This window comes from Roseovarius sp. D0-M9 (assembly GCF_037083805.1).
Taxonomy (GTDB): Bacteria; Pseudomonadota; Alphaproteobacteria; order Rhodobacterales; family Rhodobacteraceae; genus Roseovarius.
In genome coordinates this window covers 1-55241 of sequence record NZ_JBAPKZ010000002.1, presented here as the reverse complement: position 1 = coordinate 55241, position 55241 = coordinate 1, and the positions used below count along the sequence as shown (strand labels likewise).

The 55241-nt window shown below is 63.7% G+C and carries 58 protein-coding genes and 1 tRNA gene (1 of these 59 running past the window's edge); 34 read left to right on the top strand and 25 right to left on the bottom strand.

The window, feature by feature from the left end; translation table 11 throughout:
* On the top strand, positions 1–93 hold the 3' end of the coding sequence (locus V8352_RS01985) for a DMT family transporter (protein ID WP_336422578.1). The gene continues 831 nt to the left of window position 1, outside the view; only the last 93 of its 924 coding nucleotides appear in the window; its start codon lies off the left edge, out of view; it ends in the stop codon at positions 91–93.
* A gap of 157 nt (positions 94–250) precedes the next feature.
* Here V8352_RS01985 and V8352_RS01980 read toward each other — a convergent pair whose 3' ends face one another.
* Entirely contained in the window at positions 251–595 is a 345-nt protein-coding gene (locus V8352_RS01980) for an ArsR/SmtB family transcription factor (RefSeq protein ID WP_336422577.1), read from the bottom strand.
* A 93-nt stretch (positions 596–688) separates the two neighbouring features.
* On the opposite strand from V8352_RS01980, the gene V8352_RS01975 reads away from it, so the two are divergent.
* The 6 genes from V8352_RS01975 (at position 689) to V8352_RS01950 (ending at position 4006) form a co-directional block, all read left to right on the top strand.
* On the top strand, positions 689–1102 hold the full coding sequence (locus tag V8352_RS01975; RefSeq protein WP_336422576.1) for a universal stress protein: 414 nt from the start codon (positions 689–691) through the stop codon (positions 1100–1102).
* A gap of 242 nt (positions 1103–1344) precedes the next feature.
* Positions 1345–1710, top strand: a complete 366-nt coding sequence (locus V8352_RS01970) for an AtpZ/AtpI family protein (protein WP_336422575.1) — start codon at positions 1345–1347, stop codon at positions 1708–1710.
* A complete protein-coding gene (locus tag V8352_RS01965) occupies positions 1700–2482 on the top strand; it encodes a F0F1 ATP synthase subunit A (protein ID WP_336422574.1) in 783 nt (260 codons plus the stop codon). Before V8352_RS01970 ends, V8352_RS01965 begins: the two co-directional genes overlap by 11 nt.
* 83 nt (positions 2483–2565) lie before the next feature.
* Positions 2566–2802: a F0F1 ATP synthase subunit C gene (locus tag V8352_RS01960; RefSeq protein ID WP_336422573.1), complete on the top strand. Its 237-nt coding sequence runs from the start codon at positions 2566–2568 to the stop codon at positions 2800–2802.
* A 93-nt stretch (positions 2803–2895) separates the two neighbouring features.
* Positions 2896–3444, top strand: a complete 549-nt coding sequence (locus V8352_RS01955; protein ID WP_336422572.1) for a F0F1 ATP synthase subunit B' — start codon at positions 2896–2898, stop codon at positions 3442–3444.
* A gap of 4 nt (positions 3445–3448) precedes the next feature.
* A complete protein-coding gene (locus tag V8352_RS01950) occupies positions 3449–4006 on the top strand; it encodes a F0F1 ATP synthase subunit B (RefSeq protein ID WP_336422571.1) in 558 nt (185 codons plus the stop codon).
* A gap of 594 nt (positions 4007–4600) precedes the next feature.
* Here the strand turns inward: V8352_RS01950 and V8352_RS01945 are convergent.
* The 3 genes from V8352_RS01945 to V8352_RS01935 are packed head-to-tail and all read right to left on the bottom strand — an operon-like array spanning position 4601 to position 7876.
* Positions 4601–5875, bottom strand: a complete 1275-nt coding sequence (locus V8352_RS01945) for a bifunctional folylpolyglutamate synthase/dihydrofolate synthase (protein ID WP_336422570.1) — start codon at positions 5873–5875, stop codon at positions 4601–4603.
* Positions 5872–6930, bottom strand: coding sequence for an acetyl-CoA carboxylase, carboxyltransferase subunit beta (accD, locus tag V8352_RS01940; protein WP_336422569.1), 1059 nt, complete (start codon positions 6928–6930; stop codon positions 5872–5874). The genes V8352_RS01945 and accD overlap by 4 nt, the downstream gene beginning before the upstream one ends.
* A 58-nt stretch (positions 6931–6988) precedes the next feature.
* Entirely contained in the window at positions 6989–7876 is an 888-nt protein-coding gene (locus tag V8352_RS01935; RefSeq protein WP_336422568.1) for a CPBP family intramembrane glutamic endopeptidase, read from the bottom strand.
* A 130-nt stretch (positions 7877–8006) separates the two neighbouring features.
* Between V8352_RS01935 and ilvD the strand changes: the two genes are divergently transcribed.
* From ilvD to V8352_RS01915, 4 genes are all read left to right on the top strand, one after another.
* On the top strand, positions 8007–9764 hold the full coding sequence (gene ilvD / locus V8352_RS01930) for a dihydroxy-acid dehydratase (RefSeq protein ID WP_336422567.1): 1758 nt from the start codon (positions 8007–8009) through the stop codon (positions 9762–9764).
* 5 nt (positions 9765–9769) lie between these two features.
* Positions 9770–10531, top strand: coding sequence for a hypothetical protein (locus V8352_RS01925; protein ID WP_336422566.1), 762 nt, complete (start codon positions 9770–9772; stop codon positions 10529–10531).
* A gap of 69 nt (positions 10532–10600) precedes the next feature.
* Positions 10601–11365: a DUF6478 family protein gene (locus V8352_RS01920; RefSeq protein ID WP_442970929.1), complete on the top strand. Its 765-nt coding sequence runs from the start codon at positions 10601–10603 to the stop codon at positions 11363–11365.
* Positions 11366–11411: 46 nt separating this feature from the next.
* A complete protein-coding gene (locus V8352_RS01915) occupies positions 11412–11789 on the top strand; it encodes a hypothetical protein (RefSeq protein WP_336422564.1) in 378 nt (125 codons plus the stop codon).
* Here the strand turns inward: V8352_RS01915 and V8352_RS01910 are convergent.
* On the bottom strand, positions 11786–13216 hold the full coding sequence (locus V8352_RS01910) for a DNA recombination protein RmuC (RefSeq protein ID WP_336422563.1): 1431 nt from the start codon (positions 13214–13216) through the stop codon (positions 11786–11788). The genes V8352_RS01915 and V8352_RS01910 overlap by 4 nt on opposite strands.
* Positions 13217–13290: 74 nt before the next feature.
* A complete protein-coding gene (gene mutL / locus V8352_RS01905) occupies positions 13291–15174 on the bottom strand; it encodes a DNA mismatch repair endonuclease MutL (protein WP_336422562.1) in 1884 nt (627 codons plus the stop codon).
* Between the two features lie 170 nt (positions 15175–15344).
* On the opposite strand from mutL, the gene V8352_RS01900 reads away from it, so the two are divergent.
* A complete protein-coding gene (locus V8352_RS01900) occupies positions 15345–17558 on the top strand; it encodes a transglycosylase domain-containing protein (RefSeq protein ID WP_336422561.1) in 2214 nt (737 codons plus the stop codon).
* 86 nt (positions 17559–17644) lie between these two features.
* Here V8352_RS01900 and V8352_RS01895 read toward each other — a convergent pair whose 3' ends face one another.
* Both V8352_RS01895 and V8352_RS01890 read right to left on the bottom strand, forming a co-directional pair.
* On the bottom strand, positions 17645–18265 hold the full coding sequence (locus V8352_RS01895) for an MlaC/ttg2D family ABC transporter substrate-binding protein (RefSeq protein ID WP_336422560.1): 621 nt from the start codon (positions 18263–18265) through the stop codon (positions 17645–17647).
* Positions 18255–19034 (bottom strand): MlaA family lipoprotein, encoded by a 780-nt coding sequence (locus tag V8352_RS01890; RefSeq protein ID WP_336422559.1) that lies wholly within the window; start codon positions 19032–19034, stop codon positions 18255–18257. Before V8352_RS01890 ends, V8352_RS01895 begins: the two co-directional genes overlap by 11 nt.
* Positions 19035–19408: 374 nt before the next feature.
* Here V8352_RS01890 and V8352_RS01885 point away from each other — a divergent pair, with 374 nt between their 5' ends.
* The 4 genes from V8352_RS01885 (at position 19409) to V8352_RS01870 (ending at position 22231) form a co-directional block, all read left to right on the top strand.
* Positions 19409–19870: a RidA family protein gene (locus tag V8352_RS01885; RefSeq protein WP_336422558.1), complete on the top strand. Its 462-nt coding sequence runs from the start codon at positions 19409–19411 to the stop codon at positions 19868–19870.
* Positions 19867–20634, top strand: coding sequence for a glycerophosphodiester phosphodiesterase family protein (locus V8352_RS01880; protein ID WP_336422557.1), 768 nt, complete (start codon positions 19867–19869; stop codon positions 20632–20634). The genes V8352_RS01885 and V8352_RS01880 overlap by 4 nt, the downstream gene beginning before the upstream one ends.
* Before the next feature lie 98 nt (positions 20635–20732).
* Positions 20733–21938 carry a GNAT family N-acetyltransferase gene (locus tag V8352_RS01875; RefSeq protein WP_336422556.1) on the top strand — a complete coding sequence of 402 codons (1206 nt, stop codon included), beginning with the start codon at positions 20733–20735 and terminating at the stop codon, positions 21936–21938.
* Complete coding sequence (locus V8352_RS01870) at positions 21935–22231, top strand: 4a-hydroxytetrahydrobiopterin dehydratase (RefSeq protein WP_336422555.1); 297 nt, start codon at positions 21935–21937, stop codon at positions 22229–22231. Before V8352_RS01875 ends, V8352_RS01870 begins: the two co-directional genes overlap by 4 nt.
* A gap of 123 nt (positions 22232–22354) precedes the next feature.
* Here V8352_RS01870 and V8352_RS01865 read toward each other — a convergent pair whose 3' ends face one another.
* A complete protein-coding gene (locus tag V8352_RS01865) occupies positions 22355–22843 on the bottom strand; it encodes a peroxiredoxin (protein ID WP_336422554.1) in 489 nt (162 codons plus the stop codon).
* Positions 22844–22949: 106 nt separating this feature from the next.
* Here V8352_RS01865 and V8352_RS01860 point away from each other — a divergent pair, with 106 nt between their 5' ends.
* Positions 22950–24158, top strand: a complete 1209-nt coding sequence (locus V8352_RS01860; RefSeq protein ID WP_336422553.1) for an NAD(P)/FAD-dependent oxidoreductase — start codon at positions 22950–22952, stop codon at positions 24156–24158.
* Positions 24155–24709 carry a 16S rRNA (guanine(966)-N(2))-methyltransferase RsmD gene (gene rsmD, locus V8352_RS01855; RefSeq protein WP_336422552.1) on the top strand — a complete coding sequence of 185 codons (555 nt, stop codon included), beginning with the start codon at positions 24155–24157 and terminating at the stop codon, positions 24707–24709. The genes V8352_RS01860 and rsmD overlap by 4 nt, the downstream gene beginning before the upstream one ends.
* A 13-nt stretch (positions 24710–24722) precedes the next feature.
* On the opposite strand, the gene V8352_RS01850 is transcribed toward rsmD, so the two are convergent.
* Together V8352_RS01850 and V8352_RS01845 are read right to left on the bottom strand one after the other, a co-directional pair.
* The gene (locus V8352_RS01850) at positions 24723–25121 is read right to left on the bottom strand and encodes a hypothetical protein (RefSeq protein ID WP_336422551.1); all 399 of its coding nucleotides are present in this window, start codon (positions 25119–25121) and stop codon (positions 24723–24725) included.
* Between the two features lie 81 nt (positions 25122–25202).
* A complete protein-coding gene (locus V8352_RS01845) occupies positions 25203–26480 on the bottom strand; it encodes a glycerate kinase type-2 family protein (RefSeq protein ID WP_336422550.1) in 1278 nt (425 codons plus the stop codon).
* A gap of 139 nt (positions 26481–26619) precedes the next feature.
* On the opposite strand from V8352_RS01845, the gene V8352_RS01840 reads away from it, so the two are divergent.
* From V8352_RS01840 to V8352_RS01805, 8 genes are all read left to right on the top strand, one after another.
* Positions 26620–26997 carry a fluoride efflux transporter FluC gene (locus tag V8352_RS01840; RefSeq protein ID WP_336422549.1) on the top strand — a complete coding sequence of 126 codons (378 nt, stop codon included), beginning with the start codon at positions 26620–26622 and terminating at the stop codon, positions 26995–26997.
* The gene (locus V8352_RS01835; protein ID WP_336422548.1) at positions 26994–28037 is read left to right on the top strand and encodes an RluA family pseudouridine synthase; all 1044 of its coding nucleotides are present in this window, start codon (positions 26994–26996) and stop codon (positions 28035–28037) included. The genes V8352_RS01840 and V8352_RS01835 overlap by 4 nt, the downstream gene beginning before the upstream one ends.
* Positions 28034–28708, top strand: a complete 675-nt coding sequence (locus V8352_RS01830) for an HAD-IA family hydrolase (protein ID WP_336422547.1) — start codon at positions 28034–28036, stop codon at positions 28706–28708. Before V8352_RS01835 ends, V8352_RS01830 begins: the two co-directional genes overlap by 4 nt.
* The gene (locus V8352_RS01825) at positions 28705–29424 is read left to right on the top strand and encodes an ATP12 family chaperone protein (RefSeq protein WP_336422546.1); all 720 of its coding nucleotides are present in this window, start codon (positions 28705–28707) and stop codon (positions 29422–29424) included. The genes V8352_RS01830 and V8352_RS01825 overlap by 4 nt, the downstream gene beginning before the upstream one ends.
* 195 nt (positions 29425–29619) lie before the next feature.
* Complete coding sequence (locus V8352_RS01820) at positions 29620–30639, top strand: amino acid ABC transporter substrate-binding protein (RefSeq protein WP_336422545.1); 1020 nt, start codon at positions 29620–29622, stop codon at positions 30637–30639.
* A 133-nt stretch (positions 30640–30772) separates the two neighbouring features.
* Positions 30773–31987 (top strand): amino acid ABC transporter permease, encoded by a 1215-nt coding sequence (locus tag V8352_RS01815; protein ID WP_336422544.1) that lies wholly within the window; start codon positions 30773–30775, stop codon positions 31985–31987.
* A gap of 1 nt (position 31988) precedes the next feature.
* Positions 31989–33287: an amino acid ABC transporter permease gene (locus V8352_RS01810; RefSeq protein WP_336422543.1), complete on the top strand. Its 1299-nt coding sequence runs from the start codon at positions 31989–31991 to the stop codon at positions 33285–33287.
* 12 nt (positions 33288–33299) lie between these two features.
* On the top strand, positions 33300–34064 hold the full coding sequence (locus tag V8352_RS01805) for an amino acid ABC transporter ATP-binding protein (RefSeq protein WP_336422542.1): 765 nt from the start codon (positions 33300–33302) through the stop codon (positions 34062–34064).
* Positions 34065–34119: 55 nt separating this feature from the next.
* Here V8352_RS01805 and V8352_RS01800 read toward each other — a convergent pair whose 3' ends face one another.
* From V8352_RS01800 to ttcA, 7 genes are all read right to left on the bottom strand, one after another.
* Complete coding sequence (locus V8352_RS01800) at positions 34120–34749, bottom strand: ferredoxin (protein WP_336422541.1); 630 nt, start codon at positions 34747–34749, stop codon at positions 34120–34122.
* Entirely contained in the window at positions 34746–35606 is an 861-nt protein-coding gene (gene argB / locus V8352_RS01795; protein WP_336422540.1) for an acetylglutamate kinase, read from the bottom strand. The genes V8352_RS01800 and argB overlap by 4 nt, the downstream gene beginning before the upstream one ends.
* 68 nt (positions 35607–35674) lie before the next feature.
* Positions 35675–36328, bottom strand: a complete 654-nt coding sequence (gene yihA, locus V8352_RS01790) for a ribosome biogenesis GTP-binding protein YihA/YsxC (protein ID WP_336422539.1) — start codon at positions 36326–36328, stop codon at positions 35675–35677.
* Positions 36328–37077, bottom strand: coding sequence for an MOSC domain-containing protein (locus tag V8352_RS01785; protein ID WP_336422777.1), 750 nt, complete (start codon positions 37075–37077; stop codon positions 36328–36330). Before V8352_RS01785 ends, yihA begins: the two co-directional genes overlap by 1 nt.
* Positions 37071–38903 carry a membrane protein insertase YidC gene (yidC, locus tag V8352_RS01780; RefSeq protein ID WP_336422538.1) on the bottom strand — a complete coding sequence of 611 codons (1833 nt, stop codon included), beginning with the start codon at positions 38901–38903 and terminating at the stop codon, positions 37071–37073. Before yidC ends, V8352_RS01785 begins: the two co-directional genes overlap by 7 nt.
* 236 nt (positions 38904–39139) lie before the next feature.
* A complete protein-coding gene (locus V8352_RS01775; RefSeq protein WP_336422537.1) occupies positions 39140–40693 on the bottom strand; it encodes a putative bifunctional diguanylate cyclase/phosphodiesterase in 1554 nt (517 codons plus the stop codon).
* A 58-nt stretch (positions 40694–40751) separates the two neighbouring features.
* A complete protein-coding gene (ttcA, locus tag V8352_RS01770) occupies positions 40752–41630 on the bottom strand; it encodes a tRNA 2-thiocytidine(32) synthetase TtcA (RefSeq protein WP_336422536.1) in 879 nt (292 codons plus the stop codon).
* A gap of 104 nt (positions 41631–41734) precedes the next feature.
* Between ttcA and V8352_RS01765 the strand changes: the two genes are divergently transcribed.
* Positions 41735–42244 carry a superoxide dismutase family protein gene (locus V8352_RS01765; RefSeq protein WP_336422535.1) on the top strand — a complete coding sequence of 170 codons (510 nt, stop codon included), beginning with the start codon at positions 41735–41737 and terminating at the stop codon, positions 42242–42244.
* A 36-nt stretch (positions 42245–42280) separates the two neighbouring features.
* Here the strand turns inward: V8352_RS01765 and yidD are convergent, their stop codons facing one another.
* Genes yidD through rpmH form a run of 3 tightly spaced genes read right to left on the bottom strand, consistent with a single transcriptional unit; the run spans position 42281 to position 43098 of the window.
* Complete coding sequence (yidD, locus tag V8352_RS01760; RefSeq protein WP_336422534.1) at positions 42281–42502, bottom strand: membrane protein insertion efficiency factor YidD; 222 nt, start codon at positions 42500–42502, stop codon at positions 42281–42283.
* Positions 42499–42939: a ribonuclease P protein component gene (gene rnpA, locus V8352_RS01755; protein WP_336422533.1), complete on the bottom strand. Its 441-nt coding sequence runs from the start codon at positions 42937–42939 to the stop codon at positions 42499–42501. The genes yidD and rnpA overlap by 4 nt, the downstream gene beginning before the upstream one ends.
* Before the next feature lie 24 nt (positions 42940–42963).
* Complete coding sequence (rpmH, locus tag V8352_RS01750; RefSeq protein WP_012177012.1) at positions 42964–43098, bottom strand: 50S ribosomal protein L34; 135 nt, start codon at positions 43096–43098, stop codon at positions 42964–42966.
* 306 nt (positions 43099–43404) lie between these two features.
* Here rpmH and V8352_RS01745 point away from each other — a divergent pair, with 306 nt between their 5' ends.
* The 4 genes from V8352_RS01745 (at position 43405) to V8352_RS01730 (ending at position 47124) form a co-directional block, all read left to right on the top strand.
* The gene (locus tag V8352_RS01745; protein WP_336422776.1) at positions 43405–44142 is read left to right on the top strand and encodes a TVP38/TMEM64 family protein; all 738 of its coding nucleotides are present in this window, start codon (positions 43405–43407) and stop codon (positions 44140–44142) included.
* Between the two features lie 4 nt (positions 44143–44146).
* On the top strand, positions 44147–45565 hold the full coding sequence (locus tag V8352_RS01740) for a dihydrolipoyl dehydrogenase family protein (RefSeq protein WP_336422532.1): 1419 nt from the start codon (positions 44147–44149) through the stop codon (positions 45563–45565).
* A gap of 24 nt (positions 45566–45589) precedes the next feature.
* Positions 45590–46969 (top strand): sensor histidine kinase, encoded by a 1380-nt coding sequence (locus tag V8352_RS01735; protein WP_336422531.1) that lies wholly within the window; start codon positions 45590–45592, stop codon positions 46967–46969.
* Positions 46970–47047: 78 nt separating this feature from the next.
* Positions 47048–47124 (top strand) — tRNA-Arg (locus tag V8352_RS01730).
* 682 nt (positions 47125–47806) lie between these two features.
* Here the strand turns inward: V8352_RS01730 and V8352_RS01725 are convergent.
* The 3 genes from V8352_RS01725 to V8352_RS01715 form a co-directional block, all read right to left on the bottom strand.
* A complete protein-coding gene (locus V8352_RS01725; protein ID WP_336422530.1) occupies positions 47807–48484 on the bottom strand; it encodes a c-type cytochrome in 678 nt (225 codons plus the stop codon).
* Positions 48471–49847 carry a sulfite dehydrogenase gene (gene soxC, locus V8352_RS01720; RefSeq protein ID WP_336422529.1) on the bottom strand — a complete coding sequence of 459 codons (1377 nt, stop codon included), beginning with the start codon at positions 49845–49847 and terminating at the stop codon, positions 48471–48473. Before soxC ends, V8352_RS01725 begins: the two co-directional genes overlap by 14 nt.
* 441 nt (positions 49848–50288) lie before the next feature.
* Entirely contained in the window at positions 50289–50453 is a 165-nt protein-coding gene (locus tag V8352_RS01715; RefSeq protein WP_336422528.1) for a hypothetical protein, read from the bottom strand.
* 104 nt (positions 50454–50557) lie between these two features.
* Between V8352_RS01715 and V8352_RS01710 the strand changes: the two genes are divergently transcribed.
* The 3 genes from V8352_RS01710 to secD are packed head-to-tail and all read left to right on the top strand — an operon-like array spanning position 50558 to position 54340.
* Positions 50558–51475 (top strand): calcium/sodium antiporter, encoded by a 918-nt coding sequence (locus tag V8352_RS01710; protein WP_336422527.1) that lies wholly within the window; start codon positions 50558–50560, stop codon positions 51473–51475.
* Complete coding sequence (locus V8352_RS01705; protein ID WP_336422526.1) at positions 51472–51831, top strand: hypothetical protein; 360 nt, start codon at positions 51472–51474, stop codon at positions 51829–51831. The genes V8352_RS01710 and V8352_RS01705 overlap by 4 nt, the downstream gene beginning before the upstream one ends.
* 46 nt (positions 51832–51877) lie before the next feature.
* A complete protein-coding gene (gene secD / locus V8352_RS01700; protein ID WP_336422525.1) occupies positions 51878–54340 on the top strand; it encodes a protein translocase subunit SecD in 2463 nt (820 codons plus the stop codon).
* 299 nt (positions 54341–54639) lie between these two features.
* On the opposite strand, the gene V8352_RS01695 is transcribed toward secD, so the two are convergent.
* Positions 54640–55241, bottom strand: a 602-nt coding sequence (locus tag V8352_RS01695; protein WP_336422524.1) for a response regulator, incomplete at its 5' end; no start/stop codon positions are given.

Below are 55241 nucleotides of genomic sequence, written 5' to 3'. Positions count from 1 at the left end.
GTCATGCTGACCATCGCGGCGTTGGTTATGTTGCTCAAAAACGAAGAAGTGCCGGTCAGGGCGCGGCCTTCAACCCGGAACCATTCGGTCTGACACTGCGTTGGCGCCTCAATGACAATCAAAGCAAAGAGGGACATCCCATGCGTAGTATCATTTATCTCGTCGGTCTCGTGGTGATCGTTCTGGCCATCGTCCAGTTCGTTCTCTGAGGCCGCACCCCAAAGGCTGACCGGCGGCATCCGCGCGCCGGTCAGCCTTTCTCGCTGTCCGTCCGGGCGCTAAACTGCGCCGCCAGAAAGACCTCGAACGCATCCAGATCCACAGGCTCGAACTGGCCAAACCCCTGCATCCAGACCGAGGCCGCACGCAGGCCGCCCGGCTCCAGCTTGCACCATTTGACGCGCCCCCGCCGCTCTTGACTGATCAGCCCAGCGCGGCCCAATATCCCCAGATGTTTGGAAATCGCGGCCAGGCTCATCTCGAACGGCTCTGCCACATCCGTTACGGCCATGTCGTCTTCCAGCAGCATCGACAGTATCGCGCGCCGCGTCGGGTCGGCCAGTGCCGCAAAGGTCAGGTCCAGCGATCCGATCATCGAAACCTCAAGAGTTGCGCCAGATCAATTGCGGCGTCGGGGCGGTCAGGCATGGTTGGCCCATTCGAAGTTGAAAACACGAAAGGAACGTTCATGTTCACTCACATCATGGTTCCCGTCGACCTTGTCCACAAGGACAAGCAGCAAAAGGCCCTCGATCTCGCGGGCGAATTGGCTAAGTCGTACGGCGCCAAGGTGCACGTCGTCAGCGTGGGCGGCGACCTCCCCGGCAGCCTTGGCCACAATCCCAGCGAGTTCGGTCAGACGCTCGATGACTTTGCGGCTGGCCTGCGCGATCAATACGGCACCGATGTCGAGGCGCATCCCGTTGTTTCCAACGACCCGGCAGTCGATACCACACAAAAGCTGATGCAATCCATCGACGACATCGGCGCCGATCTGGTCATCATGGCCTCCCGCGAACCCGGTATGATGGAGCATATCTTTGCGTCGCACGGCGGCTACATCGCGCAGCATGCCAAATGCTCGGTCTTCGTGGTGCGCTAGGCGTGCCGCGGGCCCGGCCCCGGCCGCACTCATGCTAAGTAAACCAAAAGGTTGAATAAGGCTTGGCTCCCGGATTAACCTCCGGCGGGCCTCTGCGCGCGCGGCCACACCTTTCATTGTTCTGAAAATACTCAATTGAAACAGTGTCTTGAGCGCATCGCAGCCATGGCGCGCCCGCGCTTGACTCGGGCGCCCCCGCCGCATAGCAATGCGCCAACCGTCCGCATCCGAGGGCACGCATTGTGACTGACCCCGAACATCGCGCCAGGCTTCGCGATCTCGAGGCCAAGATCGACGCGCTCAAGACGCCCAAGGAGATCAAGCCGCACACGGACGAGCATTATTCGCAGGCACAACTTGCCTGGCGCATGGTGATAGAATTGGTGGCCGGTCTGCTGATCGGCTTCGGCATCGGATACGGGCTGGATCGCCTGTTGGGCACGTTGCCCATTTTTCTGGTGCTCTTCACATTGCTGGGCCTCGCGGCAGGGATCAAGGTGATGATCCGCAGCGCGCAGGAGATCCAGCAAACCCAAGAGGCCGAACAGGCCGCAGACCAGCAGGCCGCCGAGAGCGGTCGAGACGAGAGGGCAAAAGATGGCGACTGACGCAGCAGCCGGAGAAACCACGGGCCTCGTGTTCCACCCGATGGACCAGTTCATCATCAAGCCGCTTTTTGGCGATGGTGACGTCGGCATCTTTACCGTGACCAACCTGACGCTCTGGATGGCAATCGCCGTTCTGGCAACCTTCGCGCTCCTGGTTCTCGGCTCTTCCAGCCGCCAGTCGATCCCGACCCGGATGCAGTCGATCGCCGAGCTGTGCTACGGCTTTATCCGCAAGATGGTCGAGGATGTCGCGGGCCGCGATGCGCTGCCCTACTTCCCTTATATCATGACGATCTTTATGTTCGTCCTCATGGCGAACTTCGTTGGCCTGCTGCCCGGCGCATTCACCACGACCAGCCACATCGGCGTGACCGCCTTGCTGGCGATGCTGGTCTTTGTGTCCGTCACCGTCATCGGCTTCGTCAAGCATGGCGCGGGCTTCCTTGGTCTCTTCTGGATCAGTGCCGCGCCGCTGCCGCTGCGACCCGTTCTGGCGCTGATCGAAGTGATTTCCTACTTCGTGCGCCCCGTCAGCCACTCCATTCGTCTGGCGGGCAACATGATGGCGGGCCACGCCGTGATGAAGGTGTTCGCGGCCTTTGCGCCGATGATCATCATCTCGACGGGGATCGGTCTGGCTGTGACGCCGCTCTCGATCCTTGCGATCTCGGCGATCTACGCGCTCGAAATCCTCGTGGCCTTCATTCAGGCCTACGTCTTTACCATTCTGACCTGCGTCTATCTCAAGGATGCGCTGCACCCGGCGCACTGATCCGCAGGCAAGGAATACCGGCAGGGGGTCCTGCCGGACAGAACGACCGAAATAACGCAAATTCCACAGTAAGGAGACATCTCATGGAAGGCGATATCGCAACAATGGGCGCATTCATCGGCGCAGGTCTGGCATCCGTCGGCATGGGCGGCGCAGCCGTCGGTGTGGGCAATGTTGTCGGCAACTTCCTGGCCGGCGCCCTGCGCAATCCCTCGGCCGCCGCTGGCCAGACGGCCACCATGTTCATCGGCATCGCATTCGCCGAAGCGCTGGGGATCTTCTCGTTCCTCGTCGCGCTTCTGCTGATGTTCGCCGTCTAAGAACACGCACGACAGATCCTTACGGGATGGGTGAAGGGCGTGCTGCCCTTCACCCTCTCTTGACAGGTAGGTTTCCTGAGAAAGGACTAATCCATGGCTACCGAGACCGCCGCAGCGACAGCCAGTCAGTGCGTCAACTCCTATGGCGGAGCGATCGGCCTGCCGCAGCTTTGCCCCGACTGGATGGGCAATCAGATTTTCTGGCTGCTGGTCACACTCGTCGTGATCTTCTTTGTGCTGTCGCGCATCGCGCTGCCGCGCATCGCAGCCGTCCTGGCCGAGCGTCAGGGCACCATCACCAATGACATCGCCGCCGCCGAAGACCTCAAGGTCAAGGCAAGCGAGGCAGAGGCCGCCTACGAAAAGGCGCTGGCCGATGCGCGCAGCAACGCAAACGACATCATCGCCGAGACCAAGGCAGGCATCAAAGCCGACCTTGACGAGGCAATGGCCAAGGCCGACGCCGAGATTGCTGCCAAGACCGCCGAAGGCGAGAAGGCAATCGACGAGATCCGCGCCAATGCGCTGGAGTCGGTCAAGGACGTGGCCAAGGACACCGCCAAGGAAATCGTAGCCGCGATGGGTGGCACCGCCGACGCCAAGACCGTCAACGCCGCCGTCACTTCGCAGATGAAAGGGTAAGCCCATGCGCCTGATAGCAACCCTGATCGCGCTCACCGCCGCCAGCCCTGCGCTGGCTGCCACGGGCCCCTTCTTCTCGCTGGGCAACACCGACTTTGTCGTGTTGATCGCCTTCATCCTCTTCGTGGCGTTCCTTGTGTATCTCAAGGTGCCGGGCAAGGTCGGCGCAATGCTGGACAAGCGCGCCGACGGGATCAAATCCGAACTGGACGAGGCCCGTGCCCTGCGCGAAGAGGCCCAGGCTCTGCTGGCGTCGTTCGAGCGTCAGCAAAAGGACGTGCAGGCGCAGGCCGATCGCATCGTTGCCCAAGCCAAGACCGAAGCAAAAGCTGCCTCCGAGCAAGCCCGCGAAGATCTCAAGAAGTCGATCGCGCGCCGCATGCAAGCCGCAGAAGACCGCATCGCTTCGGCTGAGGCCGGCGCCGTGCGCGAGGTGCGTGACCGCGCCGTGGCCATCGCCGTTGCGGCGGCCCGCGACGTGATCGCCAAGCAGATGAGCGCTACCGACGCGAACAAGCTGATCGACGAAGGCATCAACACGGTGGAAGCCAAGCTGCACTGAGGTCAGCAAATCACTTTGACAACATTAAACCCGGCTCCGAATGGTGCCGGGTTTTTTTCATGTCTAGAGCGCGCTGCGAACTGGCGATTTCTCGGCTTCATGAGCATGTATTGCAGGCGGGCGCCCCTGAAAACTGCCACCCTGAAAAATGAAAGGGGGCCGTTGGTTCGGCCCCTCGATCATTTGCTCGGGTCGTTTCGTCTTCTGCCTGCGTCTCTAACTCTTGTTTGGAATGACTGGTTTCAGGCCAGTCATCGGGGCTGGGCTTTGGTTTCAGGCACCACGGTGGTGAGGGCGCCAGTGACCGCGAGAAACCCCAAGGACAGCAGCGCCGCGTGACTCATGGGCCCGACCAGTTATGCAGATCATCATGGCGGCGAGGCTTTGCACTGTGGATGTCTCCAACGCGGGGATAAAACGTGGACAATTACGTCTATATTTAGTCCGTAACGCAAGATATAGGCGCAAACGAGCAAAACGGTCAACCTACATGATGTGCGCGCGGGTGGCTGGGAGCCGTTTCAAACAGGCCACTGGGGAAAATTCCGAATCGTTTCCGGGTATTTAGACGGGAGAAAAAAATTTCGGGATCTGTCAGCCATTTTCCCGCAAGACGTGCCCGGCAAGATAGAGCGATCCACAAATCAGAACGCGCGCGCCCGGTTCGTCTGCGATGATCCGGTCCAAGGCGCTGCGCAGATCGGGTGCCACATAGGCCTCCAACCCCGCGGCACTGGCGGCGGCCGCCGTCACTTCGGCAGGCAGGGTGTTTGCCTCACCGGGGATGGACAGGGCCGTCAGGCTGCACGCCTGCGCGGCAAGCGGGCGCAGATAGCCTGCGATGTCCTTGGTATTGAGCATGCCGCAGATCAGATGAGTGGGCCGGGAAGGCAGGCTGGCCAGATGGCGTCCCAGCGCCTCGCCTGCCGATGCGTTGTGCCCGCCATCCAGCCACAGCTCGGCGTGGGGTGCGGCGTCGGCCAGCGCGCCTCGGTCCAGCCGCTGCATCCGGGCGGGCCACTCGGCGCGCGCGACAGCCGCTTCGGCGGCGACTTCGCCCATCGCCAGATGGCGCAGGGCGGCAAGGGCGGCGCCCGCGTTCTCGATCTGATGCGCGCCGGGCAGATTGGGCAGGGGCAGGTCTAGCAGGCCGCTTTCGTCCTGATAGATCATGCGCCCGCGCTCGGCGCTGACATGCCACTGCTGGCCGTGCGCCAGCAGGGGGGCGCCATGCAGGTCTGCAACCTCTTCGATCACGTCCATCGCCTCATCCGCTTGGGGGCCGACGACGCACGGCACGCCGCGCTTGATGATGCCCGCCTTTTCAAAGGCGATCTTGGCGAGCGTGTTGCCCAGATATTGCTCGTGATCGATGCTGATCGGCGTGATGATGGTCAGTGCGGGGCGTGCCACGACGTTCGTCGCATCGAGCCGTCCGCCAAGGCCGACTTCGAGCAGGGTGAAATCGGCAGGCGTGCGCGCCATGGCCAAAAGGGCGGCGCAGGTCGTGATCTCGAAATACGTGATGCTGCCCGCGCCATTGGCAGAGTAACACTCGTCCAGAACCGCGCTCAGCGCATCTTCGGTGATCAACTGACCCGCCAGCCGGATCCGTTCGTGAAACCGTGCCAGATGCGGCGAGGTATAGGCATGCACGCTGTGCCCCGCCGCCTCGAGGCCGGCGCGGATCATGGCCTGCGTGCTGCCCTTGCCGTTCGTCCCGGCGATGTGAATCACGGGTGGCAGATCGTTTTGGGGATCGCCCAGCGCGCCCAGCAGGCGCCAGACGCGGTCCAGCGTCAGGTCGATGATCTTGGGGTGGAGCGCCATCATCCTATCGAGGATGACATCGGATCCGGCGCTGCTCATTTTTTGGCCGACGCCTTGGACGAAGGTTTGTCCGAGTCCGCTGTCTTGGATGATGCCCCGGTGGTTGCCCCGGATTGGGCGCCGGGCGCGGCCTTGTCGTCGGGCTTGGCCTTGGATTTGGTCTCAGGCGCGCCCTCATCAGTGGCCGGTGCCTCGGGCTTGGTCTCGTCCTGCGAGGGGGCGGGCAGATCCCCTGCGATGGCGGGCGTCAGGCCCAGCAGCATGCGGGTGATGACGATCAACTCTTCGCGCATCTTGGGCCTGGGCGTGACGCGGTCGAGCATCCCATGGTCCAGCAGGTATTCGGCGCGCTGGAACCCCTCGGGCAGCTTTTCCCGGATCGTCTGTTCGATGACGCGCGGACCGGCAAAGCAGATCAGCGCGTTCGGCTCGGCGATCTGCACGTCCCCCAGCATGGCATATGAGGCGGTGACGCCGCCCGTCGTGGGATGCGTCAGCACCACGATATAGGGCAGGTTCGCTTCCTTCAGCATCTGGATGGCGACGGTGGTGCGCGGCATCTGCATGAGGCTGAGAATACCCTCCTGCATGCGCGCGCCGCCCGCAGCCGAGAACAGGATCAGGGGCCGCTTGTGTTTCACCGCCGCCTCGGCGGCCGCGATGATCGCGTTGCCCACATACATGCCCATCGACCCGGCCATGAAGGTGAAATCCTGCGCCGCGGCCACGATGGGCGTGCGCCCGATCTCGCCGGTCGCGACCAGCATCGCCTCTTTTTCGCCAGTGGATTTCTGCGCGGCTTTCAGCCGGTCGGGATAGCGTTTCTGATCGCGAAAATGCAGCGGATCGGCCTTGGGGGCTGGCACGGACACCTCAGTGAAGGTGCCGTCGTCAAAGAGTGCCTTGAACCGCGCGCGCGGCGTGATGTTCATGTGATGGCCGCAATTGGTGCAGACGTTCAGATTCTGGCTCAGTTCCCGATGGAACAGCATGGATCCGCATTCGTCGCACTTGGTCCACAGGTTCTCGGGCATCTCGCGGCGCGAGAAGATCGAGTTGATGCGCGGACGCATGTAGTTCGTGATCCAGTTCATGTGGCCTGCCTATCGCTACGATTTGCCTTGAAATAAGCCGCGCGGGGCGGAATTGCAATCAGACCCGCAGTGCGAGGCGCGCGGCCAGATACGAGCAGAAGAGAATGCCCAGATCCACCGGCATCCATTGCAGCATCAGCGCGGTATCGTCTGGGCCAAACGGATAGGTGGCGAGGGCCAGACCATCGAAATAGCCCGTTGGGGCCGTGATGGCGATGGCGGCGAAATTGTTGAAGACATGCAGCGCGATAGCCGGCCCGAGGGTGCCGCTGCGCGCGGTGAGGTCTGCGGCGACGAGGCCAAAGAGCGTCGCCCAGATCACGATGACCCACGCCGCATCGCCCATCACGCCGGGCTGGTAGTGCAGAAGGCCAAAGAGGATCGCGGGCAAGATCATCCATATGGCCGGATTTGCAAACCGCGCCGCCAGTTGGCTTTGGAGGTAGCCGCGAAAAAGTAGCTCTTCGGCGCCGGTCTGGATCAGCAGGCCCAGAAGGATCAGGGGCAGTAGTGGCAGCCAGCGGGCCAGCGCCAAGCCCGGCTCAAGCGGGATGGGATCGACCAGTTGCAGCGTCGATGCCGCAATATAGACGCCCAGCACATAAAGAAGCACACGCCCGCCCTGCCGTGTGGCAAGGCGTGCACTGCCAATCAGGCTGCCGAGGCCGCGTTTGTGCAGGATGGGCAGGACCACCGCCAGCGCCAGGATCAACATCCCGAAGGCATAGAGGTTGACCAGCGCGCCGCCCGGCGTCGTCGCCTCTTCGATACCGCGGCCATCAATGCCCCATGTTTCGGGTGGCAGAAACCGCGTGCAGAGCCAGCCATAGACCAGCGACAGCGCCAGAAAGACGGCGATGACCATGAGCACGCCCAGAAAAAGCCGCCACAGTGCAGCGCTGTGGCGGGCGGGATCGACGAGGGGGGCGTATCCGGAATATCGCATGGCGGAACGCTACCTGCGCCGCGAGGTGCGTGCAATCGGTGCCGTTGCTGCACCCGCGCGCTTGCGCCAGAGGGACCGCTCGCCTATTCCTCGGGCAGCAAAGTTTCCACATCGGTTTCGCGAGGCCCCAATGACCAAGTTCGACAAGTCCAAACTGCCCAGCCGCTATGTGACCGAAGGCCCGTCCAAGGCGCCGCACCGGTCCTACATGTATGCGATGGGACTGAGCGAAGAGGAAATTCACCAGCCCCTCGTCGGTGTCGCCACCTGCTGGAACGAGGCTGCGCCGTGCAACATCGCGCTCAGCCGTCAGGCGCAGGCGGTCAAGATGGGGGTCAAGGCAGGCTCGGGCACGCCGCGCGAATTCACGACCATCACCGTGACCGACGGGATCGCGATGGGCCATGAGGGCATGCGGTCGTCGCTGGCCAGCCGCGAGGCGATTGCCGACACGGTCGAATTGACGATGCGCGGCCATGCCTATGACGCCGTTGTCGGGCTTGCGGGCTGCGACAAGTCGCTGCCGGGCATGATGATGGCGATGGTGCGTCTGAACACGCCATCGGTCTTTATCTACGGCGGCTCGATCCTGCCGGGCCGCGCGCCGCAGGTCGAGGAGATCCCCGAGGATTTCCGCACTCGCGATCTGACCGTGCAGGATATGTTCGAGGCGGTCGGCCGCCATCAGAACGGCACCATGTCTGACGCCGCGCTCGACATGCTGGAGCGGGTGGCCTGCCCCAGCGCGGGCGCCTGCGGGGGCCAGTTCACCGCCAACACGATGGCCTGTGTCAGCGAGGCGATCGGCCTTGCGCTGATGAACAGCAGCGGCATGCCCGCCCCCTACGAGAGCCGCGACCAATATGGCGAGGCGTCTGGCCGCGCCGTGATGAACCTGATCGAAAAGAACATCCGTGCCCGCGATGTGGTCACGCTGCAATCGCTGCAAAACGCTGCGCGCGTCGTGGCGTGCACGGGCGGGTCGACCAATGCTGGGCTGCACCTGCCTGCGATTGCGCATGAGGCTGGCATCGATTTCTTCCTTGAGGATGTCTGCGACATCTTCCGCGACACACCCTATTTCGTCGACCTGAAGCCGGGCGGCGCGCATGTGGCCAAAGATTTGTATGATGTGGGCGGCATCCCCGTCGTGATGAAGGAGCTGCGCAAGGCGGGCCTGATCCACGAAGATTGCATCACCGCCTCGGGCCGCAGCATCGGCGAAGAGCTGGACCTGATCGACCGCGAGGCCGATGGCAAGGTGATCTACCCCATCGAGACGCCCATCACCAAGACCGGCGGCGTCGTCGGCCTCAAGGGCAATCTGGCGCCCGAGGGAGCCATCGTGAAGGTCGCGGGTATCGCCCCGGAAAATCAGGTGTTCACCGGACCTGCCCGCGTCTTCGAAAGCGAGGAAGAGGCATTCGAGGCCGTGCAGAAACGTGGCTATGAGGAGGGCGAGGTCATCGTCATCCGCAATGAAGGCCCCGCAGGCGGGCCGGGCATGCGCGAGATGCTGGCCACCACGGCGGCGCTCAGCGGTCAGGGCATGGGCAAGAAGGTCGCGCTGATCACCGATGGCCGTTTTTCGGGCGCGACGCGCGGGTTCTGCGTGGGCCACGTCGGCCCCGAGAGCGCTTATGGCGGGCCGATTGCCCTGCTGAAGAATGGCGATGTTATCACCATCGACGCAATCAACGGCGCGCTGACCGTGGATCTGAGCGATGACGAGCTGGCCAAGCGCAAAGAGAGCTGGGCAGGTCCCCGCGAGACGATGTATGCGTCGGGCGCGATCTGGAAGTTCGCGCAGTTGGTGGGCCCGACCTACAAGGGCGCGGTCACCCATCCCGGCGCCGAGGCCGAGCGCCACGTCTACATGGATATCTGAGGCCCTTGCGCCCTTGGCTCGAAGCGGCGCGCCTATTGCTCGCCCTTGTCCTGACCCTGCCTCTCGCCGCCTGTGTGGGCGGCGCGGGGCTGACCGGCATCACCGAGGATGAGAAATCCGAGAACGCGCCGCGCCGCGCCGCATTCTTTGGCGGCGATGTCATCGTGACCGGACCGGATGGCTATTGCGTTGATCCCGGCAGCGTTCAGCGGGGTGGTGACGCGGGCTTTGCCCTCATTGCCAGCTGTGCGCATCTGGGCAATGCGCCTACCAGTGATGTGCGGCCCGCTGTAGTGACCGTATCGGTCCTCGCGCGGGATGGCCGCGCGCAGCGGCCCTCGGCCGCCCGCCTTGCCGCGCCTTGGGCCAATGCGGGTGTGATCCGGCAGGTTGATCGCGACAATGTTTCGCTTATTCAGCTTGAGCGGGGCGGCGACACATCGCTGCCCGGCGGCGCACCGCGCCACTGGCGCGGCGCAATGGTTATCAACGGGCATGTGATCGGTCTGGCCGCTTATGGCGAGCCGGGCAGCGGCGTGGCCGAAAAGGCGGGGCAAGACATTCTGGTCGCTGTCGCGGCGGCCATGATGGCGGCCAGCCCGCGCCGCCCCGCGCCTGCCGCGACCGAGGCGGATGCACCGGGCGCTGACACTGAGCAATCGGCCACGTCGTCTGATTCAGAGGGCGCCCCGGCCACATCGCGCGCCGTGACGCAGCGCCGGGGGTTGAAATCCATCCTGTCAGGATTGTTTCGCAATCAGGCTTAATCTTATAGAAGGTGTGAGCAGGGCAGGATAATAACGGACGAAGGTCGGCGGGGGCGATGAGGGATGCGGATGCGTAGTGCTTTGGTCGATTGGTTCGTGCATCGGCGCGCCGTGCGCCGCTGGACCCGTGCGGCAAGGCGCGCGCCCGACATGCCCTTGGATGAGTTGCGCCGGGAACGCAGCCGCGCCCGCAAGCTGCTCTTTTCGCTCAGCGAAATGAGCGCCATTGCCGAAAATCGTCTGGCCCTGCCGATGATCGGCTCCAATGCTTTTCCCAAGCCGCATGGCACCGACTGGGCATGGCGGCCCAGCCTTTGGAACCTGCCGCTGGCCAGCCCAGGCATGTCCTCGGCCCCCAGCAAGTCCAAGTTGGGCGATGAGCTGACATTGTTTCACGATTGCGCACGGTCCGAGCTGACTTTGCGGCAAGTCCGCAACACGCGCGAGGCGGACCTTGCGCCATACGGCCTGCGCATGGATGTCTTTGCCTTCGACGGCTCGTTTCTGTCGGTTGTGCTGGACCTGCCCTATGGGGCGGTCGATGGGCTGAAAAAGCGCCATCTGCTGCGCGTGACGACGATCGTCGAGCTGGAAAAACCGCTCGAGATCTTTGCCCGGCTGAACATCAAGCACGGCCCGAACACAGAACAGATCGTGCGGGAGCTGCCGCTGGACGAGGACGAGATCGTGGTTGAATTCGACCTCGCCTATTCCGGCCTCAACGAAAAGCGGATCGAGCGGGCCTGGGTCGATCTGATCTTTGAAAACCCCGAGATGAGTCAGGTGACCTTGCGCGATCTGACGTTCAGCCGCAGGCCCCGCGCCGAATTTTGAAGCACTGAATTTTAATTGACAATTTTGAGCCGATGAAGGGACCGACATGAGCAATCTCAAACTGACCAAGACCCGGCTGTTCGAAGGGGTATGGGAAGGGCAGCTGACCCATGAGGGCGAGGGCAACATCCAGCCCGACATCGAGGTCACGCATCTGGACCGGCCCCTCGCGGGCGTCGAGGTGATCGAGAGCGAAGACGGCGGGTTCTGGACGGTTCGGGTGCCGATCCCCGCCGAGGTCATTACTGACGGCGTGCAGACTTTCCTGATCCGTGACCGGCGCGCCGATGCCCTGTTGGATAGTTTTGCGCTGATGTCCGGCGACGCGCTGGGCTATGACATTCGTGTCGAGATGACGCTTTTGCGCGAAGAACTGGACATGCTGAAACGGGCCTTTCGCCGCCATTGCCTCGAAACCAGCTAGGGCTGCTCGTCACTGGTGAATTCATGCGCGGTCAGGCGGCGCGGCTCGTCCTCGACGCTGGCCGGGCGCTCGATCTTGTCGGATGTCGCCGCGACCACGCCGAGCTCCTCGAATTTGCGCGCTGAGGGCAGAACGCGGCCCTCAAGCGATCCCAGCGCTTTGTTGTAATGATCAACCGATTGGCCCAGCGAGCGGCCCACACGGCCCAGATGCTCGGCAAAGACGCGCAGGCGGTCATAGATCTCCTTGGCCGATTTCTGCACCTCTTCGGCATTTTCGGCCATCTTGTCCTGCTGCCAGCCATAGGCGATCGCCTTGACCAGCGCCATCAGCGTGGTCGGCGTGGCGATCAGCACCTTGCGCTCGAACGCGTATTCGATGAGGCCGGGATCGGCCTCGGCTGCTGCCGAGACAAAGGTTTCGCCGGGGATGAACATCACGACGAAATCCGGGGTCGCGCCCAGCGTGTCGTGATAGGCCTTGGACGACAGGTCATTGACGTGTTTGCGCACCTGCACCGCGTGCTGCTTGATGAACTGGCTCTGCGCCTCGGGCGTCTCGGCCTCGAGCGCATCGAGGTAGGCCGATAGCGGCGTCTTGGCGTCGATCACGATGCTCTTGCCGCCGGGAATGTGGACGATGGCATCGGGGCGGCGGCGTCCGTCATCGGTGTCAAAGCTCTTTTCGAGGTGAAAATCCACCCGTTCGGTCATGCCCGCCATTTCAAAGACCTGCCGCAGCTGCATCTCGCCCCAGCGCCCGCGCGTCTTTGGGGCGCGCAGCGCTTGGACGAGGCGCCGTGTCTCGCTGCTGAGGGTCTGTTGGCCTTCGGCAAGGTTCAGAACCTGCTGCTTGATCGTGCCATAGGCCTCGTTGCGCGCCTTCTCGATCTCGGTCATGCGCGCGTCGAATTTTCCAAGACGCTCGTCGAGCGGCTTGACCAGATCGCGGATGGCCGCGTGGCGCTGGGCCGTGTCGTGATCGGCGCTTTCCTTGTGCTTTTGAAACCGCTCCGAGACGAGCGACAGGAACTTCTCGGAATTGACCGAGAGCGCGCCCGAGGCCAGCGTTTGAAAACGGTCCTCAAGCTGCTTTTTCATATCCGCTAGGTCGGCCAGCCGCTGCTTGTGCGTCTCTTGCAGGCTGTCCAGCTTTTGCTCCAGCGCGGCGGCGTTCACCTGCTCTTGGTAGAGCTCGCCCATCAGCGCCTCGGCGCGCGCCTCCATCCTTGCGGCACGCTCGGCCTCGGGGGTAAGGCGGGCGAGGCGCTCGCGCAGGGCGGCGGCGTCCTGCTGGGCCCGACGGGCGCGGCGACCGGCCAGAAGCGCGCTGAGCATGAGGATCAGGGCCAGCGCCGCGGTCCCCATGGCCACGCCCTGCCAAACGGCGATATCCCAAGCCGCCACCTGCTGCACAAGCTGCTCCATGCTCTTTCCCTTCCGCGTTCGGCATTTGTTCCAGGTGACAGAAACCGGGCCGACACCGCAACCGGCAATCGGGGCTAGCTGCGTCCAAAGAGCCGCTCGATATCGCTCAGCTTCAGCGACACGTAGGTAGGCCTGCCGTGGTTGCACTGACCCGACATCGGCGTCGCCTCCATCTCGCGCAGGAGGGCGTTCATCTCGTCCGCCTGCATCCGCCGCCCCGACCGGATCGAGCCGTGGCAGGACATGCGGCTGAGGATTGCGTCGATGCGCGCGCGCAAGGTCTGGCTATCGCCCTGATCGCTCAACTCGTCCAGCACGTCAAGCACCAGCGCGCGAGCGTCGACAGGGCCCAGCATCGCGGGGGTCTCGCGCACGGCGATGGCGCCGCCGCCAAAGGGCTCGATCGTCAGGCCGAGGCTGGCCAGATCCTCTGCCGCCTCCATCAGGGTGGCGCAATCGCCTTCGCTCAGCTCGACGATTTCGGGGATCAGCAGTGCTTGCGCGGCGATGCCATGCCCTTCCTGCTGGCGCTTGAGACGCTCATAAACCAGACGCTCATGCGCGGCGTGCTGATCGACGATGACGATGCCCTCGTCGGTCTGGGCGATGATGTAATTCTCGTGGACCTGCGCGCGCGCGGCGCCCAGCGGGGTGTTTCGGGCCGTGTCGGGCGGCGTGTCCGCCACTGAGTTACCGCTGGCAAGCGGCTCGGCGCGGGCGCTGTAGTCGTGCTGCATTTCGGCAAAACCGGGAGCCTGTGCGCTATAGCTGGCGGCGCGGGCCTGCGCCGATGGGCGGTCCATCTGATAGACGCGCGCGCCGGTTTGCTCGGGCTGAAAGGCGCCCAGTGTGCCGGCCGCCACGGTCGAGGATGCCCGATGCCCGGCCTCGGCCAGCGCATGGCGCAGGCCCGATACGATGAGGCCGCGCACCGCGCCCGGATCGCGGAACCGCACCTCGGATTTCGCGGGATGCACGTTGACGTCGACCAGCGCGCCGTCGCACTCGATGAAAAGCGCGGCAACGGGATGTCGGTCGCGGCTGAGAACATCCATATAGCCTGCGCGCAAGGCGCCGATCAGCATCCGGTCGCGCACCGGGCGGCCATTGACAAAGAGGTATTGCGCCACCGCCGCGCCGCGGGAATAGGTCGGCAAGCCCGCGTAGCCGGTCATGTGAAAGCCGTCGCGCTCGGCGTCGATGCGCATGGAGTTGTCGGCAAAATCGCTGCCGATGATGCGGGCAAGACGCGCGTGCAGCGCATCGAAGAGATCCCCGGTCTCGGCGTCGGCGCGAAAGGTCTGCCGCCCCTCGCCGCCGCCGGACACATCGCGCAGGGTAAAGCTCACCTGCGGCTCAGCCATGGCCAACCGCTTGATGACGTCCGTCGTCGCCTGCGCCTCGGCGCGGTCGGTGCGCATGAACTTGAGGCGCGCGGGCGTTGCAAAGAAAAGATCGCGCAGCGTGATGACCGTCCCGCCATTCAGCGCGGCGGGGCGCACGGCGCCGATCTTGCCGCCCGTCACCGCGATTTCGGCGCCGTCATGGCCTGCCGCTCGTGACGTCACGGTCAGCCGCCCGACCGCGCCCAGCGATGCCAAAGCTTCACCGCGAAACCCGAAGCTGTGGATGTTCAAAAGGTCGCTGCCGTCGATCTTGGAGGTGGCGTGCCGCGCCAGCGCCAGCGGCAGATCGCCGGGCGTCATGCCGCAGCCGTCGTCGGTAACCCGGATCAGTGTCTTGCCCCCATCCGCGATCTCGACGGCGATCCGCGTCGCGCCCGCGTCTATGGCGTTCTCGATCAGTTCCTTGACGGCCGAGGCGGGCCGCTCCACCACTTCGCCGGCGGCGATGCGGTTGATTGCCGCCTCGTCCAGTTGCCGGATGATGGTGCCGGCCGCGGGCGGAGCGTCCTGGCCACTGCCTGTGGCGCCGATATGGGGGGCATGATGCGTCATACCACAATACCTAGCATGTCAGGGTTTGATTCGACCACCACGCACGACGCGGCGCCCTTTGCTAAAATGCGCCGCATTCGCGCGCCCTCTCTACATTGTGGCCAAACTGGGCTAGCCTCACCGGATACCAAGGGGTAAAAGCCCCAGTAATCGGGCCGGGCAGGGCAAGCATGAGCAATTCAGGACGGCGAAAGCCACCATTGGTGGCCGAGAAACGCAAATCCAGGGAAAAGGCGAAGCCGGCGGCCAAGCCGCGCAAGAGCCGTGCCCGCGCTCCGGCGCGGCGGCGCGGCGGCAATTTCCTCACGCGTGGAATTTTCGGCTTGCTCAGTTGGACATGGCGCATCGTCTGGGGCATCGGCTGGCGGCTGACGGCGATCATGGTGCTGATCGTTGGCGCTGCGGTGGGATATATCTATACCACACTGCCCGAGGCGTCCGTGCTGCTGGATGGGCGCGCGCGCGGCTCTGTCACGCTGCTTGACCATGAAAGTGCCGTCTTTGCGTGGCGCGGCGATCAGTTTGGCGGGGCGGTCAATGCGGGCCTTGTGTCGCCGCACCTGCGCAACGCTGTGATCGCCACCGAGGATCGCCGTTTCTATCTGCATCCCGGCATCGACCCGATCGGCATTGCCAGCGCGGTCCGCATCAACCTCAGCGAGGGGCGCGGGCCACTTTCGGGGCATGGCGGATCGACCCTGACGCAGCAGACGGCCAAGCTGCTTTGCCTTGGCCGCGAGTATGTCGAGGCCGAGTGGGAGAGCCAGTCCGCCTATGAGGCCGATTGCCGCCGTGGATCGCTGGCCCGCAAGGCCAAGGAGGCGGTCTATGCGATGGCGATGGAGGTGAAATACACCAAGGAAGAGATCCTCTCGATCTACCTCAACCGTGCCTACATGGGCGGCGGCGCCTATGGTGCCGAGGCTGCTGCGCAGCGCTTTTTCGGCAAGAGCGCGGCGCAGGTGAACCCCGCCGAGGGTGCGATGCTGGCGGGACTTCTGACCGCGCCTTCGACACTGGCGCCGACCACCAATATCGCGCGTAGCCAGAACCGCGCGGCGACGGTCATCCGCCTGATGCGCGATCAGGATTACCTGTCCGAGTCCGAGGCCGCCGTGGCGCTGGCGGCCCCAGCGGAATTGTCCGAGGCCGCCGAGCGGCAAGCGGGAGGATATTTTGCCGATTGGGTCATGTCGTCCGGCCCCGAGTTCTTTACCCGCGATACCACCGAGGATGTCATCATCCGCACCACGCTGGACCAGCGCATTCAGCGCGCCGCCGAAGAGGGCCTGAACGCCGTGCTGGACGAAAAGCTGCGCGAAGGATCCAAGGCGCAGGCCGCTGTCGTCGTGATGAGCGCGGACGGCGCCGTGCGCGCGATGGTGGGCGGGCGCCAGACAAAGGCGACGGGCGGCTTCAACCGGGCGACGCAGGCCAATCGCCAGACCGGCAGCAGCTTCAAACCCTTTGTCTATGCCACCGCGCTTGAACTGGGCTATTCAAGTCGGGATACCGTGATGGACGAGGCTTATTGCCTCAATATCGCGGGCTCGGGCCAGTGGTGCCCCGGCAATTACGACAACCGCTTTCACGGTCGCGTAACGCTGGCGGATGCGCTTGCGCAATCCTACAACATCCCCGCCGTCAAGGTGGCGCAAAGCGTCGGACTTGATCTGGTGCGCAAGGTCGCCAGTGATTTTGGGATCGAGAGCGATCTGGCCGCCGGCCCCGCGCTGGCGCTGGGTGCGTCCGAAAGCACACTGATCGAGATGACGGGCGCCTTTGCGGGCATCCTCAACGGCGGCTCATCGGTCACGCCTTACGGCCTTGTGGAGCTGAAGCTCCTCGGAGAGAACGAGGCGGTCATGGGCGCGGGCGGCGGCATTGGCGAGCGGGTGATCCGCGAGGAGGCCGCGCGCGAGCTGACATGGATGATGAGCCGCGTGATCGAGGAAGGCACCGGCACGCGGGCCAAGCTTTCGGGGCGCGAAGCTGCGGGCAAGACCGGCACGACACAAGCGGCGCGCGACGCCTGGTTCCTGGGCTTTACCGCCGACTACGTGGCTGGCGTCTGGATGGGATATGACGACAACACGCCGCTGACCGGGGTTACCGGCGGCGGTCTGCCGACCGAGATCTGGCGCGAGGTGATGCTGCGCGTCCATGATGGGATGCCTGCGACGTCTTTGCCGATGACGGTGCCCCAAGCGCCGGAACCCGAGCAACCGGCGCCGCAACCCCAGGTGCAAAACCGTGGTCAGGGCAATCAGGGAAATCAAGGGTTTCAGCGCGAGCAGGGCTGGCAGGGCAGCCAGACGGCGCCGGCGCCGGACAATCGCGAGGGTCCGATCGGCAACATCTTGCGCCGGCTGCTGGGCGGCTGACGCGCGGCTCTGGCTTCGGGCCACAACGCAAAACGCGCAGGCCCATAAGGGCCCGCGCGCGTCACGGCCAAAGCCAAATACGTTGCTTATCCCGCTTGGCGCAGGTCCGCGATCAGCGCGTCGATGTTGCCCTGCCGCCGGTCCAGCATCGAGCCCACTTCCGTTCGCTCGCTCAGGCGCAGGCTGATGCCCTCGATCACCATGTCAAAGAACAGATCGCGCCCGGACCGGCCCGAGACCAGAAACCGCACATCGAAGGGCGTTTGGCCGCGCAAGTTCACGCGGGCCTGCACCTCGTGCCAGGATTTCACCTGCGCAACACCCAGCACTTCGATCTGCCCGCCTTCAAACTCCTTGAACCGCTTGCCGTATTTGCGGGCGATATAGCCACGGAACGCTTCGGTATAGGCTGCCAACTGGGCGGCGCTGGCGCGGTTGGCATCCGCACCCAGTGTGCTGCGCGCAATCAGATCGACATCCGCATACCGGCGAAAGATGCCCTCGAAGTTGCTGATCATGCTGCTCAGCGATTGGCCCGATGCGATGACGCCGTTGATCTCTGCCACCAGCTTGTCGACGAGCGCGCGGGCGCTGGCGTCCGTTAGGGCCAGTGCGCCCCTCGGAAGGGCGGCGACCAGGGCCGCGCTCAGGCCGGCGGCCATCAGGCTGCGGCGCGTCAGGCTGCGACGTGTAAGGTTATTGGTCATAGGGATTCTCGAAATCTGCGCTGATGGCCCCGCTCGATGGCGTGCGGGGAGTGGTGTCATAAGGGTCGAGATAGGTATCGCTGCCCGAACTTCCCAGCCTGAAACGGCGATTTTGCAGATAGCTCGACTGCGTGACCGCATAGCTGTCTGCACTTTCATAGAGCACGGAGTCGATCGTATCACCGAACCGCCCGCGTGCGCGAAGGCCCCGGCCTGCCCGGGCGCCCAAGGCATAGTAGACCCCGTCGTCCTCGATCACATATTCCAGCGGGTTGATGAACAGATCGACGACGCGGCCCGCTGCGGCGCGGCTGGTCGCGGGGCCAAGAACCGGCAATTCCACGTAAGGCCCCTCATGCACGCCCCAAGTGTAAAGGGTCTGGTCGAAGTCCGCGTCGGTGCGTTCGGGCATGCCCAGATCCGATGCGACATCGATCAGCCCGCCAAGGCCAAGCGTCGAGTTGACCAAAAAGCGGTAGAAATCCGATGTCATGCCAACGCCATTGCCCTGTAGCGCGCTGTTCACCATGGCGCCCGGCAGCGAGAGGTTGGTCGAGAAATTGCTGACCACCGTTTCCACATCGTCAGGCATGAACGCCCTGTAGCCCATCGCGACCGGGCGCACGACGGCGCGGTCCAGCGACTTGTTGAAGTCGTGGTTTTTCCGATTCGACTGCTCATAGGGATCATAGGGTGCGGCGCGCGTGACGGCGGGATCAGGCTGATGCCCGCAAGCGGCGACGAGAGCGAAGAGAGCAACGGCGATCATGGCGCGCGGTGCGAAATTGAGGGAAATACGGGTCACCGGATCACTTTCAGGGCAGTTGTCAGGGCGAGTTAGCCGGGCAGTATTTAATGCGATGAAGGCTTTCCGGCAGGTGGCAGTCAATCGAATAAGAGGAACGTTGCACAAATGCGACGCACTCCATGCGCCACGCAAGACCATCCCCAAAATGCTCAATTACATTTTTCGCCGCTTGCTGACAAGTGGAGCGGCCGTTTGGCCCATGATCAGGGATGCCCCGCGTGGTCTCGCCCGGACATGGGAGCACATGTGCCGAATTTGGCGTTTTCATCCTGTGCGACAGGCGTTAGCGTCCGCGCACCGGGCACAAAGGATCCGGGCACAAAGGATCAAGGCTTATGGGAAATTACGAGACGAAACTGGCCGAAATGGGCATCACCCTGCCGGATGCACCGGCCCCCGCGGCAAACTACGTTCCCTATGTTCAGGTGGGCGACATCCTCTATGTGTCGGGCCAGATTTCGCGCAACGAAAGCGGCCTTTTGACTGGCAAGCTGGGCGCGGATCTGGACACTGCCGCTGGCGCCGATGCCGCGCGCAGTTGCGCCATTGCCCTTCTTGCGCAGGTCAAGGCGGCCTGCGGCGGCGATCTGGATCGGCTCGTGCGGGTTGTCAAGCTGGGCGGGTTCGTCAACTCTACGCCTGAGTTCACCGAGCAACCTCAGGTGATCAACGGCGCGTCCGACCTGCTGGGCGAGGCGCTGGGCGAGGCGGGCAAACACGCGCGCGCTGCCGTCTCGGCCGCATCCTTGCCGCTGGGCGTGGCGGTCGAGATCGAAGGCGTGTTCCAGATCAAATGATCCGCCTGGACCCTGCTTTTCTGAGGGTGCCGCTGGCGCACCGCGCGCTGCATGTCCCCGGCTCGGACCGGACCGAGAATTCGCGCGCGGCCATCGCGGCAGCGATCGCGCATGGCTATGGCATCGAGATCGACGTGCAGATGTCGTCGGACGGCGTTGCCATGGTGTTTCACGATGACGAGCTCGACCGGCTGACTGATGACACAGGGCCTGTTCGCGCGCGCAGCGCGGCGGGCCTTGCCGCTGTCCGGCTCAAGGGGCTGGACGAGGGGATTCCGACGCTGGCCGAGGTGCTGAGCCTTGTCGCAGGTCGCGTGCCTCTTTTGGTCGAGGTCAAGGACCAGCATGGCCAGATGGGCCAGACGGACGGCACGCTGGAGGCGGCTGTCGCCCGCGATCTGGCGGGTTATGACGGGCCGGTGGCGCTGATGTCGTTCAATCCCCATTCGGTGATCCGGCTGGCGGATCTGGCGCCGGACATCCCGCGCGGCATCGTCAGTTGCGATTACGCGGCCGAGCATTGCCCGGAGTTGCCCGCAGATGTTCGGGACCGCCTGCGCGCGATCCCCGACATGCAGGCCGCGCGCGCCAGTTTCATCAGCCACCAGTGGAATGATCTGGACAGGCCCCGCGTTGATGAACTGAAGTCGGCGGGCATCGACGTGCTGTGCTGGACCATCCGAAGTGAGGAGGCTGCGCGCGCATCGCTGAAGATTGCGCAGAATATCACGTTCGAAGGGTATCTGCCGGATCTGCCCGCTTGAATTCGGGCCTGCCGGCCACAGTTAATGGCCGGGCGCAGGTATATGATACTGGGCAAAGGTAGATACCGCTAGATTCCGCGCAGCAGGACATATCCTCCATGACCGAGACGAGCGAAATCACCATACGCGCCCATGGCGATCTGAGCGGCATCAGCGCAGGCGACTGGGATGCTTGCGCCTGCCCCGAAGCATCTGGCCCGGATGCGCCGGATGGTGCCCGGCCCAGCGACCCCTTTACCACCTACCGTTTTCTCAAGGCGCTGGAGGATAGCGGCTCGGTCGGGCCGGGCACGGGGTGGCAGGCGCAATATCTGACCGCCGAACAGGGCGGACAGATGATCGCCTGCGCGCCGCTCTATGCCAAATCGCATTCGCAGGGCGAATACGTCTTCGATCACGGCTGGGCCGATGCCTACCGCCGTGCGGGCGGCCGCTATTATCCGAAATTGCAGATCGCAGTGCCCTTCACGCCGGTCGCGGGCCGCCGCCTGCTGACCCGGCCCGGCCATGAGCAGGTGGGACGCGCCGCGCTGGTGCAGGGCGCCGTCCAGATTGGCGAGCAAAACGGCCTGTCGTCCCTGCATACCACCTTTTGCACGGAGGCCGAGGCAGAGGCGGGCGCCGAGATGGGCCTGATGCGGCGCACTGGCCAGCAGTTTCACTGGATCGACGCGGGATATGGTGATTTCGACGGCTTTCTTGGCGCGCTGAGTGCGCGCAAGCGCAAGAATATCCGCAAGGAGCGGCGCACCGCCCAGAGCTTTGGTGGAGACATCGTGCAGCTGACCGGCGACGATATCCGCCCCGAGCATTGGGATGCCGTCTGGCAGTTCTATCAGGACACCGGCGCGCGCAAATGGGGCACGCCCTACCTGACGCGGCAATTCTTCGACATCGCGCAAGAGACGCTGCGAGACGACATTCTGCTGATCTTCGCCATGAACGGCGGTGTGCCTGTTGCGGGCGCGGTGAACTTTATCGGCGCCTCGGCATTATATGGCCGTTACTGGGGCTGCATGGAGGACCATCCGTGCCTCCATTTCGAGCTGTGCTACTATCAGGCGATCGACTACGCGCTGGCCAACGGCCTTGCCCGTGTCGAGGCGGGCGCACAAGGAGAACACAAGCTGGCGCGCGGCTATCTGCCTGTGGCGACCCACTCTTTGCACTGGGTCCGCGATCCGGGCTTTGCAGAGGCTGTGGCACAATATCTGCGCGCCGAGGGCGCGGCGGTAGAGGAAGACATAGAAATTCTGACGTCCTACGGGCCGTTCAGAAAGGGACAGAAGGAAGATCAGGAATGACCGAAAAACTCAGCGACACCGCCCGCACCACGATGATCGAACCCCTGCTGACGGCCGGTTGGTCGATGGTCGAGGGGCGTGATGCGATCACCAAGGAGTTCAAGTTCGCGGATTTTGCCGATGCGCTGGGCTGGATGGTCCGCGCGGGCGTCTGGGCCGAAAAATGGAACCACCACCCTGAGTGGAGCAATGTCTACAACACCGTCAACGTCACGCTGACGACCCATGATGTCGATGGGCTGAGCACATTGGATGCCAAGCTGGCGCGCAAGATGGACAACCTCGCCCAGTAAGTGCGCGCAGGCGCTGGCCCGCAATGCCAAAGGCGGCCCGACATTACATCGGGCCGCCTTTTTTGGGCCGGGCTCTTGGGGATTTTTACCAAGAATAAGCCGAGGCCGCGCAGAGTGAGGCGATTACATCGCGTCCAGCAGGCCCTCGCCAGCCGAGACATCGCACAGGCCGGGGTTCTCTTCCTCGTTGAGGACTGTGACGGTGCCATCCTCGACGAGCATGGCATAACGCTTGGACCGCGAGATGAGGCCTGCGCCCTCATTGGTGAAATCCATGCCCATCGCCTCGGTGAAGGCCGACATCGGATCGCCCAGCATTGTGATGCCGGCCGCGGTCGCGCCGGTCACTTCGCCCCATGCGCCGGTGACAAAGGGATCGTTGACCGTGACGCAGATGATCTCATCCACGCCCTTGGCGTCGAATTGATCCTTGGTGCGGATGAAGCTGGGCACATGCGCGTTGTGGCACACGCCCGTAAACGCGCCCGGAACGGCAAAGATGACGACCTTGCGCCCTTCGGTCAGCTCGGCCAGATCGACCGCCTCAGGGCCGCTCTTGCCCATACGCGTGAGGGTGGCCGAGGGAAGCTTGTCGCCAATGGAAATGCTCATGATGGGAGTCCTTGTCTGTTGTTTGGGTCGGGTGTTTGCTCTGCGATATGATCGGGATATAGACTGCGGGGCGGTGAGGCCATGCAAAAAGATCGGAACGTAGGACATGCCGGATATTGTCGTGGTGGGTGCGGGGCAGGCGGGCGCGTCGCTGGTCGCGCGTCTGCGCAAGGATGGCTTTGAGGGCCGCATCACCCTGATCGGTCAGGAGCCTGCGCTGCCCTATCAGCGTCCGCCGCTGTCCAAGGCGTATCTTTTGGGGGATATGGAGCTGGAGCGCCTCTATCTGCGGCCCCGTCATTTCTACGACGAGGCGGGTATTGATCTGCGCCTCGGGGCCAGTGTGGATGCGATCGACCGCGCGGCCCGCACTGTGCATGTAGGCGGCGAGGCCATCCCTTATGACACGCTGGTCCTGACCACGGGATCCGCGCCGCGCCGCCTGCCAGCCGCCATCGGCGGCGATCTGGAGGGGGTGCATGTGGTGCGTGATCTGGCCGATGCCGATGCGATGGGGCCGCGCTTTGGCCCCGGTGCGCGGGTGCTAATCGTCGGCGGCGGATATATCGGCCTCGAGGCGGCGGCGGTCGCTGCCACGAAGGGCCTGCAAGTCACGCTGGTCGAGATGTCGAGCCGCATCCTCAGCCGCGTGGCCGCGCCCGAGACCTCGGATTTCTTTCGCGCGCTGCATTCCGAGCACGGCGTCGATATCCGCGAGGGTGTCGGCCTCGAAGCGCTGACCGGCGAGGGGCACGTGAGCGGCGCGCGCCTGTCGGATGGCAGCACGCTGGACGTGGAGTTCGTCATTGTCGGCGTCGGCATTGCGCCGGGCACCGCGCTGGCCGAGGCGGCGGGGCTGGAGATCGACAACGGCATCGCTGTCGATGCGATGGGCCGCACCAGCGACCCGGCGATCTGGGCGGCGGGCGATTGTGCGTCCTTTCCCTACAAGGGCGCGCGCCTGCGGCTGGAGAGCGTGCCCAACGCCATCGACATGGCCGAATGCGTGGCCGAAAACATCATGGGCGCGGATCGCCCCTATGTGCCAAAGCCGTGGTTCTGGTCGGACCAGTATGAGGTGAAGTTGCAGATTGCGGGCCTAGGCGCGGGCTATGACCGCATCGTGACGCGCCCCGCGCTGGCGGCGCGTTCGGTCTCGTTCTGGTATTATGCCGCAGGCAAGCTGCTGGCGGTGGACGCGATGAACGATCCGCGCGCCTACATGGTGGGCAAGCGCCTGATCGAGGCTGGCAGATCGCCCGATCCGCAGGCCGTGGCCGACCCGCAGGTCGACTTGAAGTCGCTTCTGGCATGAGGATCATCGCCGGAGAGGCGCGGGGCCGCCGCCTGGCCGCACTGGGCAAAGGGGATGCGCAGGCGCAGTTGCGCCCCACCTCCGACCGGGTGCGCGAGAGCCTCTTCAACATGCTGGCAAGTCTCGATGTGATCGACGGCGCCGAAGTGCTCGACCTTTTCGCCGGGACGGGCGCTCTGGGTCTCGAGGCGCTGTCGCGCGGGGCCGCCGCCGCGCGGTTCGCCGAAAACGGGCGCGTGGCGCTGGGCCTTCTGGAGCAGAACATCACGCTGACAGGCGCTGGCGCACGCGCAACGATCCTGCGCCGCGATGCGACCAGTCTGGGGCCGGTGTCGGGCGCGCCAGCGACGCTGGTTTTCCTCGATCCGCCCTATGGGCGGCAGATGGGCGAAGCCGCGCTGGCATCTGCCATCGCGGGCGGCTGGATCGCGCCCCGTGCGCTCATCGTCTGGGAGGAAAGTGCAAACATCCTGCCGCCCCGCGGAATGATCCAAAGGGATCGGCGGCGCTATGGCGACACGCAGATCACGTTGTTGGAATGGCAGGGTTGATGGCCGGGCGGCATCATTCAACGAGGTTACGGCCCTCGATCACGTCAAAGGGATAGAGCTCGCCACCCCGCACCCATGCATAGCCCGAATCGGTCTGCAAGACCGCGTAGGGTGTCCAGCCGACGGCGTCCCAAAAGCTCTCGAAATTGCCTGTGTCGGGATTGACCCGCCATTTGCCAGTCAGGGCATCGCCATCTTGCGGGTCATAGACCGTGGTGCCGTCGGGCCCGAAGTAGGATTTGTAGCGCACACCGTCCCAGACGCCTTCAGCGGTGTTTCCGGTCAGCAATTGCTCAAGCTCGGCAACGCTCATGTTCGTCTCTTGTGCCACAAGACCGCGGGATTGTGCGCCCAGCAGGAACGCGGCGGTGACAGCCGTGGCAGCGGTGGCCAGAAAAAAACGGCGAAACATGGCAGTGTCTCCTTCGGTAGGCCGGATCGGCAGCAAAATCCGTCGGGTCCAACTACTTACTTAGCCTGAAATCGCCGGAATTCAACTTTCTGGCTCTACGCGCGGCTGGATCAGGATCACCCGGAAGTCGTTCACATTGGTCAGGGTCGGGCCGGTCACCACCTGCGCGCCCAGCGTGCCAAAGAAGCCATGCGCATCGTTGCGCGCCAGTGCCGCGCCCGGATCGGCGCCGCATCGGGCGGCGTGTGACAGGGTATCCGGCCCGATGAGGGCGCCGGCCACCTCGGCGGCGCCATCCACGCCGTCGGTGTCGCAGGCGATTGCATGGATGCCGGGCGCAGCATCCAGCGCGACGGCCAGTGCCAGCGCGTATTCGGCGTTCGGCCCGCCGATGCCATCCCCGCGCCGGGTCACCGTCAACTCGCCGCCCGACAGCAGGACCAGCGGCGCGGCGCCTTGCTGCATCTCGGCTTGGGCCTTCAGCGCAAGGCGGGCGTGATCTGTTGCGATGTCACGGGCCTCGCCCTCGATCGCATCGCCAAGGACGCGCGCGGTCATGCCTGCGCCCCGCGCCAGATCGGCGGCAGCGGCGAGCGATTGCGACGGCGCCGCGAAGATGAGGTTTTGCGTGCGCCCAAGGCGGGCATCATCCGGCGCGATGGCGTGGCTGGCCCCATTCAGCACGGCGCGCACCGAGGGCGGCACATCGATACCATACTGCGCAAGAAGGGCGGCGGCGGCCTCGGCCTTGCCGGCCTCGCCGACCGTCGGGCCAGATCCGATGGTGCCGGGGTCATCTCCGGGCACGTCCGAGATCATCAACGCCAACATGCGCGCGGGATAGGCGGCGGCGGCCAGCCCGCCCCCCTTGACCCGGCTCAGATGCTTGCGCACCGCATTCATCCGTCCGATGGGCGCGCCCGAGGCCAGAAGGGCCTGATTGAGCGCCTGCTTCTCGGCCAGCGTGATATCACCTGCCGGCGCGACCAAGAGCGATGAGGCCCCGCCCGAAATTAGGGCGAGCACGAAATCATCTTCGCCCAGTCCGCTGAGCAGATCCAGCATGCGCGCGGTCGCCTCGACGCCCGCCGTATCCGGGACAGGATGCGCGGCCAGCGCGATTTCGACGCCCTTGCAGGGGCGGCCATAGCCATAGCGCGTGATGACCAGCCCCTCGCAGGGGCCCCACGCCGCCTCGACCGCCTCGGCCATGCGCGCCGATGCCTTGCCCGCGCCGATGACGACAACGCGGCCAGCAGGGCGCGGCGGGAGCACGGCGGCAAGGCTTTGCATCGGGTCGGCTACGGCCACGGCGCGGTCAAAGAGGCGGCGCAGCAGCGCCTCGGGGGTCTCGGTCATCAAGGGGGCCTTTCGCCGGATCGAAAGCCGCGATGTTAGCCGTCCCAAGCCGCGAAACAAGACGTTTCGCACGCCCCGCGCCCCCGCGCGGGCCCGTCGCCACCTTGACAACCCAGCGGCGCCGCGCGACAGAGCGCGCATGGCCATGACCTATCTCTCGGTCGCCCTCGGCGGCGCAATCGGCGCCAGCCTGCGCTATGGTGCAGGGCTGTGGGCGCTGCGCATGGCACAGCCCGGCTTTCCGCTGGCTGTGCTGGGCGTCAACGTGATTGGTTCGTTCCTGATGGGCGCCTTTGCGGTCTGGTCGCTGGAGCGGGGCCATGCGGCCCTGAACCCCTTCGTGATGACCGGGATCCTTGGCGGCTTTACCACGTTCTCGGCCTTCTCGCTCGAGGCGTGGACGCTGATCGAGCGGGGGCAGATCGGGGCGATGCTGGCATATGTTGCCCTGTCGGTGGGGCTGTCGATCGGGTCGCTTGCGCTGGGCGTTTTGATGATGAGGGGGGTGCTGTCATGAGCGGCGTTCAGACGATCTATGTTTCCAAGGACGATGCGGATCAGCGGCTGGATCGCTGGCTGCGCCGCCAGTTCCCGCATCTACAGCAGGGCCGCATCGAAAAGATGTGCCGCAAGGGGGATCTGCGGGTCGATGGCGGGCGGGTCAAGGCCGCGACCCGTCTGGAAGCGGGCCAGACCGTGCGTATCCCGCCGCTGCCCGATCCCGCCGAGGCCGAGGCCCGGTCGCGCGCCCATGTCACCGATGCCGATGCCGCGATGATCCGCGCTTGCGTCATTTACCGTGATGACCACGTCATCGCGCTGAACAAGCCGCCGGGCCTGCCGGTGCAGGGCGGCTCGAAACAGTCGCGCCACGTCGATGGTCTGGCCGAGGCGCTGCGCTTTGGCCTTGAGGAAAAGCCGCGCCTCGTGCACCGCCTCGACAAGGACACCTCGGGCGTTCTGCTGCTGGCGCGCACGCGCGAGGCGGCCAAGGGGCTGACCGCAGCGTTTCGCCACCGCAACACGCGTAAACTCTATTGGGCAGCCGTCGCTGGCGTGCCGACGCCGCGCATGGGCACGATCAAGTTCGGCCTCGTCAAGGCGCCCGGCCACGGCGCCAAGGGCGAGGGCGAGAAGATGCACGCGCTGCACCCGCGCGACGTGGACAGCACCCCCGGCGCGAAACATGCCACCACCGATTATGCCGTGCTTGAGGCGGCAGGCAGCCGCACCGCATGGTGCGCGCTGGTCCCCGTGACGGGCCGCACCCACCAGCTGCGCGCGCATATGGCCGAGTTGGGGCATCCAGTCGTCGGCGATGGCAAATACGGCGGCTCGGGGCAGGAGAACCTTGGCGATGGCTGGGGCGCGCAACTGGGCGGCGACATCTCGAAGAAGCTGCACCTGCACGCCCGGTCGCTCAAGATCGAGCATCCTGTCACGCGCGCCATGCTGCATATCACAGCGCCGCTGCCACAGCACATGCAGCACACCTGGGACACCTTCCAATGGACGCCCTCGGAGGTGCCGGCCGATCCCTTCGAGGAGATGGAATGACTCTTCGCCTCGTGATCTTCGACGTGGATGGCACGCTGGTCGACAGTCAGGGTGATATCGTCGCCTCCATGCACCACGCCTTTGGGGAGGTTGGCGCGCCCGTCCCCGAGCGCGCGGCGATCGTTGGGATCATCGGCCTGTCGCTGGACGTGGCGATGGCGCGGCTGGCGCCCGATCTGAAGGCCCGCGATCACGGCGCGCTCGTCGAGGCCTACAAGCGCAGCTACATGAGCCTGCGCGCGCAGGCGGGGGCCGCGCAATCCTCGCCGCTCTTTCCAGGCACGCGCGAAATGCTGGCAGAGCTGTCGGCGCGCGACGATCTGCTGCTGGGCGTTGCCACGGGCAAATCGCAGCGCGGTCTGGACAAGCTGATCGAGGGGCACGGCCTGCACGGCCTCTTTGTCACACGGCAGGTCGCCGACCATCACCCGTCCAAGCCGCACCCCGCAATGCTGCACGCGGCGCTGGACGAGACGGGCGTGGCCGCAAGAGACGCGGTGATGATCGGCGACACGACATACGACATGGACATGGCGCGCGCAGCGGGTATCGCCACGATCGGTGTGCCTTGGGGCTATCACCCAGTGGACGACCTGAAGCCGGACCACCTTCTGAAGGATTGGGCGGACCTGAACACATGTCTTGGTCGGCAATGGGGGGTGCCTGCATGAGCGAATGGGCGGCAAAACGGTTCTGGACCGAGGCGACGGTGACGCAAGGCGAGGATGGCTTTGGCATCGCTCTGGACACGCGGCCGGTCAAGACCCCGGCCAAGGCCGCGCTCATCGTTCCGACGCGCCCGCTTGCCGCCGCGATCGCGGCCGAGTGGAACGCCGTCGCCGAGAAGATCGACCCGCGCGACATGCCCATGACCCGCTCGGCCAATGCCGCATTGGACAAGGTGGCCCATCAGCACGCCGAAGTGGCCGACATGATCGCCGCTTATGGCGAGACGGATCTGCTGTGCTACCGCGCGACCACGCCGCAGGAATTGGTGCTGCGCCAGTCCGAAGAGTGGGATCCGCTGCTGGATTGGGCCGAATCGGTCCTGCATGCGCGGCTGCGCCCCGTGCCGGGCATCATGCCTGCGCCACAGGACGATGCGGCGATGCAAAACCTGCGCATGTTGGTGCATGCACAAGGTATTTTCGAGCTGACGGCATTGCATGATCTGGTTGCGCTTTCGGGGTCACTGGTCTTGGGGCTGGCGGCACAGAAAAAGGCGCGGCACCCCAGTGAACTATGGCAAATCTCGCGCCTCGACGAAGCATGGCAGGCCGAGGTTTGGGGCGCTGACGAGGATGCCGAGAAGCTGGCGGCCATCAAACGCGCCGCATTCCTGCACGCAGAGGAATTCTATTGCCTCGCCAGTGAAAAATCCGCCTGAAATCGGACGTATGACGCTAGGTAACCGGGCAAGGTGACGCATCATTTTTCGTCATGCGGCTCTTGACCTTTTGGAATGAATCCTCGCAAAATTCGATCCACTCGGGGGGAGAAGCCCTCTGTGTTTTGCTTTGGCCCGCGATGGGCCAAATGAACCACTCTGGCTGAACGAGTGGAAAATCAGGAAGAGGTAAACATGAAAAAATTCGTAATTCTTGGGGCGATGACAGTTGCCGGGCTCTCCGCCGGTGCAGCTGCTGCTGCGACCCTTGACGACGTCAAGGCGCGCGGCAAGCTGAACTGCGGCGTGACCACCGGCCTCGTCGGCTTCGCCGCGCCCGATGCAAATGGCGAGTGGCAGGGCTTCGACGTGGCGATCTGCCGGGCCGTCGCTGCCGCTGTTCTGAGTGACCCGAACGCAATCGAATTCGTTCCCACAACTGGCAAGACGCGCTTTACTGCGCTGTCCTCGGGCGAGGTCGACATGCTGGCGCGTAACACCACCTGGACGCTCAGCCGTGACGCCGATCTCAAGTTCGAGTTCGTCGGCACCAACTACTACGATGGCCAAGGCTTCATGGTTCCCAAGGCGCTGGACGTCAGCTCGGCCAAGGAACTGGATGGCGCGACCATCTGCGTGCAGACCGGCACCACGACCGAGCTGAACCTTGCTGACTACTTCCGCAAGAACAACATGGAATACGAGCCCGTTCCGATCGAGACCAACGCGGAAGGCCAGCAGCAGTATCTGGCAGGTGCATGTGACGCCTACACGACCGACATGTCCGGTCTGGCATCCACACGCGCGACTTTCGAGGCACCCGGCGATCACGTCCTGCTGCCTGAAATCATCTCGAAAGAGCCGCTCGCACCGCTGGTCCGTCATGGTGACAGCGAGTGGGGCGATGTCGTTCGCTGGACGCTGAACGCACTGATTGCTGCCGAAGAACTGGGCATCACCAGCGCGAACATCAACGAACTGTCCGCCGAAGCCGGCGACGCGCCCGAGGTCAACCGGATCCTTGGCACCGAGGGCAACCTCGGCGAGATGCTGGGCCTCGACAATGAGTGGGCCAAGCGCGCCATCATGGCGGGCGGCAACTACGGCGAGATCTTCGAAAAGAACATCGGTGAGAACAGCCCCATCGGCCTTGCGCGCGGACTGAACGCGCAATGGACTGACGGCGGCCTGATGTATGCGCCCCCGCTGCGCTAAGATCGACCCTACGGGCGCGGCACTTGCCGCGCCCTTCGACTTTTCCAAGAAGTTTCCAAAATAAAACCCGCGTCATGCGAGGGATGGACCAACCGTCCCCGCCCAGTAGCGCCGGGAAAATCAGGGAAGTCACATGAGCACAGTTACCGACCCCGACAAGGGCGGATTCCGCGTCTCGAAACTGTTGAGCGATACGCGCTACCGCGCCATCACGTTTCAGGTCATCGCCGCGATTGCCCTGTTTGCCGTCTTCTTCTATCTGGGCCGCAATCTTATCAGCAACCTCCGGGCTGCCGGTCTGAACATATCCTTCGGATTTCTCGAAGATACGGCAGGATACGATGTCGGCCAGGCGCTGATCCCCTATTCCAGCCAGTCGTCCAACTGGCAGGCCGCCAAGGTCGGTATTCTCAACACCATGCTGGTGGCCTTTCTGGGCTGTATCACGGCAACGATTTTCGGCGTGATCGCGGGCGTTCTGCGTCTCAGCAAGAACTGGATCGTCTCACGCCTCATGGCCGCTTATGTCGAGGCGTTCCGCAACGTGCCGGTCCTGATCTGGATCCTCATCATTTACGCGATCATGACTGTTTCGCTGCCCTCGCCGAGTGCGTTCCGGGGGGATGAGCCCGACAGCACGATGCTCTTCGGTCTCTTCGCCTTCACGAACCGGGGTATATACATCCCGAATCCTATCTGGGGGCCGGGCTCGTTGATTGTCGTGGGCACGTTCATTGCCTCCATCATCGGCATGTTCGCCTACCGCTCCTACGCCAAGAAACTGCTGTTCGACACCGGCAAGCTGCTGCCCATGGGCTGGCCCTCGGTGCTGATCCTGCTGCTTCCGACGATCTTGATCTTTTTCGTTCTGGGCAGGCCCATCGGCCTCGATATTCCTGCCCTCACGGGCTTCAACTTTTCGGGTGGGATCAAGGTCGGCGCGCCTCTGATCGCGCTGTGGTTCGCCCTGTCGATCTATACCGGTGCCTTCATTGCCGAGAACGTGCGCGCAGGCATTCAGGCCGTGTCACATGGCCAGACCGAGGCGGCAGCCGCCCTTGGCCTGCGCCCGCGCCGGATCATGAACCTTGTGGTTCTGCCGCAGGCGCTGCGTGTCATCATTCCGCCGCTGATCTCGCAATATCTGAACCTGACCAAGAACTCGTCTCTGGCCATTGCGGTCGGATATGCCGATGTGACGGCGACGCTGGGCGGTATCACGCTGAATCAGACGGGCCGCGCCATCGAATGTGTCCTTCTCTTGATGCTGTTCTATCTCGCGATATCGCTGGCGATTTCGGCGATCATGAACGTCTACAACAACTCCGTTAAGCTGAAGGAGCGGTAATATGTCGGACATGCACGCAGAATCCGTCGCCTTCGTCCGCGACACCGCCATTCCCCCAGCCCCCCCTCCCGTCGCCGAGGCCGGAGCCGTGAGATGGGTGCGCACCAACCTGTTCAGTTCATGGGCCAATGCCCTGATGACGGTTGCATCACTCTACGTCATTTACTTGATCTTTACCGCGATCTGGCCGTGGCTCAGCAATGGCATCTGGGAGGCTCCCAGCCTGTCGGCGTGCCGCGAGCTGCTGCAAGGTGAGGTCGGGGCATGCTTTGCTGTTCTGACCGAGCGTTGGAACCAGCTGCTCTTTGGATTCCAGTATCCAAGGGACCAGTATTGGCGTGCCGGTCTCGCCTTTGTGCTGCTCTTTGCGGCTATTGCACCCGTCATGTTCTTCAAGCTGCCGCGCAAGCTGCTGATCATCACGGCGCTCTATCCCTTTGTTGCCTACTACCTGATCTGGGGCGGCACGATCCTGATCCCTCTGGTTGCGATGGCCGGATTTGTCGTGGGATATCTCGCCTACGCGCGCCTCGTCAAAGGCAACTTTGCCGCCGGTTTCTTTGGCGGTATCGCAGCGGCTGCGCTGACGTGGTGGATAGGCGGCATGATCACCGATGCGATCGCCCCGGCAAACCCGTGGATGCAGGAAGTACCATCGCGTCAGATGGGCGGCTTCATGTTGAACCTTATCCTGGGGGTGGTTTGCGTGTCGCTTTCTATCCCGCTGGGGATCTTGCTGGCGCTGGGGCGGCAGTCGAACCTGCCGCTGATCAAGGGCATCTGCGTCGTCTTCATCGAATTCATCCGGGGCGTCCCGCTGATTACCTTGCTCTTTGTTGCCAACGTGGTGCTGGCCTATTTCCTGCCGCCCGGCACGAACTTCGATTTGATCCTGCGCGTCATCATCATGATCACGATGTTCGCCTCGGCCTATATCGCCGAGGTGATCCGGGGCGGCCTCGCGGCGCTGCCCAAGGGACAATATGAGGCGGGCGATAGCCTTGGCCTCGATTACCCTCAGGCGATGCGGCTGATTATCCTGCCTCAGGCGCTCAAGATCTCGATTCCTGGCATCGTCAATATCGCCGTGGGCCTTTTCAAGGACACCACTCTGGTTTCGGTCATCTCGATGTTCGATCTGGTCGGCATGATTCGGGGCCCCATTCTGGCGTCGACCGAGTGGAACGGCGTCTATTGGGAACTCTTCGGCTTTGCCGCGCTGCTCTTCTTCGTCGTCTGCTACGGCATTTCGCAATACTCACAATGGTTGGAGCGTCAGCTTCAGACCGATCATCATTAAGGGAGATCTCTCATGGCCGAAGCTCAAATGAAGGTCTCGGACGAAGTCGCCATCTCGATCCGCAACATGAACAAGTGGTATGGCAGCTTTCATGTGCTGCGCGACATTGACCTGACGGTGAACCGGGGCGAGCGGATTGTCGTCTGCGGGCCATCCGGCTCTGGCAAGTCTACGCTGATCCGCTGCATCAACGCGCTGGAAGAGCACCAGAAGGGCACCATCGAGGTGGACGGCACCACGCTGTCCTCGGATCTCAAGAATATCGACAAGATCCGCAAGGAAGTCGGCATGTGCTTTCAGCACTTCAACCTCTTTCCGCATCTGTCCATCCTCGAGAATTGCACACTCGCCCCGATCTGGGTTCGCAAGGTGCCCAAGGCCGAGGCGGAGAAGACCGCGATGCACTTCCTGGAAAAGGTGAAGATCCCCGATCAGGCCGACAAGTATCCGGGCCAGCTTTCGGGTGGTCAGCAACAGCGCGTGGCCATTGCCCGCTCGCTCTGCATGAGGCCGCGCATCATGCTCTTTGACGAGCCGACATCAGCCCTCGACCCCGAGATGATCAAGGAGGTGCTCGACACGATGATCGAACTGGCCGAGGAGGGGATGACCATGATCTGCGTCACGCATGAGATGGGATTTGCCCGGCAGGTGGCCAACCGCGTCATCTTCATGGACCAAGGCCAGATCGTCGAACAGAACGAGCCCGAGGAATTCTTCAAGAACCCCAAGTCCGAGCGGACCAAGCTGTTCCTGAGCCAGATCCTGGGTCACTGAACCGGTTCTTGCCGTGCGCCTCAGACGGCCCTTCGGGGCCGTTTTCCCTTGCGGCTCAGCGGTGAAAATAACTCATGTGAAACGCCGATTGTTCAGGCTCGCGGCCAAAGCGCTGCGAGACCGGGCAAGCGCCGCGGGCCTTGCAGCCCCCGCCGAGGCAGTCAGCGCCGCCGGGCGTGTCCAGATAGCCGTGGCAGGCGGCCACGTCATAGCCCCGCGCGGCGCTGAGCGCATCGACCGGGCAGGCGCTCATGCAGGGCTGATCTGAGCAGGTCACGCATGGGGACGCGCCCGTGGCAGGCAGGGCGACGTCCTCGGCCAGCCGTAACGCCCCGCGATAGGACACCCAGAGGCCCGCCGTGTCATGCACCAGCATGCCTGCCGGGCTCTGCCATGCGCGGCCCGATTGGGTGGCCCACCGCAGAAACGGCAGATAGGGCGGCCCGCCAAAGGGAAAGAGCGCCTCACCGTGAAATTGCTCTGCCAGCGCGCCGATCACGCGCAGCGACCAGCGATCAATCGGATCGGGCGCGCCATCCTGCCACTCCGGGCTGGCCTTCAGTGCGGTCCAGAAGCTGCGCGCAGGCCCGAGCAGGATCACCGTGCTGCCCTCCTCGCGCACGCCGCCCATCACATCCAGATGCACAGCCGCTGCGGCACCTGAAATAGCGGTGTAGCGCGTCATGCGCGGATCATCGAGCCCGCGCCGTGATCGGTAAACAGCTCCAGCAGCGGGGCGTTGGGCACGCGGCCATCGAGGATGACGACCGCCCGCACACCGCCTGCAATTGCCTCGAGCGCCGTCTCGGTCTTGGGGATCATCCCTCCCGAGATCGTGCCGTCGGCCGTCATGGCGCGCACCTGATCGGCCTTGAGATCGGTGATGACATGGCCCGCCGCATCGCGCACGCCGTCCACATCCGTCAAGAGCAGCAGCCGGTCCGCCGTAAGTGCGGCGGCAATGGCCCCGGCCATCGTGTCACCATTGATGTTGTAGGTCTCGCCGCCCTTGCCGGCGCCGAGGGGCGCGATGACAGGGATCGCATCATCCTTGAAGAGCGTATGAAGGATGCCCGGATCGACCTTGGATGGCACGCCCACCAGCCCCAGCGCGGGATCGGCGGGATCGCAGATCACCAGATTGGCATCCTTGCCCGACAGGCCCACTGCCCGGCCCCCTTGGGCGTTGATCGCCTGCACGATCCGCTTGTTGACGCGCCCCGAGAGGACCATCTCGACGACTTCCATCGTCGCCTCGTCCGTCACGCGCTTGCCGTTCACAAAGTTGGATTTGATCGCCAGCTTTTCCAGCATTTCGTTGATCATGGGGCCACCGCCGTGCACGATCACGGGGTTCACACCGACCTGCCGCATCAGCACGACGTCGCGCGCAAAGGTCTCCATCGCCTCGTCGTCGCCCATGGCGTGCCCGCCGAACTTGATGACGACGATGGCGCCGTCATAGCGCTGCAGGTAGGGCAGGGCCTCGCTGAGTGTGCGGGCGGTCGAAATCCAGTCGCGGTTCATGTCACGTCGCTTCATCTGTTGGTCCTCGGGGCCTGACTATCAAACGCCCGTCCCCCGCTTGCAAGGGATCACGCCTGCCACGATCAGACGAGACCAGCAATCGTGGCGCGCAGGGTGGCAATGCCGTCACCCTTCTCGCTCGAGGTTAGGATCAACTCGGGGAAGGCGGCGGGGTGGCGCTTCAACTCGCCGCGCACCTGATTCAGGATCGTCTCAAGCTCGGTGCCGCGCAGCTTGTCTGCCTTGGTCATGACGACCTGAAAGGTGACGGCAGAGCTGTCGAGGAGGCTCATGATCTCGTGATCGACCGGCTTGATCCCGTGGCGGGTGTCGACCAGCACGAAGGCGCGGCGCAGGTTTTGGCGGCCCGAAAGATAGCGCTTGAGCAGGGCCTGCCATTTTTCGACCACAGGAAGCGGGGCGTTGGCATAGCCATAGCCCGGCAGGTCGACCAGATAGTGGCTGTCCGCGAGGGTGAAGAAGTTCACCTCCTGCGTGCGTCCGGGCGTGTTGGAGGCCCGCGCGAGCGCCTTTCGGCCCGTCAGCGCATTGATCAGGGTCGATTTGCCCACGTTCGAGCGTCCGGCAAAGCACACTTCGATCCGGTCCGCCTCGGGCAGACCCGACATGGCAACGACACCCTTGAGAAAGTCGGTCTCACCGGCAAAGAGGATGCGGCCACGCTCGGATGTGATTTCATCCGGCTCGGCGGCAACGGGAAAGGGTAGCGCATCCATCAGATTATCTCCGCCGTGTCGCCCACGGCGATCATGCCGCCGCGCGTGACCACACCGTAGAGGCCAAATTCCTGATGACCAAGCTTTTGCAGCGCGCCCAGCGTGTCGGCATCGCGCGCGCCCGTGGCGGGGTTTGCAGCGGTGGCGCGGCAGCGAATGATCGCCTCGCGCAGCTCCAGCTCGGCCGTGCCGATACGCAGGGTGCGGCCTACCCATGCGCGCTCGGCCCAAGGCGCTGGCCCGTTGAGGTGAATGTTGGCGCGCCACCGCAAGGGCGACAGATCCTGGCCTAGCCGCGCGGCCAGATCCTGGCCCGAGGCGAGATTGATGATGCTGATCGACGCGAACGCCGAGTCGGTCATGCCCTGATCCGGCGCGCGCAGGACGCGCGCGGATTGCGCGCGATCCTCGGGCATCAGGGGGCGCACCCAGTCCAGAAACGCCGCCGCGTCCTGATCGGGATCGAACGTCAGATCGTCCCGCTGTGGGTGGCGCAGTGTCACGGTGCCCGCAGCCTCGTCAGAGGTGGTGGAAATCGCCATCAGCTGCGGCGCCTTGGCCCCGCGCGAGAAGTTGTGGCAAGGCGCCCAGGCACGTCCATCCGCCTCGGGCTGGGCCGCATCATGTGCGACGGCCCAGCGGCGATCCCACGGCATTGTGCATCCCTCAGTCAACTGGACGCGGTCCAGCGCCTCAAAGCCATGCCCCTTGATCGGGTGACGCCAGAGGGCTGCGACGGATGTCACGATTTGTCGCTCTTGGGCTTGGTCTCTTTCGCGGCCGCGTCATCGCTCTTGGGCTTGCGTTTGAAACCCTCGATGATGTTGCCAAAGACGTCGGGCTTGTAGCCTTGTGTCCGCATGATCGCATACTGCTGCGCGAAGGTGATCGTGTTGTTCGCGATCCAGTAGATCACCAGGCCGCTGGCGAACTGCCCCAGCATGAACATGAAGACCCACGGCATCCAGGCAAAGATCATCTTTTGCGTCGGATCGGTCGGTGTCGGGTTCAGCTTTTGCTGAAGCCACATCGACACGCCAAGCAGGATCGGCAGCACGCCAAGCGACAAGATGGCCAATATCGAATCGGGGTTTGGCGCCGCGAAGGGCAGCAGACCAAAGAGGTTCAGGATAGACGAGGGGTCAGGCGCGCTCAGGTCTCGGATCCAGCCGAACCAAGGCGCATGACGCAGCTCGAGCGTGACGAAGATCACCTTGTAGAGCGAGAAGAAGATCGGGATCTGCAACAGGATCGGCAAGCAGCCCGAAGCGGGGTTCACCTTCTCGCGCTTGTAGAGCTCCATGATCGACTTCTGCATCTTCTGCTTGTCGTCGCCGGCCTCTTCCTTGAGCTTTTCCATCTGCGGGCCAAGTTCTTTCATCTTGGCCATCGAGACGTAGGATTTATACGCAAGCGGCAGCAGAAGCGCCTTGATCAGCAGGGTCAGGCCAATGATCGCCCAGCCCATGTTGCCAATCATCTGGTTGAGGTAGTGCAGCACCGCAAAGATCGGCTTGGTCAGGAAGAAGAACCAGCCCCAGTCGATCGAATCGAGAAATCGATCGACGCCGTTCTCGTTCTGATATTCGCGGATCGTCGCCCACTCCTTGGCGCCCGCAAAGACCTCGAGACGGGTCGATGCGCTGGCGCCGGGGGCGACGGTCTGGGTCGGCATGCGCGCGGTCGTCTGATAGATGTCGCGGCGGCTGTCGCGCAGCGTGGTCACGTTGAAACCGCCAGTGTCGCGCGGAATCAGCGTGGTCATCCAGTATTGGTCGGTGAGACCGGTCCAGCCGTCCTGCTCGACCGCGGTGGTCTTGACCCCTGACATGGGGTCGAAATCATCGTAATCCGTCTCGGTCAGCTCACCATCCGCCATGCGGATGCCGCCCTCGTGCAGGATGAAGAAATTCTTGAGATCGGGCGGCAGACCATGGCGGGCCAGAATGCCGTAGGGCGCCAGAGACACGGTAGCGTCGCCGGTATTCTCGACCGATTGCTCGACGTTGAACATGAACTTGTCATCGACCGAGATCACGCGCGTGAAGGCGAGCCCTGCACCGTTGTCCCATGTCAGTGTGACCGGGCTATCGGGCGTCAGTGTCGCGCCGTTCTCGACCTGCCAGATCGTGTTGGCCCCCGGCACCAATTCGGGGTCCAGCCCCGAGCCTGGCGCCCAGCCAAAGAGGGCATAATAGGGCTGATTGCTGCCGATCGGTGACAGCAGATTGACGATCGGCGAGTCCGGCTCGATCGTCTCGCGGTAGTTCTTGAGTGACAATTCGTCGATGCGTCCGCCTTGCAGAGAGATGCTCCCCTCCAGGCTGGGCGTGTCGATGGTGACGCGCGGGGCGTCCGCGGGGCCGGGCGCCTCGGCGCTGCCCGTGGCTGCGCCAGTGTCGTCGATTGCACCGGGCGTGGCGGCGATTTCGCCGCTTTCGGTCCCCGATTGCTCGGTGACCTCCGTGGGCGGCGTCTCGGGGGCCTCGGGTGCAGGGAACAGAACGAACCACAACATGATGACGAGGAAACTCAGCGCCGTGGCGAGAATTAGGTTCTTGTTCTGATCATCCATTCCGGGCTGCCACTCATCTGTTAGGGTGTCCCGTTCCCGGCGGGCCAAGGAGGCTCCGGGCGCGGGCTACGCGCAACTGCTACTGACCCAAGATATGCGATCGCGGCGGCATGTGGGCTGCCAGCGGTCCGGATGCGCCTCGGGATTGTCTTCGGGAGGGTTCAACAGAGTGCGGCCCCAAAGGTCAAGGGGATTCCCGGTGCGACATGGCGCGCAGCGCCCGATTCGGGGGCATTTCAGCCGATTTGGCGGCCGATACGGGGTGGCGCCTCCAGCCGTGCGAGATGCCGGGTGACCCATTCGATGGTCTGATCCAGAGGGATCGGCCGGCCAATTCCGTATCCCTGCACGTGCCCGCAGCCCAGTTGCGCCAGGATCGCATGCTCTCCTGCCGTCTCAACGCCCTCGGCCAGCGTGGCCAGGCCCAGCAGGTCGGCCATGGTGAGGATGGCCGAAACCATGCGCTGCTGCTCGGGGTCGCGATCGATCTTCATCACAAAAGAGCGATCTATCTTGAGGCGTTGCACGTCGAACCGCCGGATGGACGAAATCGAGGCATGACCTGTGCCGAAATCATCCAGATCAATGGGGCAGCCCAGATCCGACAACCCGGCGATGTTGCGCACGACAGTATCATCCGGCGACAGCGCCACGACAGTTTCGAGGATTTCGACGTTGAGGCGGTGCGCGGGCAGGTTGAAGCGGTCAAGCTCCCACTCGATCTTCTTCACGAGGCGCGGATTGCGCAGCTCTTCGGGCGAGAAGTTGACGCCGACTTGCGGCACATCGAGGCCGGCCGCGTCCCATGTCTTGATCGCCGAGAGGGCATTGTAGAGGATCACCTCGCCCAAGCGCTCCATTGCGCCGGCCTGTTGAAGGATGGGCAGAAATTCGGCTGGCGTGATCAGGCCACGTTCGGGATGGGTCCAACGCGCCAGCGCCTCGAATCCGCTGACCCGTCCGGTATCGGTGCATATCTGCGGCTGGAACCATGGCTGGATCTGGCCATTTTCCAGCGCGCCCGTCGCGGCCCTGACCAGGTCGGGTCCGGCATTGAGGGCCGGTGCCTTCATGTCGCGGCTGAAGGCACGCATGGACGAGGGGCCATGGCGCCGCGCCTCGGCGAGCGCGGTCGTGGCGCCCTTCATCAGGCCGATGCCGGTCGGCTCCGGCGCGGTGGTATCCAGCGCGAGACCGACCGAGGCGGTCACATAGAGAACGGTGCCGTCGATCACCACCGGCTCTTCGACGGCACCTTGCAGGCGCGTTGCGAGCTGAAGCATCACGCCCAGATCCAATTGCCGCACCGGGGCGACGCAGACGGCCAGCACGTTGTCCTCGATTCGGCGCACGGTGTCGCGGGCGCGCATGACCGACGCGACGCGGCCCGTCATGCGGGTCACCAAATCGTCGCTGGTGGCGGTGCCGAACCGTTCGCGCATCGGTGCGAATTCGTCCAGTTCCAGCAGGATGCAGCCAGTGCGCCGCGACGTCGCGATCGCCCGGCGCACGGCATCATCCATGATGTGCTCGAAAGCGGTCTCGTCATCGTCATCCCGGGCGCTGAGAGGGCCCTGAGATGCCGGGCGGTTCAGACCCGCCCAGAAGAGGTAGACGGAGTATCCCACCGCCAGCAGAAGGAGCAGCCATTCGCTGCCCAGCCAAAAACCGGCCAAGACGATTGCCGGAAACAAGGTGAGGCCCAACGGGCCGGCCAGCACCGGGCGCACCAAAGCCGGGCGCAGGAACGCCATCATCCTGAAGATGGTTGAGGTGAAATCAGACAGCATCCGGCAAACCCTTCGAGACCGACAGGTTTGACCCTACGCGCGGTATCTCAACAGGCGCTTAACGCAACCGGGGCGTGTCGTCGAAATTCGCCTCAGATTTTACAGACTCGATAGAAAGGCCTGCAAAATCGAAAATCTGCGGGTCCAGAAGATGGGAGGGCCGCGCATTCATCAAGGCGCGAAACATCACCTGTCGGCGGCCGGGGCTGCTCTGCTCCCACCCGTCGAGGATCTGCTTGACCTGTTGGCGTTGCAGCCCGTCCTGACTGCCGCAGAGGTCGCAGGGAATGATCGGATAGCCCATGGCGTTGGCGAATTTCTGGCAATCGGCCTCGGCCACATGCGCGAGCGGGCGATAGACAAAAAGATCGCCCTCCTCGTTGACCAGCTTGGGGGGCATCGTGGCAAGGCGCCCGCCGTGAAAGAGATTCATCATGAACGTCTCGAGGATGTCGTCGCGGTGATGGCCCAGCACGACAGCCGAGCATCCCTCCTCGCGCGCCACGCGGTAGAGATTGCCGCGCCGCAGCCGGGAGCAGAGCGCGCACATGGTGCGGCCTGCGGGCACCTTGTCGACGACGATGGAATAGGTGTCCTGGTATTCGATCCGGTGGGGCACCTGCATGGTCTTCAGGAACTCGGGCAAGACCGTTGCGGGAAAATTCGGCTGACCTTGATCGAGGTTGCAGGCCAAGAGGTCGACGGGCAGCAGGCCGCGCCATTGCAACTCGTGCAGCACTGCCAGCAGGGTATAGCTGTCCTTGCCACCCGAGAGGCACACCAGCCATTTGGCGCGCGGCCCGTCGCGGCCGATCATGCCATATTGGTCAATCGCCTCGCGCGTCTGGCGCACGATACGCTTGCGCAGCTTGCGGAATTCCGTGCTGCGGGGCGCGCCCTGAAAGAGCGGGTGAATATCGTCGGCATCATCTGGCATGTGTGGGCTTTAATTCAACTGTCGCGGCCGGGCAAGGGCTGGAACGTGCCGTCGCCTTGCGGCGTTGATGGGGTAGTTCACCCCGAATACACAGGAGATATCCGATGACACGCATTGCAATGATTGCCGCCGCCGCGCTTGGCCTTGGCGCGCCCGCGCTTGCCGCCGAACCCGCCGCCAAGGCAATGCTCAAGACCGCCGATGGGGCCGATGCCGGAACCGTCGAGATCCGCACGGCCGGGGATGGCACCCTTTTTCGCGCCGAACTGTCGGGGTTGACGCCCGGTTGGCACGGCTTTCACGTGCATGAGACGGGCAGCTGCGAGGACGGCTTTCAGGCGGCTGGGGACCATTACGCCCCCTCCGGCAATAGCCACGGCCTGATGGCCGAGGATGGTGCGCATGCGGGCGATCTGCCCAATATCTTTGTGCACGAAAATGGTGAGGCCAAGGCGGAGTTCTACAGCGCGCGCCTGAGCGTCACCGAGGGCGACGCGCCCGTGATGGACGAGGACGGATCAGCGATCGTGGTCCATGCCCAGCCTGACAGCTATGCCTCCGAGGCCGGAGCGGGAGACCGTGTCGCCTGCGGCGTCATTACGCAGGACAACTGAGCCAAATCTAGGGAAATCAAGCTCAGGTGGCTTGGTCTAGTCCGGCACATTGTCGATGCCGGACTCGCCCCATGGGTGGCACCGCGCGATTCGCCGCAGGGTCAGCCACGCGCCCTTGACGCCGCCATGACGCTGTAGCGCCTCCAACGCGTAGGCGCTGCACGTGGGGTGAAAGCGGCAGCCATGGCCGACCCAAGGGCTGAAAAGCAGGCGATAGCCGCGGACGGGCAGGGAAAAGAGGCGCGCGAGCGGGGTCATTTCGCGGCGCCATGCAGCTTGCGCAAGGCATAGGCCAGATCGTTTTTCAGCAGATCAAAGGGCCGCGTGGCCGTCGCCTCGAACCGGCCAATCAGAACGTAATCCCAGCCGGGATGCCCGTGATCGGGCAAGATGGCGCGGGCTGCCTCGCGCAGGCGCCGCTTGGCCCGATTGCGCGCGACCGCGTTGCCGACCTTTTTCGAACAGGTAAAACCGACGCGGATGCCGCTCGCAGGCTCATCCTCGCGGCGCTTGCGCGCCTGCAACATCATCGAGGCGGTCCCCTGACGCCCTGCGCGGGCGGCCATCAAAAAACTCTTGCGCGTCTTGAGAACGGCGAGGGCGGGCGCAGCGCCCGGAAGACTGGCGTTTGAACACGACGAAACCGCCGGGGGCGGTGTCCCGGTCTGGTGATCGGGGGCCTCCGGCGGTGTCATGTCGTCCGTCAAATCCGCTGGCGCTTAAGCGCTCAGCGACTTGCGGCCACGGGCGCGGCGCGCGTTCAGGATCTTGCGGCCAGCTTTGGTCGCCATGCGCGCACGAAAGCCATGGCGCCGCTTGCGCACGAGGTTCGAGGGTTGAAAGGTGCGTTTCATCGCTCCGTCTCCAAATTTGTGCGGACAGGCGCGCGATTATCGGGAATCGCGCAAATATCCGGGTATGTCCGAAGCCCGGTCTATAGTAGGCGTAATTGGCCAAGTCAAACCCCGCGCAGCCATTTCTTGCAACAAATCCGTGCTTGCCTGGGCGGCGATGTTACAGGAGCGCGCAAGGGGGCGCGCCTGAACGTCTTTATCGGTCACGTCGCATCAAGGCCGCGTGAAGAGGCTATCGCGCGGCGGGCGGACCCGTCATCTATGACTGAGATCGCCCAACCCCGGAAAGGCCGCGACATGCAAAAGATGTACGAGGACAAGGAGCAGGCGCCGCGCAAGCGCCCGCTTTTGCGCCATGCGCCCCTCGCGCTGATCGTGGTGGTCGCTGCCATCGGCGCCTTCACGTTGCGCGACTACGTGACCTTCGACACGCTGCGCGACAATCGCGAGGCGCTGCTGGCATTTCGCGATGCGAATTTTATCGCGATGGTCGCAGTTTTTGTCACGGTTTACGTTCTCATCGTTGCCTTTTCCCTTCCCGGTGCGGCGGTTGCATCGGTGACGGGGGGCTTTCTCTTTGGCCTGCCTTGGGGGACGGCGTTCAATGTGGTGTCGGCCACTCTGGGGGCCATGGCGATCTTTCAGGCGGCACGCATGGGCCTCGGCAGAACGCTTGCGGCCAAGATGGAGGCGGGCGAGGGGACGCTGAAACGGATCAAGGAGGGGCTGCGCGAGAATGAGGTCAGCGTGCTCTTCTTGTTGCGCCTCGTGCCTGCCGTGCCGTTCTTTGTGGCCAACCTGCTGCCTGCGATGGTCGGGGTGAAGTTTCGCAATTTCGTCTGGACGACCGCGCTAGGCATCATCCCTGGTGCGCTGGTCTTTACCTGGATCGGCGTGGGCCTTGGCGAGGTTTTCGACCGGGGGGAAGACCCTGATCTCAGCCTTCTGTGGGAGCCGCAGATCATCGGCCCCATTCTGGGCCTTTGCGCGCTGGCCGCCTTGCCGATCATCATCAAGGCCGTGCGCGGCAAGAAGGGTATTTGAGCCAATGAAAAACATCGAGACGGATATCCTTGTGATCGGCGCAGGTTCGGGCGGCCTGTCCGTTGCGGCGGGCGCGGTCCAGATGGGCGCGCGCGTCGTGCTGCTGGAAGGGCACAAGATGGGCGGCGACTGCCTGAACTATGGCTGCGTTCCGTCCAAGGCGCTGATCGCCTCGGGCAAGGCGGCCCATGCGCAGGCACATGCGGCCCGCTACGGCGTGTCGGATGTCGTGCCCGGCGTGGATTATGCCGCGGCCAAGGATCACGTCGCGGACGTGATCGCCACCATCGCGCCGGTCGATAGCGTCGAGCGGTTCGAGGGGCTTGGCGTCAAGGTCATCAGCGAATACGGCACCTTTATCTCGCCAACCGAGGTGCAGGCGGGCGATACCGTCATCACCGCGCGGCGCATCGTCATCGCCACCGGATCACGCCCAGCGGTGCCGCCCATACCGGGGCTCGATACGGTCCCCTATCTGACCAATGAAACGCTTTTCGATCTGCGCGAGCAGCCCGAGCACCTGCTGATCGTCGGAGGCGGGCCCATCGGGATGGAGATGGCACAGGCGCATCGCCGCCTTGGCAGCCGCGTCACCGTCATCGAAGGCGCCAAGGCGCTGGCCAATGATGACCCCGAAACGGCGGCCATCGTGCTGGAGGCGCTGCGCGGCGAGGGGATCCAGATCGAGGAGGGGACCAAGGCGACCGAAATCCGTGGCAAGGCCGGTGCCATCGAGGTCGAGGCCGAGGATGGCCGCGTCTTTGAGGGCAGCCACCTTTTGATGGCCGTGGGCCGCAAGAGCAACTTGGAGCGCCTTGATCTGGAAAAGGCGGGCATCCGGACGACCGAACGGGGCATCAAGGTGGATGAGCGGCTAAAGACCACCAATGCTCGCGTCTACGCAATTGGTGATGTCGCGGGCGGTCTGCAATTCACGCATGTGGCGGGCTATCACGCGGGCATCGTCATACGCTCGGCCGTTCTGGGCCTGCCCGCCAAGGCCAAGACCAGCCATATTCCCTGGGCGACCTATACCGCGCCGGAACTGGCGCAGGTCGGCCTGACCGAGGTAGAGGCGCGCGACAAATACGGCGCCCGACTGGAGGTGGTGCGCCACGAATACGCTCACAACGACCGCGCCATCGCCGAACGCGAGACGCGCGGCCTGATCAAGGTGATGGTCGCGGGCGGCAAGCCCGTCGGCGCCTCGATCGTGGGCGCGCAGGCGGGCGAGTTGATCGGGCTATGGGCTTTGGCGCTGGCAAATGGCATGAAGATGAGCCAGATTGCCGCCATGGTCGCCCCCTATCCAACCATTGGCGAAGTCAACAAGCGCGCGGCTGGGGCCTATTTCAGTCCGCGCCTTTTTGACAGCATATGGATCAAGCGCGCGGTGCGCCTTGTTCAGCGATGGCTGCCATAGGTAGCCAAGGAGGCCGGAGGCAAGATGAACTCACTTTCGGGCAGGTTTCTGATCCTGACGGCGATCTTCGTGATGCTGGCCGAAGTGCTGATCTTTGTGCCGTCCATCGCGCGGTTTCGCGAGGATTTCCTGCTGTCCCGGCTCGAACGCGCGCAAATTGCCTCGCTTGCACGGCTGGCGGGCGATCAGATCAGTCCTGACCTCGAGGATGAGCTGCTGGCGAATGCGGGGGTTTATAACGTGGTTCTGCGGCGCAACGATGCGCGCCAACTGGTCCTGTCCTCGCCCTTGCCCTCGCCGATTTCGGCCACATACGATTTGCGCGACGCTGGCGCGTTCGAGTTGATACGTGACGCTTTGGTGCGGCTGTGGCGGACCGAGGATGAAGTGGTGCGCGTCATGGGAATGCCGGTGCGCAGCGCTGGCGTGCTGATCGAGGTCACAATGGAGACTGCGACGCTGCGCACGGCGATGATCGACTACGGTCTGCGCATCCTGATCCTGTCGGCCTTCATCTCGGTCATCACCGCCGTGCTGCTGTTCCTGGCCGTGCGGGTGTTCCTTGTGCAGCCCATCAGCCGTGTCGTCGGCTCGATGAAGGCCTTTGCCAACGCGCCCGAGGATGCGCGCGGTGTGATCGCGCCCACCTCGTCCATCACCGAGCTGCGCATCGCAGAAGAGACGCTGGCCCTGATGCAGACCCAGCTGACCAGCGCCCTGCGCCAGAAGGAGCGCCTCGCCGGGTTGGGCGGCGCCGTCGCCAAGGTCAGTCATGATCTGCGCAATATCCTGACCTCTGCCCAGCTCTTCACAGATCGGCTGGAGACCTCTGAGGATCCGATGGTCAAACGCATGGCCCCCAAGCTGGTCAATTCGATCCGGCGGGCCGTTAACCTGTGCGAATCGACGCTCGCCTATGGCAAGGCCGAAGAGCCCGACCCCCGCCTGTCACGCTTTGCCCTTCTGGATATCGTCACTGACGTGATCGACAGTGAGCGGTTGTCGGCGGGTGATGCGGACGTCAGTTTTTCGGAGGATGTGCGCCCCGGATTTCAACTGCGCGCCGATCCCGAACAGCTCTACCGCGTCATCGCCAATCTGGTGCGAAACGCGCGGCAGGCCATCGTGACCAGCGGCAAACCCGGCGAAATCAACGTGCAGGCCGATGAAACCGACGAGGCGGTGACGATCCGCATCAGCGACACCGGCCCGGGCCTGCCACCCAAGGCGCGCGAGCATCTGTTCACCCCCTTTCAAGGTGGTGCGACCAAGGGCGGCTCGGGCCTTGGCCTGACGATATCCTATGAATTGGTGCGCGGCCACGGCGGCACGCTGACACTGGAACACACCGGCCCGGACGGTACGTCCTTCGTGATCGTGCTGCCCAAGGGCGACCTCACGTAAGGGGGCTTGGCCGAAGCCTGAATTTCTGACAATCGGCCCTTGCAAAGGGCGCGCGCAGTCTTTAATGCCTCCCCCAGTGGACCGATAGCTCAGCTGGATAGAGTACTTGACTACGAATCAAGGGGTCGGGGGTTCGAATCCTCCTCGGTCCGCCACTTTCCCCTTTAAGTACTTGAAATAAAGAAATTTCCCTGAATTTCATTTCGGTGTGCCACCATAGATGCCGCTATAGAACGCGCGCTGGCTTGCCGCTAGATGCAAGCGACTGCTGCTTTCTGAAAGGCACCTGTTCGGCGTGCCGTGCTGTGGAGCCTAGCGATCGCGATGGGCGATTTGCGGCCGGGTGTGTCTTCGCGGTTATCTCCAAGTATGGACCTTACGAATTCTCTCGAATTCGCAGGAAATTCGCAATTCAATCTGCTACAGACAGGCTCCTACACACTCAGCACCAAGATATCTCTTCTCCGGACAATCTATTGGCGTCCTTAGGCGGCATTTTTGTGTGTGCAAACAGGAGATATACGACAGCGGGCCAGTCCTCGAACACGCTTTACTTGTCTGCTGAACAACTCGCTTTGCGGTTCCATGCGTTGCTTTACTAACGATAAGAAGGCCACGCTACGGGTCAAGACTATGGGGGCAGGGTGGAGCATCTGCCAAGGTGATTGCGCGCAGCAGTGAGGCATTCGTTCAGAGGAGGTTTCAACGCGCTCGAACACCATTGTGAGCGCAGATTGCGATTGCCGGACACATTCGGGTAGCGACGCCATCAGGGCAAGGATGGCGCCGCGAGTTCTGCTTCATGCGTCCTGCACGTTCATGCAGGATCAATGTTGCTTATTCCGCAGTGTCCGGGCGCGGATCCTCGACGAACCCGTTCGCGTTCGGCATTTCGACCTTGGCCATTGCCTCGGCGTTCATCACGCTGTCCGGCTCGGTGCTGGTGATGCCGGCCTTCCCGAGCACATAGGCGCTGATGGCGTAGACCTCATCGGCGCTTAGCGATCCGGACTCTGTCATCGGCATGGCTCGGTGCGTGTAGTCAAAGAAGGTGCTGGCGTAGGGCCAGTAGCTTTCGACCGTTTTGACCGGAGCGTCGCTGGCCAGCGTGCCGCGACCGCCAATCAGTTGCGGGGCGCCCAACTCGGATACGCCCATCATGTCCAGGCCGTGACAGGCGGCACAGACTGCCTCATAGAGCTCCTCGCCTTCCGCATAGGTGCCGCTGCCGTCCGGCAGGCCGCGCCCGTCGGGCATCGCGTCGATATCGACGGCTGCGATCTGCTCTTCGCTCGCCGGCTGGCCGACGCCATAGGCGTTCTCGGCGGGGGTGATGTCGCCCACACTCTCGGCACTGGACTCTGGCACCTCCATGGGCGCGCGCTCGCCGGTCTCCTCCAGAGTTTCGGGCAGTGCTGCAACCGTGCGGTCGCCCTCCTGTGCCAGCGCAGGACCAGCCAGCGTGCCAGTCAGGGCACCCATGGCGCAGATGATCGTCAGATTACGCGTGAACATTGGTCACCTCCCCGTCCGGCGCGACGTGCCAGCTCTGGATTGAATTCAGATGATAGACCGACTTCAGCCCGCGCACCTCGACAAGCTGCTCGAGGGTGGGTTGGACATAGCCGGTCTCATCGACGGCGCGGCTTTGCAGCACGGCTTCCTCGCCGGTCCAGGTCCATGGCAGTCGGAACCGCGTGTGACATTTGTCGAGGACCGGCGCATCGAGCGTGGCCTCCTGCCAGGTTGCCCCGCCATCGGCAGAGACCTCGACCTTCGCGATCTTGCCACGGCCAGACCATGCGATCCCAGTCACCTCGTAATATCCCGCACGCGGCAGCTTCATCGCGCCCGAGGGGAAGGTGATCACCGATTTTGCCTCCATCTCCATGGAGAATTTGCGCGCTGTGCCGTCGGGCATGAGGTCGGTGTACTTCGATGTCTCTTCGCGCGTCATGAAAGGCTTGTCGCTGACCTCAAGCCGGCGCAGCCACTTGATATGCGTGTTGCCCTCGTATCCCGGCAACAGCAGACGAAGCGGATAGCCCTGTTCGGGCCGCAGCGCCTCGCCGTTCTGGGCATAGGCCAGAATGGCGTCATCCATCGCCTTGTCGATCGGCACCGAGCGCGTCATCACGGCGGCGTCGGCGCCCTCGGCCAGGATCCATGCGGCCTTGTCCTGAACGCCTGCCATTTCCAGAACCGTGGACAGGCGCACGCCGGTCCACTCGGACGTCGACGTCAGGCCATGTGTGCCCTGCACTGTCTTGAGCGTCGGCTTGGCCCATTCGGTCAGCCCATTGCCGGAGCACTCGATAAAGTGGAGCTTGCTGACCGAGGGCAAACGTTTCAGATCGTCCATGGTAAAGCGCAGCGGCTGATCGACCATACCGTGCAGGATCAGCTCGTGCGTGGCTGGGTCGATCGTGGGGATACCAGCGTGATGACGTTCAAAATGCAGCCCCGAGGGGGTGATCATGCCCCGCCCCGAAGCCAGAGGCGTCATCGACCAACTGGAATCGATACTGGCTGTCGGATAGCGCCAGCGTACCTCGTTCTCGAATTGCGAGCGCGACCCATAGCCGCCATCATCAAGGATGAGGCGTCCCTGTTCCTTGGTTGGATCGGGCTGGACGTCATATTCAATCGCGCCCGGGGGCGCTTCGGCCCGAGCGCGCCCGCCCGCCAATGCGCTACCGCCCAATGCCACACCGCCCATCAGGAGATTACGGCGTGTGAGGCCGTTGAACATGCCCTCCCGGCATTCACATTCTTCATCTTCCATCAAGGACTGGCGTTCGATTTCAACCAAGCTCTCCGCCATCTGCCTCTCGGCCGGGCCATATATGGATGCTGGAAATTTTTCGGTGTCGGACATTGCAACCTCCCAATCGTTCACGTCAGGAAAAAAGACTGCGCACGGAAGAAAGCCTGCTTCACCAGGACCGGGTCCGCGCGGCGCTGACGTCTTTGCCGTCGATCCGATCGCAACCGAGTCGACAACCGCACCGTAGCACAAGCCGCGAGACTACCCTTCCCAATAATTTCAACAGGGTGTCGCCTCGTGCGTGACAGATCAGCGTTTTCGGTATGCCTCCCACTGCGGTAAACCGTGCAATTTCAACCAACGGTGCATGTGGGTGCCTGAATAAGCCAACCGGGTGAACTATGTGGCTGCGCCAACCTGCGGATAGGAATGGCTGAGGTCTTTGGGAGCCACCGGCACGGCCATCCCCAGACAGGAGCGAAGTCCTGAGTTTTTATGCGAGATGTGATGCGGATGCATTTTGGTTCCGGCACATCGGGCGGCCCAAAGCTCCTAGCTGAGCGTTAAAGGCTGCTGAAAAGCACCGGACTCGACGCGGGGACACCGGATGATGGTGATCCAGAGCACCACGAAGAGCAAAAGGGATGCAAACAGATCGAATTGCAGCAGCATCGCAAGGTAGTAGGACAGAGGCTGGAGGTCGGGTGCGTCGAACATAGTTGATTGGTTCAACAATTATTGTCGGGGGCACCTTGCAGGTCCTCCCCGGAGTGTACAACTAGCCTCGCGGGGCGGATTAATCGCCCTTGAGGGTTCGGGACGTGGACTATCTCTACCTTGTTGCCGGGCTGCTCGGCTTGTTTTTTGGCGGCGAAGCTCTTGTTCGTGGCAGCGTTGGCATCGCCCGACGCATGGCGATCCCGCCGCTGCTGATCGGCTTGACCGTCGTTGGCTTTGGAACGTCCACCCCTGAGCTTCTGGTTTCCGTCGATGCCGCATGGCGCGGTGTCCCCGACATCGCGCTCGGCAACATCGTCGGCTCGAACATTGCAAACATCCTGTTGATCATCGGATTATCCGCGCTGGTCTGGCCGATCAAGGTCATGGGGGCGACCTTGCGCCGCGACACAGCTGTGATGGTGGCTGCCGCGCTCGTTCTGGTCCCCATATTTGCCATGGGGCAGATGGGACGTCTCTCGGGAGTGCTGTTGGTGGCCGGTCTGGCCGCCTATCTCATCTGGGCCCACCGGCAGCCGGGCGAGGCCGTGGTGGAGGAGGTCGGCGTGCCTGCACGGGCCTCCGTGCTTGTGTCAACGCTATGGGTCATCGGCGGTCTGGTCGCCCTGATGGTTGGCGCGAGGTTCCTCGTGGATGGTGCGGTCAACATCGCCCGAGGCTACGGTATCTCGGAGGCGTTCATCGGCCTGACCATCGTTGCTATCGGCACTTCACTGCCTGAACTCGCAACCTCTCTGATCGCCGCCTTCCGCCGCCAGTCCGAGATTGCCATCGGCAATATCGTCGGATCCAACATCTTCAACGTGCTGGGCATTCTGGGTGTGACCGCGCTGATCACGCCAATTCCGGTGGCATCACGCTTCCTGACCTTCGATTTGCCGGTGATGATTGCCCTGTCGATCATCCTTGCCGCACTGCTGCTGACCCGTCCGGTGATCGGGCGCGGCATCGGCGTTGCAATGCTGGTGGGCTATGTCGCCTATGTCTGGGCCGCACAATGACGACACGCGTGCCGGGGCGCGATGTGAGAGGCGCTTGCGCGATCTTGTCGCGACTTCTCGTCTTGCTGACGTTCGTGGTGTTTGGAGCGCCTCAGAGCCAAGCGGATGGGATGACCAACGCTGGCCCTGCTGCCGATAGTAATGTCGAGCAGGCCCAAGGCGTCCTATCCGACTCTCGGCACCTGCTGAGAACGCAGCTGCCCGACGATCCTTCGGCGGATCTGGTATCGCCCGGTGCCGCCTTCGAGGTCCTGCCGCGCGCCCATCTGGCCGCAAGGCTGCATGTGCCGCACAGCGCGCGCCCGTCTGCCGCATGGCCCACCCTGCCCCCGGTCCGGGGGCCGCCTGCAGCCTGATACTTCTTCGTCAGGCTGAACTCTCAGGTTAAAATGGATATAAAACATGCGCCGACCAGCATGGGTCGTGATGACCTATGTCGTCCTGCTGCTTCTTGCAGTTGCGACGGCCCTTCCGAACTTTCTCCCCTCAACTCTTCGCAGCACCCTGCCGGCATGGGCGACCAGCCAGACCGTTTCACTGGGCCTCGATGTGCAAGGCGGTGCGCATCTCCTGCTTGCCGTCGACCGCGATGATCTGGCCCAGTCACGTCTGCAGGAGCTCCAAGGAACGCTTGCCTCCGAAATGCGCGCCCGGAACATGAACCCGGCCGAGATCCGAACCGAGGGCCTGGCCCTGTCGGCGCCCGCTGATGAAGCGTTGTTCCTGGCCATGAAGGGCATTGCCAACGCCGACACGCTGCCCGGCACCCCTTCGGATTTTACGGTGGATCTGTCCGGCGGTGCCTTGCGGCTGGAACTGACCAAGGCTGGGCTGGACCGAGCTGCCAGCACCGCCGCCGACAGCAGCCTTGAGGTGATCCGTCACCGGGTCGATCAGGTCGGCGTTTCCGAGCCCGTCATCAGCCGGGTGGGGGACGATCGCATCCTCGTCCAGATGCCCGGCGTTGAAAACCCCGGCCAGCTCCGGGACCTTCTCGGCTCGACGGCCAAGATGAGCTTTCAGATGGTGGCGCAAGGCCCAGGGCCAAACACGTCCTCGCTGGAAATGCGCGATGGCAGTGGCCCAGTCTTGGTCGAGGATCACGTAACCCTGTCGGGCGATCGACTGGACCGGGCGGCCTCGGCTTTCGACCCGGACACCGGCAGCCCGATGGTGACTTTTTCCCTCGACCGTCCGGGGGCCATAACCTTCGCCGAGGTCACGGCAGCCAATATCGGCAAACGCTTTGCCGTCGTCCTCGACGGCGAGGTTCTGACCGCGCCGGTGATACAGTCTGCCATCCCCGGCGGTCAGGGCCAGATCACGGGCGACTTCACACCGGAAAAGGCACAGACACTGGCGGTGTTGCTGACCTCGGGGGCGCTGCCCGCCTCTCTGGAGGTGATCGAGGAGCGCAGCGTCGGCGCCGCCCTCGGCGCGGATTCCATCAGGGCCGGGCTGATCACAGGCGCTGTGGGCCTCGCGCTTGTGGTGGCGATAATGGTGGGGCTTTATGGCGGTTGGGGGCTCCTTGCCAGTGCGGTGCTGGGGCTGAACGTCATGCTGACATTGACGGCGCTTGGCGTGCTGGGCGCGACACTGACCCTCCCGGGTATTGCCGGCATCATCCTCTGCCTTGGTATCGCAGTAGACAGCAACATCCTGATCTTCAGCCGTGTCCGGGAGGAGACGGCCAAGGGCGCAACTGCCATCAAGGCGCTGACGCAGGGGTATGCCCGGGCCTGGGCCACGATTCTGGACGCAAACATCACCACGCTTCTGGCAATGGTGCTTTTGTTCATGTTCGGGGCGGGTGCGATCCGCGGCTTCGCCATTACCATGAGCCTTGGCATCCTGATCTCGATGTTTACCGCAGTGGTGCTGATGCGGATGATGATGGAGGCGCTGGTGCGGCGCCGCAAACCTGCGCGGCTGGCCATCGCCCCGCTGATCGGTGGGGTGCGTGCCCCGGGTGCGTTTTCGTTCATGCGGCGGGGTCGGCTGGCGCTGGCTGTCTCGGCCGTGTTGTCGCTTGGATCGGTGACGGCGTTGGTGTTGCCCGGACCCAACCTGGGCATCGACTTTACAGGCGGCGTGCAGATGGTGCTGCGCTCGGACGCGCCTGTGCCGCTGGCGGAATTGCGTGCGACCATTGCTGCCGAGGTGCCCGGCGATGCCAGCCTCCAGGCCTTTGGCGACCCGAACGAGGCGCTGATCCGCGTGCAGGGCGAGGCCGGTCAAGCCACGGTCGCTGCTGTGGAGACCGCTGCCGCGCAGGCTGTTCCGGGCGCGGTATTTGACCAGATCGACCTCGTGGGCCCCACGATCAGCAGCGAGCTGGCAACGACCGGGCTGCTCGCGCTTTCGCTCGCGGTGCTGGCGATGCTGGTCTATATCTGGATCCGGTTCGAGTGGCACTTCGCGGCCGGGGCCATCGCGGTGCTGTTTCTCGACATCACCAAGACGTTTGGCGTCATCGCCCTGACTGGGTGGGAAGTGAACCTGACCACCATCGTCGCCTTGCTGACACTCATCGGCTATTCGGTGAACGACAAGGTCGTCGTCTATGACCGCATCCGTGAACACCTGCGAGGCGGCGCGGATGAGCCACTGGCGGATGTGATCGACCGCAGCCTGAATCAGGTGCTGGCGCGCTGCATCTTCACCTCGGGCACGACGCTGGCGGCGCTGCTGCCGATGGCGATCTGGGGCGGACCGGCTGTTGCCGGTTTCGCATGGCCGATGATTGCCGGCGTGATCATCGCAACGGGATCCTCACTCTTCGTCGCAGGGCCCGTGCTGGTATGGCTCGCGGGCCGGACGCCAGCAATCGCGCCCGTCGTCACGATGCAACACGCAAGATAAATCCAAGCTTGCGCCGGGGGCTAAGATACCGGCGCGGCTCACCACCTCAGAGCAACAGTGATCTCAAAGGACCACCATGCAAATCCGGAATGAAGCCCCCCGGTGTAGTTCTGCCGACGGAAGGGCAGACCGTCACCCCGGCGCCACGCCACGCCGGCTTTTTGACGTGCTGCAGGACATCGCGGATGCGCCAGGCATGCCAGAGGAGCGCATCTCTCTTGGAACTGACTTATGCGCTTCCAGCGCCGACACGTCCCGGTGGCGCAGCGGCCCCAGATCGCACACGCAATGGTGCACGGTCAAGAATCAAGAACCATTCGAACCTTTGAGGCCAGTTGGGATCGGCGATAAGGCTTGCCCAGAAAGTTGATGTCCTTATCCAGTCGTCCGTGATGCACGATTGCGGTTTCCGAATAGCCCGAGGTGTAGAGAACCTTCAGGTTCGGCCAGATTGCCTGTGCCGCTGTGGCGATCTGCCGTCCATTCATTCCGCCGGGCAAGACGACATCGGTCAAGAGCAGGTCAATGTCCGATCGGGCACGCAAGATATCAAGGGCCGCCGCGCCGGCCGATGCAGTGACAACCTCATAGCCCAGCCCGGTCAATTGCGCGACCAGTTGCAGCAATACCTGCGCGTCATCCTCGACGGCCAAAATGGTCTCCTTGCCGCAAAGCATCGGCTTGATTTGCGCCGGGACGTCATGCGCGGGCAGGCTGTCCGAACACCGAGGGAAATACAGTTTGACGGTCGTGCCCTCGGCCGGTTCGGAGTAAATCCGGACATGGCCACCCGTCTGCTTGACGAAGCCATAGACCATGCTCAGGCCCAGTCCGGTTCCGGTATCCACGCTTTTGGTGGTAAAGAACGGCTCGAAAACATGGGCCATGTGATCTTTCGAAA

Bases quoted from the DNA above. Each gene is read 5' to 3' on its own strand.
- V8352_RS01745 (WP_336422776.1), top strand. From the start codon at position 43,405: ATGTACGAGGACAAGGAGCAGGCGCCGCGCAAGCGCCCGCTTTTGCGC.
- secD (WP_336422525.1), top strand. From the start codon at position 51,878: ATGCGCCGACCAGCATGGGTCGTGATGACCTATGTCGTCCTGCTGCTT.
- V8352_RS01860 (WP_336422553.1), top strand. From the start codon at position 22,950: ATGCCGGATATTGTCGTGGTGGGTGCGGGGCAGGCGGGCGCGTCGCTG.
- V8352_RS01715 (WP_336422528.1), bottom strand. From the start codon at position 50,453: ATGTTCGACGCACCCGACCTCCAGCCTCTGTCCTACTACCTTGCGATG.
- V8352_RS01830 (WP_336422547.1), top strand. From the start codon at position 28,034: ATGACTCTTCGCCTCGTGATCTTCGACGTGGATGGCACGCTGGTCGAC.
- V8352_RS01880 (WP_336422557.1), top strand. From the start codon at position 19,867: ATGATCCGCCTGGACCCTGCTTTTCTGAGGGTGCCGCTGGCGCACCGC.
- V8352_RS01800 (WP_336422541.1), bottom strand. From the start codon at position 34,749: ATGACGCGCTACACCGCTATTTCAGGTGCCGCAGCGGCTGTGCATCTG.
- yidD (WP_336422534.1), bottom strand. From the start codon at position 42,502: ATGACCCCGCTCGCGCGCCTCTTTTCCCTGCCCGTCCGCGGCTATCGC.
- V8352_RS01890 (WP_336422559.1), bottom strand. From the start codon at position 19,034: ATGATCGCCGTTGCTCTCTTCGCTCTCGTCGCCGCTTGCGGGCATCAG.
- V8352_RS01915 (WP_336422564.1), top strand. From the start codon at position 11,412: ATGAGCAATCTCAAACTGACCAAGACCCGGCTGTTCGAAGGGGTATGG.
- V8352_RS01870 (WP_336422555.1), top strand. From the start codon at position 21,935: ATGACCGAAAAACTCAGCGACACCGCCCGCACCACGATGATCGAACCC.
- V8352_RS01965 (WP_336422574.1), top strand. From the start codon at position 1,700: ATGGCGACTGACGCAGCAGCCGGAGAAACCACGGGCCTCGTGTTCCAC.
- V8352_RS01895 (WP_336422560.1), bottom strand. From the start codon at position 18,265: ATGACCAATAACCTTACACGTCGCAGCCTGACGCGCCGCAGCCTGATG.
- V8352_RS01910 (WP_336422563.1), bottom strand. From the start codon at position 13,216: ATGGAGCAGCTTGTGCAGCAGGTGGCGGCTTGGGATATCGCCGTTTGG.
- V8352_RS01875 (WP_336422556.1), top strand. From the start codon at position 20,733: ATGACCGAGACGAGCGAAATCACCATACGCGCCCATGGCGATCTGAGC.
- V8352_RS01820 (WP_336422545.1), top strand. From the start codon at position 29,620: ATGAAAAAATTCGTAATTCTTGGGGCGATGACAGTTGCCGGGCTCTCC.
- V8352_RS01805 (WP_336422542.1), top strand. From the start codon at position 33,300: ATGGCCGAAGCTCAAATGAAGGTCTCGGACGAAGTCGCCATCTCGATC.
- rsmD (WP_336422552.1), top strand. From the start codon at position 24,155: ATGAGGATCATCGCCGGAGAGGCGCGGGGCCGCCGCCTGGCCGCACTG.
- rnpA (WP_336422533.1), bottom strand. From the start codon at position 42,939: ATGACACCGCCGGAGGCCCCCGATCACCAGACCGGGACACCGCCCCCG.
- V8352_RS01825 (WP_336422546.1), top strand. From the start codon at position 28,705: ATGAGCGAATGGGCGGCAAAACGGTTCTGGACCGAGGCGACGGTGACG.
- argB (WP_336422540.1), bottom strand. From the start codon at position 35,606: ATGAAGCGACGTGACATGAACCGCGACTGGATTTCGACCGCCCGCACA.
- V8352_RS01900 (WP_336422561.1), top strand. From the start codon at position 15,345: ATGAGCAATTCAGGACGGCGAAAGCCACCATTGGTGGCCGAGAAACGC.
- V8352_RS01950 (WP_336422571.1), top strand. From the start codon at position 3,449: ATGCGCCTGATAGCAACCCTGATCGCGCTCACCGCCGCCAGCCCTGCG.
- mutL (WP_336422562.1), bottom strand. From the start codon at position 15,174: ATGACGCATCATGCCCCCCATATCGGCGCCACAGGCAGTGGCCAGGAC.
- V8352_RS01935 (WP_336422568.1), bottom strand. From the start codon at position 7,876: ATGCGATATTCCGGATACGCCCCCCTCGTCGATCCCGCCCGCCACAGC.
- V8352_RS01975 (WP_336422576.1), top strand. From the start codon at position 689: ATGTTCACTCACATCATGGTTCCCGTCGACCTTGTCCACAAGGACAAG.
- V8352_RS01960 (WP_336422573.1), top strand. From the start codon at position 2,566: ATGGAAGGCGATATCGCAACAATGGGCGCATTCATCGGCGCAGGTCTG.
- ilvD (WP_336422567.1), top strand. From the start codon at position 8,007: ATGACCAAGTTCGACAAGTCCAAACTGCCCAGCCGCTATGTGACCGAA.
- V8352_RS01765 (WP_336422535.1), top strand. From the start codon at position 41,735: ATGACACGCATTGCAATGATTGCCGCCGCCGCGCTTGGCCTTGGCGCG.
- V8352_RS01740 (WP_336422532.1), top strand. From the start codon at position 44,147: ATGAAAAACATCGAGACGGATATCCTTGTGATCGGCGCAGGTTCGGGC.
- yihA (WP_336422539.1), bottom strand. From the start codon at position 36,328: ATGGATGCGCTACCCTTTCCCGTTGCCGCCGAGCCGGATGAAATCACA.
- soxC (WP_336422529.1), bottom strand. From the start codon at position 49,847: ATGTCCGACACCGAAAAATTTCCAGCATCCATATATGGCCCGGCCGAG.
- V8352_RS01810 (WP_336422543.1), top strand. From the start codon at position 31,989: ATGTCGGACATGCACGCAGAATCCGTCGCCTTCGTCCGCGACACCGCC.
- accD (WP_336422569.1), bottom strand. From the start codon at position 6,930: ATGAACTGGATCACGAACTACATGCGTCCGCGCATCAACTCGATCTTC.
- V8352_RS01840 (WP_336422549.1), top strand. From the start codon at position 26,620: ATGGCCATGACCTATCTCTCGGTCGCCCTCGGCGGCGCAATCGGCGCC.
- rpmH (WP_012177012.1), bottom strand. From the start codon at position 43,098: ATGAAACGCACCTTTCAACCCTCGAACCTCGTGCGCAAGCGGCGCCAT.
- V8352_RS01815 (WP_336422544.1), top strand. From the start codon at position 30,773: ATGAGCACAGTTACCGACCCCGACAAGGGCGGATTCCGCGTCTCGAAA.
- V8352_RS01955 (WP_336422572.1), top strand. From the start codon at position 2,896: ATGGCTACCGAGACCGCCGCAGCGACAGCCAGTCAGTGCGTCAACTCC.
- V8352_RS01865 (WP_336422554.1), bottom strand. From the start codon at position 22,843: ATGAGCATTTCCATTGGCGACAAGCTTCCCTCGGCCACCCTCACGCGT.
- yidC (WP_336422538.1), bottom strand. From the start codon at position 38,903: ATGGATGATCAGAACAAGAACCTAATTCTCGCCACGGCGCTGAGTTTC.
- V8352_RS01920 (WP_442970929.1), top strand. From the start codon at position 10,601: ATGCGTAGTGCTTTGGTCGATTGGTTCGTGCATCGGCGCGCCGTGCGC.
- V8352_RS01835 (WP_336422548.1), top strand. From the start codon at position 26,994: ATGAGCGGCGTTCAGACGATCTATGTTTCCAAGGACGATGCGGATCAG.
- V8352_RS01705 (WP_336422526.1), top strand. From the start codon at position 51,472: ATGACGACACGCGTGCCGGGGCGCGATGTGAGAGGCGCTTGCGCGATC.
- V8352_RS01775 (WP_336422537.1), bottom strand. From the start codon at position 40,693: ATGCTGTCTGATTTCACCTCAACCATCTTCAGGATGATGGCGTTCCTG.
- V8352_RS01735 (WP_336422531.1), top strand. From the start codon at position 45,590: ATGAACTCACTTTCGGGCAGGTTTCTGATCCTGACGGCGATCTTCGTG.
- V8352_RS01725 (WP_336422530.1), bottom strand. From the start codon at position 48,484: ATGTTCACGCGTAATCTGACGATCATCTGCGCCATGGGTGCCCTGACT.
- V8352_RS01980 (WP_336422577.1), bottom strand. From the start codon at position 595: ATGATCGGATCGCTGGACCTGACCTTTGCGGCACTGGCCGACCCGACG.
- V8352_RS01945 (WP_336422570.1), bottom strand. From the start codon at position 5,875: ATGAGCAGCGCCGGATCCGATGTCATCCTCGATAGGATGATGGCGCTC.
- V8352_RS01850 (WP_336422551.1), bottom strand. From the start codon at position 25,121: ATGTTTCGCCGTTTTTTTCTGGCCACCGCTGCCACGGCTGTCACCGCC.
- ttcA (WP_336422536.1), bottom strand. From the start codon at position 41,630: ATGCCAGATGATGCCGACGATATTCACCCGCTCTTTCAGGGCGCGCCC.
- V8352_RS01885 (WP_336422558.1), top strand. From the start codon at position 19,409: ATGGGAAATTACGAGACGAAACTGGCCGAAATGGGCATCACCCTGCCG.
- V8352_RS01845 (WP_336422550.1), bottom strand. From the start codon at position 26,480: ATGACCGAGACCCCCGAGGCGCTGCTGCGCCGCCTCTTTGACCGCGCC.